Origin of the sequence: Kribbella ginsengisoli (assembly GCF_039537185.1) — a bacterium.
GTDB lineage: Bacteria > Actinomycetota > Actinomycetes > Propionibacteriales > Kribbellaceae > Kribbella > Kribbella koreensis.
Map to the genome: position 1 here is coordinate 56,417 of NZ_BAABAA010000017.1, position 57,671 is coordinate 114,087.

At 67.9% G+C, this 57,671-nt stretch carries 46 protein-coding genes (2 of these 46 running past the window's edge); 21 read left to right on the forward strand and 25 right to left on the reverse strand.

The window, feature by feature from the left end:
* The 3 genes in view from ABD768_RS37780 to ABD768_RS37790 are tightly spaced (each overlapping or abutting the next) and all read right to left on the reverse strand, a layout consistent with a single transcriptional unit that may run on beyond the window.
* Positions 1–441, reverse strand: partial view of a ferric reductase-like transmembrane domain-containing protein gene (locus ABD768_RS37780; protein WP_343984267.1) — the 5' portion only. The gene continues 108 nt to the left of window position 1, outside the view; the window shows 441 of its 549 coding nt (coding positions 1–441); it begins with the start codon at positions 439–441; its stop codon lies beyond the left edge, outside the window.
* Positions 441–1,349 (reverse strand): FAD:protein FMN transferase, encoded by a 909-nt coding sequence (locus tag ABD768_RS37785; RefSeq protein WP_344848991.1) that lies wholly within the window; start codon positions 1,347–1,349, stop codon positions 441–443. Before ABD768_RS37785 ends, ABD768_RS37780 begins: the two co-directional genes overlap by 1 nt.
* On the reverse strand, positions 1,346–1,666 hold the full coding sequence (locus ABD768_RS37790; RefSeq protein WP_343984271.1) for a hypothetical protein: 321 nt from the start codon (positions 1,664–1,666) through the stop codon (positions 1,346–1,348). The genes ABD768_RS37785 and ABD768_RS37790 overlap by 4 nt, the downstream gene beginning before the upstream one ends.
* Before the next feature lie 283 nt (positions 1,667–1,949).
* Here ABD768_RS37790 and ABD768_RS37795 point away from each other — a divergent pair, with 283 nt between their 5' ends.
* Positions 1,950–2,855: a hypothetical protein gene (locus ABD768_RS37795; RefSeq protein ID WP_344848993.1), complete on the forward strand. Its 906-nt coding sequence runs from the start codon at positions 1,950–1,952 to the stop codon at positions 2,853–2,855.
* 17 nt (positions 2,856–2,872) lie between these two features.
* Here the strand turns inward: ABD768_RS37795 and ABD768_RS37800 are convergent, their stop codons facing one another.
* Complete coding sequence (locus ABD768_RS37800) at positions 2,873–3,373, reverse strand: MarR family winged helix-turn-helix transcriptional regulator (protein WP_344848995.1); 501 nt, start codon at positions 3,371–3,373, stop codon at positions 2,873–2,875.
* 88 nt (positions 3,374–3,461) lie between these two features.
* Between ABD768_RS37800 and ABD768_RS37805 the strand changes: the two genes are divergently transcribed.
* Positions 3,462–4,442 (forward strand): NmrA/HSCARG family protein, encoded by a 981-nt coding sequence (locus ABD768_RS37805; protein WP_344848997.1) that lies wholly within the window; start codon positions 3,462–3,464, stop codon positions 4,440–4,442.
* A gap of 48 nt (positions 4,443–4,490) precedes the next feature.
* On the opposite strand, the gene ABD768_RS37810 is transcribed toward ABD768_RS37805, so the two are convergent.
* Complete coding sequence (locus ABD768_RS37810) at positions 4,491–4,931, reverse strand: PPOX class F420-dependent oxidoreductase (RefSeq protein ID WP_344848999.1); 441 nt, start codon at positions 4,929–4,931, stop codon at positions 4,491–4,493.
* Positions 4,932–5,014: 83 nt separating this feature from the next.
* On the opposite strand from ABD768_RS37810, the gene ABD768_RS37815 reads away from it, so the two are divergent.
* The 3 genes from ABD768_RS37815 to ABD768_RS37825 all read left to right on the forward strand — a co-directional run bounded on the left by ABD768_RS37815 (position 5,015) and on the right by ABD768_RS37825 (position 7,590).
* Positions 5,015–6,010 (forward strand): RNA polymerase subunit sigma-70, encoded by a 996-nt coding sequence (locus ABD768_RS37815; RefSeq protein ID WP_344849001.1) that lies wholly within the window; start codon positions 5,015–5,017, stop codon positions 6,008–6,010.
* A 139-nt stretch (positions 6,011–6,149) separates the two neighbouring features.
* Positions 6,150–6,806, forward strand: coding sequence for a DUF1345 domain-containing protein (locus ABD768_RS37820; protein ID WP_344849003.1), 657 nt, complete (start codon positions 6,150–6,152; stop codon positions 6,804–6,806).
* A 100-nt stretch (positions 6,807–6,906) separates the two neighbouring features.
* Entirely contained in the window at positions 6,907–7,590 is a 684-nt protein-coding gene (locus ABD768_RS37825; protein ID WP_343984285.1) for an HNH endonuclease family protein, read from the forward strand.
* A 1-nt stretch (position 7,591) separates the two neighbouring features.
* On the opposite strand, the gene ABD768_RS37830 is transcribed toward ABD768_RS37825, so the two are convergent.
* Complete coding sequence (locus tag ABD768_RS37830) at positions 7,592–8,008, reverse strand: MarR family winged helix-turn-helix transcriptional regulator (RefSeq protein ID WP_343984287.1); 417 nt, start codon at positions 8,006–8,008, stop codon at positions 7,592–7,594.
* 56 nt (positions 8,009–8,064) lie between these two features.
* Between ABD768_RS37830 and ABD768_RS37835 the strand changes: the two genes are divergently transcribed.
* Entirely contained in the window at positions 8,065–8,655 is a 591-nt protein-coding gene (locus ABD768_RS37835) for a DUF6790 family protein (RefSeq protein WP_344849006.1), read from the forward strand.
* Here the strand turns inward: ABD768_RS37835 and ABD768_RS37840 are convergent.
* From ABD768_RS37840 to ABD768_RS37850, 3 genes are all read right to left on the reverse strand, one after another.
* Entirely contained in the window at positions 8,545–9,873 is a 1,329-nt protein-coding gene (locus ABD768_RS37840) for a HAMP domain-containing sensor histidine kinase (protein ID WP_343984292.1), read from the reverse strand. The genes ABD768_RS37835 and ABD768_RS37840 overlap by 111 nt on opposite strands.
* A gap of 2 nt (positions 9,874–9,875) precedes the next feature.
* Complete coding sequence (locus ABD768_RS37845) at positions 9,876–10,565, reverse strand: response regulator transcription factor (protein ID WP_344849008.1); 690 nt, start codon at positions 10,563–10,565, stop codon at positions 9,876–9,878.
* 159 nt (positions 10,566–10,724) lie between these two features.
* The gene (locus ABD768_RS37850) at positions 10,725–11,366 is read right to left on the reverse strand and encodes a hypothetical protein (RefSeq protein WP_343984296.1); all 642 of its coding nucleotides are present in this window, start codon (positions 11,364–11,366) and stop codon (positions 10,725–10,727) included.
* 64 nt (positions 11,367–11,430) lie between these two features.
* On the opposite strand from ABD768_RS37850, the gene ABD768_RS37855 reads away from it, so the two are divergent.
* From ABD768_RS37855 to ABD768_RS37865, 3 genes are read left to right on the forward strand one after another with little or no spacing between them, the layout of a single operon-like run.
* On the forward strand, positions 11,431–12,624 hold the full coding sequence (locus tag ABD768_RS37855) for an amidohydrolase family protein (RefSeq protein ID WP_344849010.1): 1,194 nt from the start codon (positions 11,431–11,433) through the stop codon (positions 12,622–12,624).
* A 9-nt stretch (positions 12,625–12,633) separates the two neighbouring features.
* A complete protein-coding gene (locus tag ABD768_RS37860) occupies positions 12,634–13,818 on the forward strand; it encodes a M48 family metalloprotease (protein ID WP_343984300.1) in 1,185 nt (394 codons plus the stop codon).
* Positions 13,819–13,874: 56 nt separating this feature from the next.
* Positions 13,875–19,391 carry an AAA domain-containing protein gene (locus tag ABD768_RS37865; protein WP_344849012.1) on the forward strand — a complete coding sequence of 1,839 codons (5,517 nt, stop codon included), beginning with the start codon at positions 13,875–13,877 and terminating at the stop codon, positions 19,389–19,391.
* Positions 19,392–20,178: 787 nt separating this feature from the next.
* Here the strand turns inward: ABD768_RS37865 and ABD768_RS37870 are convergent.
* Positions 20,179–21,402: a thiolase family protein gene (locus ABD768_RS37870; protein ID WP_344849014.1), complete on the reverse strand. Its 1,224-nt coding sequence runs from the start codon at positions 21,400–21,402 to the stop codon at positions 20,179–20,181.
* An 86-nt stretch (positions 21,403–21,488) separates the two neighbouring features.
* Here ABD768_RS37870 and ABD768_RS37875 point away from each other — a divergent pair, with 86 nt between their 5' ends.
* Positions 21,489–21,947 carry a winged helix-turn-helix transcriptional regulator gene (locus ABD768_RS37875; protein WP_343983851.1) on the forward strand — a complete coding sequence of 153 codons (459 nt, stop codon included), beginning with the start codon at positions 21,489–21,491 and terminating at the stop codon, positions 21,945–21,947.
* Here ABD768_RS37875 and ABD768_RS37880 read toward each other — a convergent pair.
* Both ABD768_RS37880 and ABD768_RS37885 read right to left on the reverse strand, forming a co-directional pair.
* Complete coding sequence (locus ABD768_RS37880) at positions 21,944–22,786, reverse strand: tryptophan 2,3-dioxygenase (protein ID WP_343983848.1); 843 nt, start codon at positions 22,784–22,786, stop codon at positions 21,944–21,946. The genes ABD768_RS37875 and ABD768_RS37880 overlap by 4 nt on opposite strands.
* Before the next feature lie 40 nt (positions 22,787–22,826).
* The gene (locus ABD768_RS37885; protein WP_344849016.1) at positions 22,827–23,543 is read right to left on the reverse strand and encodes a hypothetical protein; all 717 of its coding nucleotides are present in this window, start codon (positions 23,541–23,543) and stop codon (positions 22,827–22,829) included.
* A 190-nt stretch (positions 23,544–23,733) separates the two neighbouring features.
* Between ABD768_RS37885 and ABD768_RS37890 the strand changes: the two genes are divergently transcribed.
* On the forward strand, positions 23,734–25,623 hold the full coding sequence (locus ABD768_RS37890) for a hypothetical protein (RefSeq protein WP_344849018.1): 1,890 nt from the start codon (positions 23,734–23,736) through the stop codon (positions 25,621–25,623).
* Here the strand turns inward: ABD768_RS37890 and ABD768_RS37895 are convergent.
* Complete coding sequence (locus ABD768_RS37895) at positions 25,613–30,088, reverse strand: glycoside hydrolase family 2 TIM barrel-domain containing protein (protein ID WP_344849020.1); 4,476 nt, start codon at positions 30,086–30,088, stop codon at positions 25,613–25,615. The genes ABD768_RS37890 and ABD768_RS37895 overlap by 11 nt on opposite strands.
* Before the next feature lie 110 nt (positions 30,089–30,198).
* On the opposite strand from ABD768_RS37895, the gene ABD768_RS37900 reads away from it, so the two are divergent.
* The 3 genes from ABD768_RS37900 to ABD768_RS37910 all read left to right on the forward strand — a co-directional run bounded on the left by ABD768_RS37900 (position 30,199) and on the right by ABD768_RS37910 (position 37,756).
* Positions 30,199–31,665 (forward strand): glycoside hydrolase family 76 protein, encoded by a 1,467-nt coding sequence (locus tag ABD768_RS37900; RefSeq protein WP_344849022.1) that lies wholly within the window; start codon positions 30,199–30,201, stop codon positions 31,663–31,665.
* Positions 31,662–35,939, forward strand: a complete 4,278-nt coding sequence (locus tag ABD768_RS37905; protein WP_344849024.1) for an AbfB domain-containing protein — start codon at positions 31,662–31,664, stop codon at positions 35,937–35,939. Before ABD768_RS37900 ends, ABD768_RS37905 begins: the two co-directional genes overlap by 4 nt.
* A 143-nt stretch (positions 35,940–36,082) precedes the next feature.
* On the forward strand, positions 36,083–37,756 hold the full coding sequence (locus ABD768_RS37910; RefSeq protein ID WP_344849026.1) for a glycoside hydrolase family 76 protein: 1,674 nt from the start codon (positions 36,083–36,085) through the stop codon (positions 37,754–37,756).
* A 3-nt stretch (positions 37,757–37,759) separates the two neighbouring features.
* Here ABD768_RS37910 and ABD768_RS37915 read toward each other — a convergent pair whose 3' ends face one another.
* Positions 37,760–38,953 carry a hypothetical protein gene (locus ABD768_RS37915; RefSeq protein ID WP_344849028.1) on the reverse strand — a complete coding sequence of 398 codons (1,194 nt, stop codon included), beginning with the start codon at positions 38,951–38,953 and terminating at the stop codon, positions 37,760–37,762.
* Positions 38,950–39,456, reverse strand: a complete 507-nt coding sequence (locus tag ABD768_RS37920; RefSeq protein ID WP_344849030.1) for a SigE family RNA polymerase sigma factor — start codon at positions 39,454–39,456, stop codon at positions 38,950–38,952. Before ABD768_RS37920 ends, ABD768_RS37915 begins: the two co-directional genes overlap by 4 nt.
* A gap of 198 nt (positions 39,457–39,654) precedes the next feature.
* On the opposite strand from ABD768_RS37920, the gene ABD768_RS37925 reads away from it, so the two are divergent.
* The 4 genes from ABD768_RS37925 (at position 39,655) to ABD768_RS37940 (ending at position 48,441) form a co-directional block, all read left to right on the forward strand.
* Positions 39,655–42,900, forward strand: a complete 3,246-nt coding sequence (locus ABD768_RS37925; protein ID WP_344849033.1) for a discoidin domain-containing protein — start codon at positions 39,655–39,657, stop codon at positions 42,898–42,900.
* Positions 42,901–43,623 (forward strand): FadR/GntR family transcriptional regulator, encoded by a 723-nt coding sequence (locus ABD768_RS37930; RefSeq protein WP_344849035.1) that lies wholly within the window; start codon positions 42,901–42,903, stop codon positions 43,621–43,623.
* A 105-nt stretch (positions 43,624–43,728) separates the two neighbouring features.
* A complete protein-coding gene (locus ABD768_RS37935) occupies positions 43,729–44,694 on the forward strand; it encodes a helix-turn-helix domain-containing protein (RefSeq protein ID WP_343983815.1) in 966 nt (321 codons plus the stop codon).
* 120 nt (positions 44,695–44,814) lie between these two features.
* Positions 44,815–48,441: a S8 family peptidase gene (locus ABD768_RS37940; RefSeq protein ID WP_344849037.1), complete on the forward strand. Its 3,627-nt coding sequence runs from the start codon at positions 44,815–44,817 to the stop codon at positions 48,439–48,441.
* A gap of 36 nt (positions 48,442–48,477) precedes the next feature.
* Here the strand turns inward: ABD768_RS37940 and ABD768_RS37945 are convergent, their stop codons facing one another.
* The 8 genes from ABD768_RS37945 to ABD768_RS37980 form a co-directional block, all read right to left on the reverse strand.
* A complete protein-coding gene (locus tag ABD768_RS37945; protein WP_343983809.1) occupies positions 48,478–49,512 on the reverse strand; it encodes an LLM class flavin-dependent oxidoreductase in 1,035 nt (344 codons plus the stop codon).
* Positions 49,509–50,129 (reverse strand): NADPH-dependent F420 reductase, encoded by a 621-nt coding sequence (locus tag ABD768_RS37950; protein ID WP_344849039.1) that lies wholly within the window; start codon positions 50,127–50,129, stop codon positions 49,509–49,511. The genes ABD768_RS37945 and ABD768_RS37950 overlap by 4 nt, the downstream gene beginning before the upstream one ends.
* Positions 50,126–50,581 (reverse strand): MarR family winged helix-turn-helix transcriptional regulator, encoded by a 456-nt coding sequence (locus ABD768_RS37955; protein WP_344849041.1) that lies wholly within the window; start codon positions 50,579–50,581, stop codon positions 50,126–50,128. The genes ABD768_RS37950 and ABD768_RS37955 overlap by 4 nt, the downstream gene beginning before the upstream one ends.
* A 94-nt stretch (positions 50,582–50,675) precedes the next feature.
* A complete protein-coding gene (locus ABD768_RS37960; RefSeq protein WP_344849043.1) occupies positions 50,676–52,451 on the reverse strand; it encodes a DUF1906 domain-containing protein in 1,776 nt (591 codons plus the stop codon).
* 478 nt (positions 52,452–52,929) lie between these two features.
* Positions 52,930–53,508: a DUF6036 family nucleotidyltransferase gene (locus ABD768_RS37965; RefSeq protein ID WP_343983797.1), complete on the reverse strand. Its 579-nt coding sequence runs from the start codon at positions 53,506–53,508 to the stop codon at positions 52,930–52,932.
* Positions 53,505–54,026 (reverse strand): helix-turn-helix domain-containing protein, encoded by a 522-nt coding sequence (locus ABD768_RS37970; protein WP_344849045.1) that lies wholly within the window; start codon positions 54,024–54,026, stop codon positions 53,505–53,507. Before ABD768_RS37970 ends, ABD768_RS37965 begins: the two co-directional genes overlap by 4 nt.
* A gap of 140 nt (positions 54,027–54,166) precedes the next feature.
* On the reverse strand, positions 54,167–54,268 hold the full coding sequence (locus tag ABD768_RS37975) for a VOC family protein (protein ID WP_425558472.1): 102 nt from the start codon (positions 54,266–54,268) through the stop codon (positions 54,167–54,169).
* 41 nt (positions 54,269–54,309) lie between these two features.
* Entirely contained in the window at positions 54,310–54,549 is a 240-nt protein-coding gene (locus tag ABD768_RS37980; protein ID WP_344849047.1) for a VOC family protein, read from the reverse strand.
* Positions 54,550–54,847: 298 nt separating this feature from the next.
* On the opposite strand from ABD768_RS37980, the gene ABD768_RS37985 reads away from it, so the two are divergent.
* Complete coding sequence (locus ABD768_RS37985) at positions 54,848–55,345, forward strand: DUF2505 domain-containing protein (RefSeq protein ID WP_343983788.1); 498 nt, start codon at positions 54,848–54,850, stop codon at positions 55,343–55,345.
* 117 nt (positions 55,346–55,462) lie between these two features.
* Positions 55,463–55,654, forward strand: coding sequence for a hypothetical protein (locus ABD768_RS37990; protein ID WP_343983784.1), 192 nt, complete (start codon positions 55,463–55,465; stop codon positions 55,652–55,654).
* 113 nt (positions 55,655–55,767) lie between these two features.
* Here the strand turns inward: ABD768_RS37990 and ABD768_RS37995 are convergent, their stop codons facing one another.
* Entirely contained in the window at positions 55,768–56,631 is an 864-nt protein-coding gene (locus tag ABD768_RS37995; RefSeq protein WP_344849050.1) for an alpha/beta fold hydrolase, read from the reverse strand.
* Positions 56,632–56,769: 138 nt separating this feature from the next.
* Here ABD768_RS37995 and ABD768_RS38000 point away from each other — a divergent pair, with 138 nt between their 5' ends.
* On the forward strand, positions 56,770–57,426 hold the full coding sequence (locus ABD768_RS38000) for a TetR/AcrR family transcriptional regulator (protein ID WP_343983778.1): 657 nt from the start codon (positions 56,770–56,772) through the stop codon (positions 57,424–57,426).
* A gap of 102 nt (positions 57,427–57,528) precedes the next feature.
* Here ABD768_RS38000 and pruA read toward each other — a convergent pair whose 3' ends face one another.
* On the reverse strand, positions 57,529–57,671 hold the 3' end of the coding sequence (gene pruA / locus ABD768_RS38005) for an L-glutamate gamma-semialdehyde dehydrogenase (RefSeq protein ID WP_343983775.1). It continues 1,486 nt past the right edge of the window; the window shows 143 of its 1,629 coding nt (coding positions 1,487–1,629); its start codon lies off the right edge, out of view; the stop codon is at positions 57,529–57,531.

Here is a 57,671-nt window from a genome sequence, read left to right on the forward strand (position 1 = left end):
ACTGCGGTCAGTGCCCGCCAGCAGGCTGTGGCCGACGGCGAGGAGCCAGCCGACCGAGGCCGCGATGTGGATCGAGCGCCAGCGCTTGGTGAAGGCTTCGGATCGCGCAAGCCGACCCCTGGCGGCACCGACGAGCGCTGCGAGCACTAGCGCATAGAAGGCGAGCACTCCGACCACCATCGCAAATGGCCGATAGCCAGAGCCGAAGGGCCACACGAGGACGGACACAGTGATGTCCACGAAGCTGTCGGCGATCACTGCCACCACGTGCGCGAGCAGGAGCAGCAGGCCGGTCACAGCGGCTGACCGATGGACGTACTGCAGCCAGAACCGCCGCTCCGGCAGTTTGCTCCCCGAGCCCAGTGCGCCGAGGGACGCGGCCAGGGTGAAGAAGATCAGGGCCATCACCCCGGCAGCGCGGGCCAGGTACCACAACGTCATCAGGCGGCCCTGCTAGCGGAGGGCCAGCCCGATAGCTCGGTGACCTCACCATCGCCGGCTATGAGTCGCGCCGGGTGCCCGGCGAGAGTCAGGCGACCTAGCGCTGCCTCGCCGGTGGCGATGAGGGCAGTGCTGAAGGTGTTGGCCCGTACGGCGGTCGGCGCCCAAACCGAGGCTGTGCGCCAGCGCCCGTCGGCGGGGCGGCCGGTGCGGGGGTCGATGATGTGGTGGGCATGGTCTGTCGTGGTCTGCCAGGCTCTCGCGGTACGAGTGGAAGTGGTCAGGCCGCCATGGGCGAGGGTTACCGCGACTCCTTCTTCGCCTTCGCGTTCTGCTACTCGGATGACCCAGGGCTCGGCCGGCATACCGGCTGCGCGCAGGTCTCCGCCGATCTCGACCAGCACTGCGCAGCCGTGGCGCTTGCTGAGTACCAGGGCTGCCCGGTCTGCGGTCCAGGCCTTCGCTGTGGCGCCGAGGTCAAGGGAGACGCCCTCGGGGACGCCGACCATGGCGATCTTGCGGTTCAACCTGACCTGCTGCCAGCCAGCGGCCGGTACTGCGCGTCCTGCCGGCTTCGGGAGGCGAGTGCGGACGGTCTCGATGTCACTGTCGTAGCCAGCGGCAACCACTGCGGCCCCAACGGTCGGGTCGACGGCACCGCCGCTGTTGGAGGCCGCGACGAGGCTAACGTCGACCAGGTCGACCAGTAGGCGCGAGACGGGGACCATGGAGCCGGCGCGGGTGTTGACCGCCGACAGCTCGGAGTCCGGTCTGAATCGGCTGGCCGCTTTGTCCACCCGATCCATCAGCGCCTTGAGAGCACCGCTGGCCGCACCGAGCACTACGGGGTCGTCAACGGTCAGACGGACGGTGCAGCTCCACGCCTGCCAGGTACGCGAGGCGGTCATGAGCCGTGGCTCCCGCCTTGCGCAGGAGCGTTCTGCTGAGCCGACCCGAGACCGCTGCCGTCGCTCGTGCTCCCGTTGTCGCTCGTGCTGCCGTTGTCGTCGCTCGTGCTGCCGTTGTCGTCGCTCGTGCTGCCGGTGCCGGAGTTGTCTCCGGTCGTGGCCGCCTGGCCGGTGGCGTCGTGCTGGCGCACGCTGATGATGCCGACAGCCAGTCCGGTGCCGGTGATACCGAGGAGGACCGTGGCGATCGAGGCCGCTGCCGACCTGCGCAGCCAGCGGGCGCGTTCTGGGTGGGGATCGAGCCGTGAAGTGACCATGCCCCGAGCTTCGCCGGGCGGGCCTCAGGCGCACGCCAAGGGAACCTCAAGCCGGAGTCAAGTTCTCCTGAGATGTCCCTGAGAGCAGCTCTCAGCCAGCGTCACCGTCAGGCTTGCCGTCAACTGTCGGAGGCGAGGCGTTTCCAGAGCCGGCCGCCTCCGTGGTTGGGGACCATCGCCCCTTTCGAGACTCCCCCGCCCGATGGACGGTTGGCCGTAGGTCGCGCCTGGGGCAAGACGTCCTCCGGTCGATCCATCGAAAGATCAGAGGAGGCGTTCAGAGATGACGAGCAGGTTCAGAGCTATCGGGCTGATCGCAGCGGCAACTCTCGCGATCGGCGGGCTACCCACCGCAACCACAGCAGCGCCGCAGGCCACAACCTCGGCCTGCTCGGTGAAACTCGGGTCGGTGACGACTGGAGGCGACCACCGGATGCAGGTCATGGCGGCGACGTCGCCACCCACCCGGACGCTCGAAAGCCTGATGGCACGCGACCTGTACCCCGACGGGCAGGCCCGGCTCAGCGGCCCGATGAACAGCCGGGCCGATGTCGCAGGTCACGACGTCAGCGGCTTTGTCGTTGCGGGGAGTGCCATGTATTCGCACTACTACGTGGCAGACGAACCCAGTGGCGAGGTTCGGCGCTCCGAGCTCGTTCGCGTTGGCGGAGGCTGGAACACCTTTACCGCCATCGACGAGTCGTACATCTCCGGCCGGGTGACAACCTACGGACTGCGCGCCGACGGCGTGCTGTTCCGCTGGACCGTGCAGTACAGAGATCTCTGGGAGCACAAGACCTCCTACCCCGGATTCGCGGCGGTGAAGTCGATGGCCCTGATCAGCCAGACGGCGACCTATGACACTTTCCTGGCCAACACCCGCGGCGGAGCGCTCTACACGATCCACATCCCGACCACGTCACCGATGAAGCCCGTCGTGAAGCTCGTCCGCCGCACCACCTGGCAGGTCTTCGAATCGCTGGTTGCGGAGTGGTGCGGACCGTACGGCACCCTCGTGATCGGCATCGACAAGAACGGCCGAGCCGGGTATCTGTACGCCGTCGGCCACGCCAACGGCACAGCCACAGTCATCCAGAGCCGCGGCAGAGTCCCGGTGGCTCTCAACGACCCGATCTACTTCCACTGGATCAACGACGTCGACGTCGTGCGACCACCCTTCGGCGAGTAAGCGCGCGGTGCAAGCTCTCAGCCGCAGCCGCGGACCTCGGGCGGACAGTCGGTGCGCTGGTGCTGGTCGACCGCGTCGATCACGTCGTCGGCGGCCTCGCCGAGTGCGAGCATCCGCTCCTTGCCGAGCACGTCGACGAAGAACTCACGGACCCGGCCGGCATGCCCAGGCGCGCAGGCCTTGATCGCGGCCAGCCCCTCGTCGGTCAGCACGATCTCCGGGTAGCGGGCCTCGCAGGCCTCCTTGCGGATCAGCCCGCGCTTCTCCATCCGGGTCAGGTGATGAGACATCCGGCTCTTCTCCCACTGGGTCGCCTCGCCCAGCTCGTACGCCCGCATCCGGCCGGTCTCGGACTCGGACAGGTTGACCAGGATCTCGAAGTCGGACTCGGACAGGCCGAACTCCCGCTGCAGGTGCCGGGCCAGGTGGGTCTCCAGCGTCCGGCGCATCTGCAGATAGCTGCGCCAGGCCTTCTGCTCGTCGTCGTCGAGCCACGGTGCGTTCGTCACGAGCACCATCCTACCCGACTGGGTTGACACATCAACCTAGCGCGCTATGCTCGAAGCAGGTTGACACATCAACCCACATCTTCGAGGGAGATTTTCGATGACAGACAAGAAGCTCATCGCCGTGGTCGGGGCTACCGGTTCGCAGGGCGGCGGGCTCGTCCAGGCGATCCTGGCCGACGCCGAGCAGCGGTTCGCAGTACGGGCTCTGACCCGGGACGCGCAGTCGGCGAAGTCGCGGGCGCTGACCGCCGCGGGCGCCGAGGTGGTCGAGGCCGACCTCGACGACGAGGCGAGCCTGCGGAAGGCGTTCGACGGCGTACACGGTGCTTTCGTCGTGACGAACTACTGGGTCGAGCGGACGCCGGCCGAGGAGGCCGCCCGGACCCGCGCCGAGATGGAGCTCGAGCAGGCCGACAACGCGGCGCGGGCAGCCAAGGACGCCGGGGTCGAGCACGTGATCTGGTCGACGCTCGAGGACACCCGCGACCACTTCGGCGAGACCGACCGGGTCCCGAGCCTCGACGACGGCAAGTACAAGGTCCCGCACTTCGACGCCAAGGGTGAGGCGAACGAGCTCTTCACCAAGTACGGCGTACCGACGACCTTCCTGCAGACCACCTTCTACTTCGAGGCGATCAAGCAGGGCATGGGCCCGGTCCGAGGCGAAGACGGCAAGCTCGTCCTCACTCTCCCGATGGCCGACCAGCCCCTCTCCGGCATCGCCGCCGAGGACATCGGCAAGACCGCCCTCGGCATCTTCAAGCGCGGCCCCGAGTTCATCGGCAAGACCGTCAGCATCGCCGGCGACCACCTCACCGGCACCGAGTACGCCGCCGCCCTCAGCACCGTCCTCGGCGAGCCGGTCGAGTACCAGCCCCACACCTGGGACGACTTCCGAGGCTTCGCCTTCCCGATGGCCGTAGAAATGGCCAACATGTTCCAGTACTACGCCGAGGACTCAGCCCGCTTCACCGGCGACCGCGACCTCGACCTCGTCCGCGAACTCAACCCCGACCTCCAGTCCTTCGAAACCTGGCTCAAGCTGCACGCCGACGAGGTCAAGTCGACCGTCAGCTGACCGCCAGACGCATGACCGTCTGCGGAAGCTGATCCGCGCGACGATCGGTCAGGGAGCGTAGGTGCGGTGGGGGCGCAGGCGGACAGTGACACGTTCGACGCCTGGCTCGGGGGGTGGGGTGGCGCCGTTCATGTAGTGGGCATACATCGTGTGATGGAAGCTGCCGTCCGGGTCGTCGGTCAGCTCGACGACACCGGAGACGGTTGCGTAGGTGACCTCCCCCTCGGCGGACGGCAGGCTGTGGAGGAGGAGAGCCACGCGGGGGTCGCGCTGCATGTTGTGGGTCTTGCGGCGGCCCTTGAGCGTGCTGAACAAGATGTCGTCCCCGTCGGCCAGTACGAAGATCACCGAGGACTGGGGCGAGCCGTCCGGGTTGGTGGTCGACAGGACCGACAGATGCGGCCCGGCGAGAATCCGGAACGCTGTCTGCCGCGCTGCCTCGCGCGGGCGGCCGGTGCGGTAGGGGTCGATGAATGCGTCAGTCGTCATACCCATATCGACCCGGGTGACGGTGGAAAAGAATCGGTGGACAGCCCGATTCTTTTCCACCGGACGGCGAGTCAGTATGTTGCGTGACCACGTCTGACCCGAAGACCGACTCGTTCGAAGCGGCGACCGCGCCGTACCGGACGGAACTGTTCGCCCACTGCTACCGGATGACCGGCTCGGTCGGCGATGCGGAAGATCTCGTCCAGGAGAGTTATCTCCGGGCCTGGAAGGCGTTCGGTACCTTCGAACACCGCTCCTCGGTGCGGACCTGGTTGTACCGGATCGCCACCAACGTGTGCTTGACGGCAGTGCACCGGAACCGCCGCAGGCCGGTCCCGTCCGGACTCGGCCCGCCGGCGAGCGATCCCCACGCGCCAGGCGTGCCGACCGGCCCCGAGGTGAGCTGGCTCGAGCCGATACCGGACCGGCTGGTCGTCGACGAACGGTCCGATCCCGCCGACGTGGTGGTCGCCCGCCACCGAGTCCGGCTCGCCCTCGTCGCAGCCCTTCAACTGCTGCCACCGCGCCAGCGGGCAGCCGTGATCCTCTGCGAAGCGCTGGACCTGCCGGCCGCCGGAGCCGCCGAACTGCTCGACATCTCGGTGCCCGCAGTCAAGAGTCTGCTGCAGCGCGGCCGCGCCCGGCTGGCCGAGGCCGCGCTCAGCGACGTCGAGGTGGCCGAGCCGACCGACGCCGGGGCTCGCGACGTACTCGACCGCTACATCGCCGCGTTCGAGCAGTCCGATCCGGTCGCCATCGGGCGCCTCCTCGCCGACGAGACCGTCCTCGAGATGACCGGGACCAGCACCTGGTACTCCGGAAAGGCGACATGCGAGCCGTTCATCGTCGCGCAGGCCATCGGCCGCACCGGCGATTGGGCGATGATCCCCGTCGAGGTCAACGGGCAACTCGGCGTCGCGGCGTACCACCGCGACACCGATCGCCTCTACACCGCCTTCGCCATCGTCGTCCTGGCCACCAGCCGGTCGCACCTGACCCGGATCACCCTCTTCAGCGACCCCACGCTCTTCGACCACTTCGGCCTCCCACACCGGACCTCCAGGGATGCCGCGCGCTGATCGCGGCGATTCATTTTTTGTGTTCGTCGCGGAGCGGTCACGGCCTCACGCAAAGAGGTCACCGCACTCGCGATGAGGCTCGGCGAGCCCACAGGCCGATAGCCGCTGATCAGGTCGCAGCGCGGGCTACGATCCGCGGGTGGCCAGAGTGCGGGTGGACGGGGCTGTCCGAGTGCTGCTCGCAGCGGCGGGTGTGGTGCTGCTGCTGGTTCTGTGGGTTGTTTCGGTACCTGACAAGGTGACCGTGCTGACGCTGGTCGGCTGGGACGCGCTCGCGCTCGTCTTCGTGGGTCGGCAGGTCCGGACGATGCGGGGTGGCCGGACCACGACCGGCGAGCCGTCCGACTGGCTGCTGCCGGCGCGGTGGATGCGGCTGCGGTTCGGCGCGGTCGTACTGGCCAGTGCAGCCGGGCTGTCGAGCGGGCTGCTGATCGTCAGCGTCGACGCGATCGAGGCCGAACTCGAGGACAGCTTCGCCAGCCTGTCTGCGATCAGGGCGCTGGCGGCGATCGCCGTCGTACTGGCCTGGCTGATCCTGCACAGCGGCTACTCGATGCACTACGCCAACCTGTACTTCGAGCGCGGCGGCGGCATCCGCTTCCCCGGCACCGAGACCCCGAACTTCCTCGACTTCGCGTACTTCGCCTTCACCATCGGCGCGACCTTCGCCACCTCCGACGTCGAGATCGCCGACCGCCGCGTCCGGCACGCCGTCCTGTGGCACTCCGTCCTGGCCTTCTTCTACAACGCCGCCGTGATCGGCATCGCCATCGGCGCCTTCACCGGCAAGAGCTGACGACGTTCTTCCACCGGACCGACGACAGCGACTTCATTCGGCCGCTTCTCCGGCGAGTACCCGTGCTGGTCGGCGTCAGTGGTGATACAACCCGTCGGTGATGTCTGCCCGCCCTGCCGTCCTGCTCGCCCTCCTTCTCCTCACCGCGTGCACCTCGATCGAACAAGAACCAGCCCCAGCCGGTACTTCGGAAAGCTCGATCCGCTCAGAACTCGCCCTGGTCAAAGTCGTCACCACCCGGCCCAAGGTGAAGGGCTACGAACGCGCCTGTGGCAAATCCGGCGCCTGCTCCTTCGGTCAGGCGTGGTCCGACAACCACTCCGGCCCCGGCGGCCACGACGGCTGCGACACCCGCAACAACGTCCTCGCCAAGCAACTCACCGACGTCACCTACAAGGCCGGCCCGAAGCACTGCGTGGTGATGTCCGGCCAACTGCTCGATCCGTACACCGGCCGCCTGATCACCTTCCGCAAAGCAGCCGCCAGCAAGGTCCAGATCGACCACATCTACCCACTCGCCCGCGCCTGGGACCTCGGCGCCTCGACCTGGCCGGCCCAGCGCCGGATCGACTTCGCCAACGACCTGACCGACAACCTCCTAGCGGTCGACGGCGCCACGAACGCCAGCAAGTCCGACCAGGGCCCCGGTGAATGGCTCCCGCTCAACAAGTCGTTCCGCTGCACTTACGTCGCCCGCTACCTCCGCGTCGCGGCGAAGTACAAACTCCCCATCACCCGCGACGACCAAGCAGCCGCCAGAACCCTCGCGCCGACCTGCAGCTGACTCAGTCTTTGAGGAGCTTGGCCAGTTGAGCGGTGTCGGCCAGGTAGCGGTCGTAGGGGAAGTCGGCTTGGAGTAGATAGGTGCGGAGCTGGTCGTAGAGGGGTTTGCCGCCGTCGTGGAAGGCTTTGCGGCCGGCTTCGGTGATGGTGACGAGGCGGCGGCGGCCGTGGTCGGGGTCCTGGGTGACCTGTACTAGACCTGCCGCCTCCAGCGGACCAAGGGCCCGACTGACGGCTGGGTCGGAGACCAGTAGCGCCTGCGCGAGTCGATGCTGGGTTGCCGGCTGGATGTCCTCCAGCGTGCCGAGCAGGCGGAGCTGGCTGTAGGTCAGGTCGCCAGGGCCGTCACCGCGTTGCCGCGCGGCCTCTCCGAGCAGGAACACCACACGATGCAGCAGGTCAGCCAGTCCGTCATCCACAGGAGCAGCATACCTGAATCTTGCGTAGTTAATATTAACCATGCAACACTCGATCCATGAGCATCCCTTCGTATCTCGTACAGACCTCCGTTCCCCTGCTCTGGCTGGTCATCGCGGTCGTGGGCGCGACGATCCGCACTCGCCACAGCACCTCCCGGGAGGCGAAGCTGGAGACCTGGCAGCGCTGGTGGGCGACCGCCGCGCTCGGTTGCGGCAGCCTGTGGATGACGATCTCGTTCCTCACGATCCCCGACGTGATGGCGACCGCGATCGGCTTCAACCGCTCGCCGTTCCTGTTCGAGATCGCCTTCGCCAATCTCGGCCTCGCGGTGATGGCCTTCCGGGCCGCCTCACCGAAAGCCTCGGCCAGGGAGCGCATCACCGTCGGTCTCGGTGCCGGCATGTTCCTCTGGGGCGCAGTGATCGGCCACCTGTACCAATGGTTCGCCAATGGCGACCACGCCGCCGGCAACACCGGCGGCGTCCTCATCTACGACCTACTGATCCCCGCGGTCATGATCGGCCTCACGGTAGCTTCAAGGCGACGCGAGGGTCAGGTGGACGGAGGAGCCGCTCGGGAGGTTCGGGTGGATGGTCAGCCGGCCACCAGCGGCCTCGGCACAGCGGCGGGCTATGTCAAGGCCTAGCCCTGTCGAGCCCCGGTCGCTACGGCCCCGCTCCCCTGCTCCTAGTGGGATGCCGGGGCCTTCGTCCGCGACGACGATCAGTACGCCGGTAGTACCGCCCACTGGTTGCCTGGTGAGGATGATGCGCGCCGGAGTGCCGTCAGGCGTGTGGGCGACGACGTTCTCCACCAGTGCGTCCAGTGCCGCGGACAGGTCGTCCGCTGAGGCTCGGACCATGGCAGGTGGCTGCACTAGGTCTAGTACCAGGTCTCGGCCTTGGTCCTCGAACAGTGGAGCCCAGAAGGCGGCCCGGGCGCGGGTGACCTCGACAGCGTCGCAGTGCGGGACCCGGCCCTCGCGCTGGGGGCGACGGGCGGCGCTGATGACAGCGGTGAGGGTGCGCTCCAGGCTGTTGACCTGAGTGTTGAGCTCCTCGGCCCGCTCGCGGTCAGGGAGCGCCTCGACTTGCAGGCGGAGTGCGGTGAGTGGGGTGCGGAGGCGGTGCGAGAGGTCGGCGACGGCTTCGCGTTCGACGGCGATGACTTCGTCGATGCGGTCGGCGAGACCGTTGAGGGCGGCGCCGACCTTGGCCACCTCGGCCGGGCCGGTGGTGGGCGCCCGGGCATCGACGTCACCTCGGGCTAGGCGTTCCGCAGTACGGGCTGTTTCTTCCAGGGGGCGGGCCATCCGGCGGGAGACGAGTTCGGCGCCGATGACGCTCAGGAGGAGTACCAGCAGGCTTCCGCCGAGCAGTATCGCGAGGCGGGTCGGCAGGCCGTGGTACAGCTCCTCGGCGGTCAGGTAGATGCAGATGGAGGCCGGGCCGGTCTTGGTGTCGACGCTGATGTCTGTCGCCTTGCCGTCGCCGATGGCGCGGAAGGACGCGGTCGAGAGCTTCGGTGGGCCGTGGTCGTCGTCATCGCCGTCGTCGTCGCCGGGGATCGGCTTGGGGTCGGCGACGCCGCCGGGTGGCGGGTCGCCGAGCGTGGTGCCGTTGGGAAGGCGGACGGAGATACGGCCGGCATTGTTCTTCTTGACCTCGTCGATGTAGGCCTGGATGTCGGCGGAGGTGCGGTCCTTGTCGCCGACGTAGTACGCGACGTTCTCGGCCTGGTAGCGGGCAGCTTTGAGCGACTCGTCGGCGGCGGCGTTGCGCAGCAGGAGGGTGAGCGGGATGGCGAAGGCGAGCACGACGAGGGTCGTCATACCGACCGAGAGCAGGAGGATCCGGCGGCGCATCGTCAGCCCGCTTCCGGGGCTGCGAGTTTGACGCCGACGCCGCGGACGCTGTGCAGGAAACGCGGTTCGGCGGCCGTCTCACCGAGCTTGCGGCGCAGCCAGGAGAGGTGGACGTCGACCGTGCGGTCGCCGCCACCCCACGGCAGGCCCCAGACCTCGGCCAGCAACTCGCGCTTCGTGACGACCGTCCCAGCCCGGCGCGACAGGGCGAGCAGGAGGTCGAACTCCTTGCGGGTCAGGTCGACGAGCTGGCCGTCGACGGTCACCTCGCGGCTGCGCGGATCGATGGAGAGCGCGCCGAGGTTGAGAGTCGACTCCTCCTGCTGGTCGGGGCCGCCCCGGCGTAGTACCGCCCGGATCCGCGCGTCGATCTGGGCGGAGCTGAACGGCTTGATCACGTAGTCGTCGGCGCCCGCGTCGAGCAGCCGCACCACGCTCGCGTCGTCGTCCCGGGCCGTCGCGACGATCACCGGTACGTCGCTGACGGCGCGAACCATCGCGAGCACGTCCCGCCCGTCGAGATCCGGCAGCCCGAGGTCGAGCAGCATCACGTCAGGCTTGTCCCGGGCGACGGCCGCGACCCCTTCGGCCCCGCTGGCGAGCGCCGTGACAGCGTGCCCGGCCGCCGTGAGCGACTTGCCCAGCGACGTCCGGATCGCATCGTCGTCCTCGACCAGCAAAACCCTCGCCATGAGATCGAGAGTAGTTGCCCCGCACCCACCACCTCCCACATCTCAGGGGTTAACCCCCGAACTGATGGGTTGCCCGGTCGGATTCTGGCTGGGCAACCCACCGACTCAGGGGTTAACCCCTGAGATGTGGGAGGTGGTGGGTGGCGGCGGTCTGGGGCCTCAGCTGTCGGCTGGCGGGAGTGCTGGCCGGAGTGGCGCACGGAGGCCGGTACTGCGAAGTTCCAGGTCGGCGAGTCGGGTGATGACGGCGGTGTCGCCCTCGCGCCAGGCGGTGACCGGGTCGTCGGAGATCTTCGCCAGCTTGTGCATCGGCTGGTTGGCCATCGCCCGGAGCGCGAACAGGTCGAGGTCGGCCGCGTTGTCGATGAACTTGCGCGCCGCCGTCGCGCGTCGGCTGAACCTGATCCGCCGAGGCAGCCAGATCAGCAACGCGAACAGCACCGGCAACCCGATCGTCACGCCGGCCAACAGATAGGCCAGCTGCTCCACCGCATGCGCCTGGTCCCGCCCCGCCTCGGCCAGCCTGGACGCCGCATTCGCCGCTCCGTCGATCGGCGCGCGCAACTCGTCGCCGACCGCCGGCACCTTGCCCACCGGCTCGGAGAACCTGTGCAGGTCGGCCGCCAGCCCGTCGCCGGCCTCGGCCGTCTTGCGACCGGGGTAGCCGAGCGCGTTGGTGATCTTGAAAACGGTCAGCCCGAGCGCGGTACAGAACGCGATCCAGCCCAGCAACATCAGATCCCCGAAAGCCTGCCCGAACCGCTGCACACCCACATCGGAGTAGAGCTTCACGCCGGTCATCTCCTCGATCGGTTACTCCACCAATGCCCATGTCAGCGCGGGCTGACACTAGTACTGTCTTGTCGTGATCGCGATCGCGGCGGACGGTGTGTTCGACGGAGAGGTCTACTCCGGCGGCGGGGCGGTCGTGGTCGTCGAGGCCGGCCGGATCGTCAGCGTCGGACCAGCCGGTACTACGCCCGCCGGGTGCGAGGTGACCCGCTTCGACGGGTGCACCATCTTGCCGGGGCTGATCGACACCCACGTACACCTCTGCTGCGACGGCAAGCCCGGCGCCCTGGACCGCATCCCCGACTTCACCGCGCCCGAACTGGACGCCGTCATCGAATCCTCACTGAGGACTCAACTGGCCGCCGGCGTCACCACCGTGCGGGACCTGGGCGACCGCGACTGGGCTGTCCTCGACTGGCGCGCCCGTCATCCAGACGCTCTGTTACCGACCATCCTCGCCAGCGGCCCACCGATCACGATCCCCAACGGCCACTGCTGGAACATGGGCGGCGCCGTCACCGGCGACGACGCGTTGCGTGCTGCCGTAGCCGAACGGGTCACCCGCGGAGCCGACGTCGTCAAGATCATGGCCAGCGGCGGCATCAACACCCCCGGCACCGACCCGGCTGCCGCTCAGTTCACCGCCGCCGAACTCCTTGTGGTGGTTGAGGAATCCCACGCTGTCGGCCTGCCCGTGACCGCCCACGCCCACTCCCTCGACGCCATCCGCTTCGCCCTCGCAGCAGGCGTCGACAGCATCGAGCACTGCTCTTTCATCACCGCATCCGGCCTAGGCGTCGACGAGTCCGTCGTCGAGGAGCTGGTTGCAACCGGTACGCCGGTATGCCCCACGCTGGGCATCGTCCCCGGCATGACCCCACCACCCGCAGTGCTGGAGCATCTACGGCGTACGGGCTCCGACCTCAGCACGCGCAACGCCCTGTTCGCCCGGCTCCACCATTCCGGCGTACGGATCATCTCCGGCTCCGACGGCGGTATCACCCCGGCCAAGGCGCACGGCATCCTCCCCGAATCCGTCATCGCCCTGACCGACGGCGGCCTCTCCCCCACGGCCGCCCTGACCACCGCCACCCGCCACGCCGCCACCGCCCTCAACCTCCCCACCAAAGGCCGCCTCACCCCCGGCTCAGACGCCGACCTCTTGGTTGTCCACGGCAACCCCACCACCGACATCACCACCCTGCGTTCACCCGAGGCGCTGTTCGTCCGCGGTCGGCGTGAACTTTCTGTCTGTGGGGGTCGTTAAGGTGACGTTGTGGTCGAGAAGTCGCTTGGAGTGCTGGGTTATCACCGGGCCGTCCTGTCGCAGGTACGCCGGGTGGATGAGCGTGCCTGGGCGGCTTTGCGGGACGGGGACGCGCGGGACGACGGGCTGAGCGACGTACTGCTGCGGAACACGTATCGGCTCGAGGCGGAGAGTCACCCTGAGTTGCATGCGGCGGGGCGTCGGGCGGCGGAGGCGCTTGGGCTCGGGGTGGAGATCGAGTTCTTTCAGGCGCAAGGAGCCGGACAGCCCAACGCGTCGCTGCTGCACCAAGGCGATCGGGCGGTGATCCTGTTCGAGGGGCCGTTGCTCGAGCGGTTGGATGCGGACGAATTGACGGCGGTGTGCGGGCATGAGCTGGCGCACCGGGTGCTGTGGACGGTGGAGGACGGCGCGTATCTCGCGGTCGACCGGCTGCTCGACGCGGCGGCTGCCGACGCACGGACGCCGGCGCAGTACTTGGAGACCCATCGCCGGTGGGTGATGGCATGCGAACTGTTCGCCGACCGCGGCGCCCTCGTCGCCTGTGGAGACCTCGGTACTACGGTCCGCGCGCTGCTGAAAGTCCAAACCGGACTGGGCTCCGTTGACCCAACCGCCTACCTCCGCCAAGCCAACGAGCTGGACCTGAGCACCGGCAGTCGCGGGACCAGTCACCCCGAAGGCGTCGCCCGCGCCTGGGCACTCCAGAACTGGCTGGCCGACGAAGACGTCGAGGTGCTGCTGACCGGCCCGCTCGACGTCGACTCGCCGGATCTGCTCGACGCCGCGTTGCTGCGCGAGCTGAGCATGGACTTCGCGGCCCACATCGCCCACGCGGAGGGGCTGCGTTCGGACACGGTCGCCACCTACGCGGCCGGATTCGCGGATCCGCCCGGGCCTCTCGGCGTACCGGGTGGTGCGGTGCCGCGCTTCGACGAGCCGCTGGCGATCCGGCCGGTGGACGGTGCGCCGATCCCGCGGCCGCGCGCGTTGACGGGTGCGACCCGGCAGTACCTCTGCTATCTGCTGCTCGATCTCGCGACGGCCGATCCCGAGCTGGGTGATGACGGGCTCATCGCGTCGCTGCGGGTGGCACGGCGCGCCGGGCTTTCGGAGTACGACGATCTGGCCGACGACGAGCTCGGCTGGAGCGACAAGCGCCGCGCCGAGCTGACCCGGGCGGTGACGCCATGACGACCCCTGCCGCTGGTCGCCACGCCATGACGACCCCTGCCGTTGGTCGCCACGCCATGACGGACCTCGTCGCGCTGGCCGTCTCGCAGGGCGGGCTCGGCAATGACGCGCTGCTGGCCGCCGTACTACCGCTGTTCCACGCCACCGCGGAGGTGCACGAGCGCGGCCTGGTCGCGCCGCTGCGTGGTCTCGATCGCATCACCGTCGACGACCGGACCAGACTCGGTTTCGCACCGGAGGATGCGTCGCGCCCGTTGATCCAGGCCGCCGAGATCGCTGCCAGGGAAGGGCATCGGGCCTCGGCAGTCGAGGTTGTCGCGCACCGTGAGACCTCGGTCGATCTGGGCGAGAGCGGCGGCCGGCCGGTTCTGCAGGTGACCGATCCCGTGCCCGAGGCGATCACCGCGCCGGTGCTCGTGCCGGGCTGGCAGAGCTGGGAGCACGTCCTCGGCCATCACGACCCGCTCACCGACATCTTCAGTCTCGGCCAGCTCCTGATCGGCCTCGGCTGTGGACTCGACCTGTCCCGCACCGAGGACGTCGCCCGGCTGATCGATGCCCGAGGCAACTTTTACACGCTGACCGGCTCGCTGCATCCGGTGATCGTCTCGGTGGCCTCGCAGATGGCCGAGCCCGACCGTCATCGCCGCGCCCAGGACCTGCGCTCGCTGATCGAGCAACTGGAGAACTACCGCGACCAGCCGCTCGACTTCGACGTCGACGCGATCACCCGCGACACGGCCGATCGGCGCGAGGCAGTCCTGAAGGCCTTGCGGGACAGGCTTTTCGACCTCTCCCGGCGTAACCGGCTGGTGCAATTCCGGCACACGGCCCAGACGATCAACCTCACCGAGGTCTCCGTCCCGCTGATGCTCGACGTGCGCAACATCCGCGCCGAGCAACTCTTCACCTGGAACGCCGACCTCGCCGCGCAACTCGTCGACGGCAAGGCCAAACCGCTCGGCAAATGGATCCGGTACGACGAAGCGCCGTACGCCGCCTCCGCCCTGGACAAGCTGATCTCGACGGCCCGGCGCGACCGCGCGGAGTACGGGCAGGACCAGCTGCGACTCGTGCCGGCGTTCCTGCGCTGGCACGATCTCAAGAACGACCCGGCGACGCGGCTGACCTCGCCGCTGGTGCTCGTCAAGGTGGAGCTCGCGAAGAAGCGGGGCGTACGCGATTCGTACACGCTGCGGATCACCGACCCGGTCGCCGAGATCAACCCGACGTTGCGTCATCATCTGCACCAGCTGTACGGGATCAACCTCCCGGCCAGGGTGGATCTGAGTGAGCCGGACGCTCTCGAAGTACTGCACGAGAAGTTGCGCGCCGAGCTGCAGGCTTCCGAGCCCGGGCTGCAGTTGCATCTGCGGGCCAAACCGCGGATCGACCTCGTGCGGCAGCGCGCGATGGTGAAGCTGCGGAACTACCGGCGGCGCCAGCACGGGAACACGGCGAACGAGTTCGGCGGACGGCACTACTCCTACTCGTATCGTCGGCCCGACTATCAGCCGCTCGGGGTGCAGATCTTCCGCAATCAGCTTGCCGTGCAGGAGTTGCCGCTGAGTGTCGTGTTCGGCGAACCGCGCCGGCCGGGTGCGATCGAGACCGACAGCTACACGCTGGAGACCGGCGACGACGGCAGCCCGTACTCGTGGGACGTCGATCTGTGCGCGGTCGCGCTGGCGAACTTCAACTACCGCACGCTCGGGCTCGTGCGCGACTACGACGAACTGCTCGAGACCGGACGGTCGTGCCCTTCGTTCGACCAACTGTTCTCGGATCGGCCGCGGCCGTTGGCGAGCGACCCGCCTGAGCTTCCGACCTCGGCGCGCCATCTGGTCGTGCCGGCCGACGGCTCACAGGTGGCCGCGGTCGCGCGGGCGCAACGCGGCGAAAGCTTCGTCATCCAAGGGCCGCCTGGGACAGGCAAGTCGCAGACGATCACCAACATGATCGCCGACTTCGTGGCGCGCGGTCAGCGGGTCCTCTTCGTCTGCCAGAAACGCGCCGCGCTCGACGTCGTCCACGCGCGTCTGGTCAGCCGCCGCCTGGACGGCTTGTGCACGCTCATCCACGACTCCCAAGCCGACAAGAAGGCCTTCGTCCACGGCTTGCGCGACACCTACGAGGCGTGGCTCGCAGGCTCCGACGATCTCGAAGACCTGACCGTACGCCGGGACGCACTGGTGGCTCGGGTGGACCGGCTGCTCGCAACCGTCGGCGATTTCGAAACGCTCCTCGCGGGCGGATCCCCTTCCCTGCGTACCGTTGTCAACACTCTGGCCGAGTTGCGCTCATCCCCCTGGGGTTCATCCCTGGAGCCCTCACAGCGCAAGCTGATCCCTTCCCCGGCCGACTGGTGGGCCTCCCGCGAGGTCGTAGGTGACCTGTCCTCCGGCCTGGCCGCAGCAGACCCCTCCAGCCACGGCGTACTGTCCCGAAGCCCCCTCAGCCTCATCGCCCCCTCCGTCTGGTCTGCCCCCGGCGCCGACACAGAGATCCCCGCCACCGCCGCCGAAGCCCGTACTGCGTGGTCCGCCGTCTCTGCTGCCCTGGATTCCACCGGCCTGACACCACCCGCCGACGGCTGGCCCTCCGTCGACCTCGCCGTCCTACGCCGTCTAGCCGAACTCGGCACGGTGATGGTCCCCCTGGCCGAACGCGACAAGTCCGAAGCCCTGGCCCCTCACTCCCGCACAGCCCGCGAACTACGAGCCGCGGCCACCGACCACGAGACTCTCCTGGCCGCCGAAAAGACCGCCTGGCAAGAAGCATCCGCTTGGACCGACCCCCTCCCACCAGCCGACGCCCGCTCCGCCCTAACAGTTGCCAAGAGCAAAGAAAACACCCTCCTGGCCTTCCTCTCCTCCGACTGGCGCCGGATCAAGTCCCTCGTCCACACCCGGACAGACACCACCACCCGCGCCGTCCGCCCCACCATCACCGAACTCCTCACCACCCTGATCACTGCCCAAGACACCACCACCGCAGTAACCACCAGCACCCAAACCGCCCTCCAAACCTGGGGCACCCCCAACCCCACCGCCCTAGCTCAATCCCTCCACCACCTAACCCAAGACGAACCCCTAACCCCCTGGCTACCTACCCTCTCCACAGACACCGACCAGGCTGTTGGAGTTGCAGCGAGGGTTGCTCGGGTTGGGGAGCTGTTGGAGGAGGCTGAGGCGGTTACGGGACGGCTGCTGGTTGAGGACTACGGCCAGCGGACCTTGGCTGGTGTGCAAGGGATTGTTGGGGTGCTGGCGTCATCGGCTGTGGTGCCGGTGGTTCAGCGGTTGGTTGGGGTGATGCGGCGGTTCGGGGACGTGCCGGTGGCGGTGCAGGACGCAGTACGGGGGTTGGAGGCGAACCCGGAGCAGCTGGAGTATGCGATTTGTGCGTTGGAGTGGGAGCGGGCCCGGTCAGGGGCGCCGTTGCTGGGTGAGGTGACTTCGGCGCGGCTCGACTCGATCGTCGGGGAGTTGAGTCTGGTGTACGACGAGCTGACGACGGTCAACGCCGAGGTGGTGGTGGCCGGCGTACGGCGGCGGTTCTTGAGCGAGCTTGCGCATTCCGAGGCGAGTGTGACCGGGATGTCGACCGACGAACGAGCACGCAAGAAGGCGTTCAGCGCGGGGCGGCGCGAGCTGGAGCACGAGTTCGGCAAGGTGATGCGCTACAAGTCGATCCGCGATCTCGCGTCGGGCGACCCCGGCCAGGTCGTCTCGCGGTTGCGCCCGGTCTGGTTGATGAGCCCGTCGTCGGTCTCGGACACCCTCCCGCTCGACACCTCCTTCGACGTGGTGATCTACGACGAAGCCAGCCAGATCCCCATCGAGGAAGCGATTCCGGCCCTACACCGCGCACCCCAGGTCATCGTCGTCGGCGACCAGATGCAGCTACCACCGACCCAGTACTTCCGCGTCGCCACCCCGGCCGCCGACCCCGACGACGAGGCCGAACACGTCGGCGTCGCACTGTCCGACGACAGCTTCCTGGCGATCAGCGCGCTTCGCCTCGCATCCACCATGCTCACCTGGCACTACCGCAGTCGCTCCGAAGCACTGATCTCCTTCAGCAACGCCGCCTTCTACCAAGGCCGCCTAGCCACCATCCCCGACCGCCTCCCCGCCCACCCGGCCCCACCCTGGACCGTCCGAGCCGGCGACGAGTCGCCTGCGTCGTACGCCCGACCCGCTGGTGACACACCCGCCGGCGGCCCACTCGCGAGCACGCCGTCGCAGGTGGCGGAGGTTGTGGACGGGATGCTTGCGGGCAGCATCACCGCAGTACGGGTTGCCGATGGCATCTATGTGCGGCGTACCAACCCAGCTGAGGCGAGGTGGATCGCCGGGCTGGTGCGGGAGATCCTGGCGCGCGATACCGGCAAGAGCCTTGGCATCGTGGCGTTCTCGGAGGCGCAGCAGGGTGAGATCGAGCGGGCGCTGGACGAGTTGGCCGATGCGGATCCGGAGTTCGGCGCGCGGTACGAGGCCGAGCAGGTGCGGACGCGCGACGAGCAGGACGCCGGGCTGTTCGTGAAGAACCTGGAGAACGTCCAGGGCGACGAACGCGACATCGTCATCATGAGCGTCTGCTACGCCGCCGGCCCCGACGGCCGGATGCTGATGAACTTCGGCCCGATCAACACCTCCGGCGGCGAGAAACGCCTCAACGTCATCTTCAGCCGCGCCCGCCAGCACATGGTCATCGTCAGCAGCATCGACCCCGAAGCCATCACCAACACCTACAACGACGGCGCCAACACCCTGCGCCGCTTCCTCACCTACGCCAACGCCGTCTCCCAAGCCAACCCCGAAGCCACCCAAGCCTCCCTGGCCCCGTACGCCGTATCGCGCAAACCCACCAGACCCCGCCCCGCCCACCCACCGACCGCCCCCGCACACCCCGCCGTCACCGGCCCCGGCGCTACCGGGACCGGCCTCGGCAACACCGGCGCTAGCGGGACCGGCACTGGCGGAACCGGCCCCGGAAACACCGGCCCTGGCGGGACCGGCACTGGCGGAACCGGCCCCGGCGCTACCGGGACCGGCCTCGGCAACACCGGCGCTAGCGGGACCGGCGTCGGCGCTGGCGGGACCGGCGTCGGCGCTGGCGGGACCGGCGTCGGCGCCACCGGCCCTGGCGGGACCGGTGCTGGCGGTACCGGCGCTGGCTTTGACGGTGCTGTGGCCGCTGGTGACGGCAGGGTGGGGTGGCCTGCGGAAGGTAACGGGTCTGCGCTGCACTCGACGGTTGTCGAGCAGTTGGCTGAGCGGTTGCGGGGGGAAGGGGTTGTGGTGGAGACCGAGGTTGGGGAGTCGGTGTTCCGGTGTGATCTGGCGTTGCGCCGGCCCAAGGACGAGGGCCACCGCCTGGCGGTCCTGGTCGACACCCCTGAGCGGATCGCCGCCGACACGCTCCTGGAACGCCTCACCACCCACCCACGAGCCCTCACCACCGGCGGCTGGCGAACTCACCACGTCCTCACCGGCGACTGGACCACCAACCCAGACGCAGTACTGGCCCGCCTACTCGACACCCTCAACCGCCCCACCGACAACTAGCCGCCGCCACCCCCCAACGCAACCACAATCCGCCCACCGCCCCCACCCGACCAGCCCACCTCCCCGGCTCCACACCAACCACTCCACCACCGCGCCTCACCCATATCCACACCAACCACTACGCCTCACGCGGATCCACACCAACCAGTGCGCCTCACCCATATCCACACCAACCACTACGCCTCACCCATATCCACACCAACCACTCCGCCAGTGCGCCTCGCCTGGGGCGGTGTGGGTTCTGCTCTGGTTCACCCGCGTCCAACGCTGGTTGGCTTGTATGGGCTCCGGTCGGCCAGGTCGCTCTTGATCGGGGAGCCGGTGTAGGTGTCCACCGCCTGCCCGGACTACCGCTCGGCGATCTTCCGCGCGCCCGGAAGCGAGCGTCGGCCGCGTAGTTGCCGGCATTGGGGTGGATCCTGCTCCCGATCCGGGCTATCTACCTCCCCGATCGGGCCGGTGCCGGGTTTTGATGTCGATAACGCGCAGCATCCCGCCGGCGGCACCAAAGCCTGCCAGCCGCGGGGGCGGGGGCGGGGCGGGGCCGGAGCGGGGCCGGGCCGGAGCGGGACCGGAGCGGGACCGGGCCGGAGCGGGACCGGAGCGGGACCGGGCCGGAGCGGGACCGGAGCGGGACCGGGCCGGAGCGGGGCCGGGCCGGAGCGGGGCCGGAGCGGGACCGGAGCGGGACCGGAGCGGGACCGGAGCGGGACCGGGCCGGAGCGGGGCGGGGGCGGGGCGGGGCCGGAGCGGGGCGGGGGCGGGGGACGGTGGTGAGGTGGGTGGGTTAGAGGCGTTCGATGATGGTGGCGTTGGCCAGGCCGCCTGCTTCGCACATGACCTGGAGGCCGTACCGGGCTTGGCGTTGGTCCAGGACTGAGAGGAGGGTGGTCATCAGGCGGGCGCCGCTGGCGCCGAGGGGGTGGCCGATGGCGAGGGCTCCGCCGTTGATGTTGACCTTCGCAGGGTCGACGCCGGTCTCGGCCAGCCAGGAGAGGACGACGGAGGCGAAGGCTTCGTTGACCTCGTAGGCGTCGATGTCGGAGGGGGTCAGGCCGGCTCGCTTGAGCGCCTTTTCGGTGGCGGGGAGGATGCCGGTGAGCATCATGACCGGGTCGTCGCCGGCGACGGCGAAGGTGTGGAGGCGGGCGCGGGGCTTCAGCCCCAGGCGGCGCGCGGCTTCCTCGCTGGTGATGAGCAGAGCGGATGAGCCGTCGTTGACCGGCGACGAGTTGCCGGCGGTGACGCGCCAGTCGAGGCCGGGGTAGCGGGTGCTGAAGTAGTCGTTCTGGAAGGCGGGACGGAGACCGGCGAGGACTTCCGCAGTCGTCGAAGGCCGGATGGTCTCGTCAACCAGCAGTTCGCGAGTACTTCCGTCAGCCTGCGGTGCCTTCAGCGGCGCGATCTCGGCGTCGAAGCGGCCATCGGCCCACGCTGAAGCTGCACGACTGTGGCTCAAGGCGGCGAACTCATCGAGCTGCCCCCGACTCAAATTCCATTTCGCGGCGATCAGCTCCGCGGACACACCCTGCGGAATCAGCCCCGGCTCATAGCGCTGGGCAACAGTCGGCCCGGCGAAGTCGGCAAGAACAGACTGGCCGTCGACCGGCGTCCGATACTGGCTGCCGATCGGCACCCGGCTCATCGACTCGACACCAGAGGCGATCGCGATGTCGTAGGCGCCGCTCATCACGCCCTGGGCGGCGAAGTGGATCGCCTGCTGGCTGCTTCCGCATTGCCGGTCGACCGTCACCGCCGGTACCGATTCGGGGAAGCCGGCGGCCAGTACCGCCCACCGAGCCGTGTTCGTGCTCTGCTCCCCGACCTGACCGACCGCCCCGCTGATCACGTCGTCGACCAGCGCCGGATCGATCCCCGTCCGGTCGACCAGCGCACGCAGTACGTGCGCGTGCAGGTCAACCGGATGCACCGAACTGTAGGCGCCACCCGGCTTGCCCTTGGCGATCGGAGTACGGACCGCATCGACGATGACGGCGGAGCGAGCAGACATGACGAGCCTCCAGGAACCAGCTGACTATACAAAGCTATAGTCACCCCTGACTATGGAAGACGCAAGTCAGCAGCTAGTGTGAGTTCATGCACGTTGAGCTGAAAGGCCGCCTGGCCGAGCGGGGCCAACAGCCGCTCGGCGACTACTGCCCGATCGATCTCGCCATGCAGGCGGTCGGCCAGCGATCCACGATCCTGCTGCTGCGCGAGGCGTACTACGGCGTCACCCGCTTCGACGACTTCGCCGCCCGCACCGGCCTGACCGAGGCGACGACGGCCAGCCGCCTGAAGGCGCTGGTCGACATCGGGGTGCTGGCCAAAACGGAGTACCAGGAGCCAGGCAAGCGCCGCCGGTACGAATACCAGCTGACCGAGAGCGGCAAGGACCTGATGCCCGTCGTCTTCGGGCTGGCCCAGTGGAGCAACCGCCACCACGCCCCGCCGGAGCCGCTCGAGCTGACCCACGACGGCCACCCCGTCGAGATAGTTGCCCGATGCACCAAAGGCCACCTGCCAGAGCTCAACGAGCTGACGGTGACCGTCTAGAGCGAGGTCCGCAGATGCCAGAGCAACGGGTAGTACCGAAGATCCAGCCGGCTGCGCAGATACCCCGCGCCTGAAGAACCACCCGTACCAGGCTTGGTTCCGATCATCCGCTCGACCATCACCACATGCCGGGCCCGCCAGGCCGCCGCAAGCTCGTCATGCTGGACCAGCGCCTCAGCAAGCTCCCAGATCTCCGCGAAGCTACTGCGATCCCCCGCCACCGTCTGCAAAGCCTTCCGCAGGTCATCCTCATCAGCCGTCGAGAAACCAGCCGACTCGAGCACACCCAGGAAGGCGTCCCACAGCGTCGGCTCAGCCAGCCGCTGCTCGAGCCGCGCCGTCTCAGCCGCGCTCAACCCACGGAACCGCTTCACGAACGACGGATCCTTGGCGCCCGACAGGAACTCGATCTCGCGGAACTGCACGGACTGGAACCCACTGGCCGGCGACAACCGGTGCCGGAACTCGCCGAAGTCCTGCGGCGTCATCGTCTCCAGCACGTCGACCTGCTGGATCAGCGTGCGCTCGATCGTGTGCACCCGCCGGAGCAGGTGCTGCGCCTTCCAGAGCTGCCCCGCCAGCATCGCGTCGCGCGACGCCGTCATCTCGTGCAGGACCTGCTTGAACCACAGCTCGTAGACCTGGTGGATCGTGATGAACAGCAGCTCGTCATGCGCGGGCGGATCCGATTCCAGCCGCTGCTGGTCGAGCAACTGCTCCAGCCGCAGATAGCTGCCGTAGGTGAGCCGGCCACCTTCCTCGCCGAAGTGGACATCCACCCCGTCCCACCGGCCGGTCACTGCTTCACCGCTGGGCTGAACCCCGCTCGTCTCGCTCACGGCCCGAGGATAGCCGCGATCACCCTCGGTTAGCTCAGCTCTACAAAGAGTCCTGTACGACGTCCAGCCACACCCGTTTGATCCCCGCCGTCGACGTCAACCGCCGCCAAGCGTCGACGGATCCGACCCGCAGCCCATCACCGTCGATCGACGTGTAGACATGCTCGACCCGAACCCCATTCCCGGCCCGAACCACCTCGCGAGCGCCCGGCTTGGAATACGTCACAATCACCGCGAGCCCCTCGGCGTTCTCCCGCCGGTACTCCGGCCTGCTGAGCAGCATCACATCGAACAACCGCCGGTCGACCACCCCACGATCGACCAGGGCGGCCGCATCAGCCGGTACCGCGTACAGGTGACCGCCCGACGAGTAGAGCCGCAGCGGGATGCCACCGCGCCCAGCACCCGGGCGGAACGCGACGACCGAACCGCGCTCGTCAACCGCCACCTGGTCGCCGGTGATCAAGCCGATCCACTCCACCGCCGGCGCCGTCGCGGTCCCAACCTGTCCAGTCGCAGCCCGTCCCGTCGCCAGACCAGCGCTATCCGTCGCCAGACCACCAGATCCCGTCGCCAGGCCAGCAGATCCGGTCGCCGGACCAGCAGATCCCGTCGCAACCGGACCGGCAGGCGCCAGACCGGCCGGCTCGGTACCCCTCAGTGCCGGGCCGGCCGGCGAGTTCACGAACGGGGCCGAGACGGCGAGACCCACTGCGACGGCGACCACGCCGATGATCGCCGAGCTGCGAGCGCGCAACGTTTCGACCTTCCTTGTCCATGACCGCTGTGATCCTCTCCCGCAACCTATGAAGACGATGTCAGGGAGTTGTCAGGAAGCCATCGCAATGTCGTCTCAGGCGGTGGGCGGTGCGGTGTGACTGCCGGCGCTGTCGCTCGTTGGGTTCTCGGTGGGACCGAGCACCGATCCGAGGAGCAGCGAAACCGTCATGGACATTCACGTCCTGCCCGATCGCAAGAACGTCGGACCGGCGGAGGTCGAGGCCGCGCTGGTCAACGGCTACCCGTCCTTCGTCCGGCTCGCCTACCTGATCCTGCCGTCTTCCCTGGGCCGCCACCGTCGCATCCTGGCCGCGCACGGCATCGTCCAGCGCGCACTACCCGACCGCCGTCGCCTCCAGCGACTACTGGCCGGCGAGTCCGACGCCACCAGCTTCCTCCGCCGCCGCGTACTCCAGGACGCCATCAAACAAGCCTCCTCCCGTACTCCGCTCCGCTGGCTGCCACAGGCCTGGGGCCTCCGCCTCTTCCCCCGCCTTGGTGCAGTGGACAACCAGGCCCTCGACCAGGCGCTCAGCAGTCTCACTCCACAGGCCCGAGCCGCCTGGGCCCTCGTGCGCGCAGAGCAACTGTCCGTAGACGAGGCCGAGCTGCAGCTACGCGCCATCGGCATCCAGCACCCCCAAGCAGCGGTCAACGAGGCCGCCCTGCTCGAGGAGGTCACCGCCGAAGACCCCCTGGACGTCTCGGCGTCCGACCCCTGCGCCGTCCGCCTCGCACCGACGGACCTGATGCGCCGCAAGGCCAGCGGCCGCGCAGTGGCGATCGCTGTCACCGCAGTACTCGCCGCCGTAATCCTCATCTCCCTCCTCGCCACAGCAGGCCAAGAGCAGCCGGTCACCGCACCACAGGCCCAGCTGATGCTCGCCCCCAAGCTCACCGCGGACTCCCTGCAACGCGCCCCAGCCGACAAGTGGCAGGACACCGCCCGCGTCGACTTCACCGCCTGGCCCCCGCGCGGAGACCGCCTCACCGACAAGGACCTCCTCACTGAGGCACTCCACGCCTGGTCAGTCGGCGCCGGGGTGACCGCAGTAGCCGGCACCCCGACAGCCGCTCCCATCCAGTCCCCCCAACTCCTGTACGCCGGCACCGTCGACAACAAGCAGGTAGTCCTCCTCTACGACGGCCAACGCCTAGCCCGCTACACAGCAAGCGCGGAAGGCACGGCTGGCACGGCAGCGGCAGGTGCAGGCACGGCAGCAGGTGGCACCGACGGCGCCGCACTCGTCATCTCCCGAGCCGACAACGCAGACGTCACCACGGCCGCGGCCGTCGTCATCAGCGAGTCAGCCAAGGGCGTCCGCTTCCTCACCGCCCCCTGGATCGCCACAGCAACCCTGCGCAACCTGGTGAAGCCCAACACCCCAGCAGCCGACCTCCCCCGAGCCGACGGCATCACCGCCCCGATCCGACGCCCCACCTGCAAGAGCTGGCCGACCCTGCAGCTTCGCTCGGCCTCAACCGTCGCAGAGAAGCACGCCTTCCTCCTGACCTACCTAGGCGGCCTCAGCCCAGTCCACCTGACCTACATGCCACCCCCATCGAGCGGCGCCGCCCGCTCCCCGCGCGAGGCGACCAGCACCGCCGCCCTACTCAGCTGGGCCAAGACCGCCTGCACCCTGCAACCACTGCAGGACCAAGGAGTCCGCTCAGCCAACAACTGGATCTTCGCCGAGCAGCCACTACCCGGCGGCGGCGTCGGCAACTGGGTCTGCACCCGCTCTGACACCTGGAACGGCAACGGCTGGGCCAGTGCCGAGCTACTAGCGCCCGGCACCGCAGCACTCCCAGCAGGCAGAGCAGTCGACACAGCAGCCTGCAGCCGCTTCGACCAGAACGTCCTGGCCTCCGCCTACTGGAAGGCACCGGCCGGCGGCTCCTACCTCCTGGCCGCCGGCAGCCGCCACGTCGACCACATCTCCCTCAACGGCCATACCTACAAGGGAAATCTGGTCGCCCAGCGATCCACCAGCGCCCGCGCCAACCTCACAGCACACCTCAGCACGGGCGCCACCCTCACCGCTCTCAACAAGTAAGCCTGGCAGCCGCCCAGTCCGCGTGGTCGGAGCCGTTGCCGTCCCCCGCATCGTTGACGACCAACTGCACCTGCGAACGCCCCGCCAGATCAGCAGTCAACGCCACACCGTTGCCACCGCCCGTCAGCCGCGGAGTAGACGCCAGTACGACGCCGTCGCCCCGCACCTCGAAGCTGACGCTGCCGGACCCACCGACCTCGGCATCAAGACCGACGGTCGCATCAAACCGAGTACACCCGGCAGGCACGTCCAGCGTGATCACCGAGTTGGCATGCGCGCCGAATCCCTTGGCATAGCCGGTCGTACCGATCCGGAGCGGTCCACCATCTCCACCGACGTCCTCGCCGTTGCTGGTGTCCCGCTCGACCGGTCCCCACCCATTGGTCGGCGTACCGACGTACGGAAGGTCGCTGGCCCAGCGCTGCCCGGGTGCCAGCGGCAGAGAGACGCTGGCCGTCGCAGTGAGCGGGCCACCATCCTCAAAGCTGGTCGTGGCCACGTACGAGTAGCTGCCGAAGCCTGCAGTCACCGGCGGAGTCACCACAAACGAGGCAGTAGCAGTCTGCCCGGCAACCACGTCACCCAACGACACCGAGGCCGGCGAGACACTCCAACCACTCGGCACCGCCAGCTTCACCGCAGTGCCACGCACCGGCTCGGCGCACTCGCCAGTGACCGTCACTGCGACGGTCTGCGGCACCCCCTGCTTCGCCTCGCCCTCAGGCTTGATCGCAGTCGTCGGGTCGCAAGCAGGCGGCCCTGTGATCGCTGGTGCGCCAGTAGCAGCCTCTGCAGCGGACAGCGGCCGCAGCGTCACGGAGTACGAGCGCGGTTGGGTCGGATCGATCCGGTACGGCGCCTGGACGCCGTTGGGCGTCTCACCCATCCCCGTCTCGGCATCGCCGACATGCAGCGTCACCCAGCCGCGGTTGCGCACCAGTTGCTTCTGGAAGTCGTACTCCGCCAGGTCGAGCCGGTCGTACGGCGTCACGCTGACGTCGACCGAGTCACCCTTCGAAGCGGCAACCAGGAGGCCGTTGCTGCTGTCGGTGAGACTCGTCCAGCGGGTGTCGGTATGGTTGCCGTAGGCCTGCGGACGCGAATACCGCACGTACTGCTCGTCCACCGTGCTCCGGTAGACGCCGATACGGGTGCCCGAGGCCCTGTCGTTGTAGCTCTCCTCGGGACCACGACCGTAGTACGCGAACTTCTCCAGGGACTCCGGTAACTGGAGGGAGAAGCCGACCCGCGGTAGATAGGGCAGGTTGGTGAGTTTGCTGCCGTGTGGCGTCACCTGGTGAGCCAGTGTGATCGCGCCGGCGGCATCGATCGTGTACGTCATCGTCTGCTCGAAGGACAGCTCGGCAGTATGACCAGGGGCGGCCGCCACACTTGGCGCGGTCACCTGGACCCGGCCGTCGGGCAGCGTCGTGACTCCAGCATTGCCGGTCGTCAACTGGAGGCGATCCAGGCCGAGCGCGTTCCAGACCTGACGATCGGCGGTACCCCAGTCGTAGGTCTCGTTCGAGGTGGGCGGTCGCCACACATCCAACGACGGGCCGGCCTTCAGCAACTCCTTGCCTCGCGCAACCAAAGAGATCAGCTTGCCCGCCGCGAACGTGTAGCTGAAATCGCGACCCGAGACGATGACCCGGCTGCCTTGGGAGACCACCGAAGGCGAACCCGGAGCAGGTTTGCCACCGACCCCGGTCACCACGGTGCCGCCAAGACGGAACTGATCGTGCTGCACTGAAACAGCACCACTCACAGCCTCCAGATCGAGGAACCGCTCCAGCGACCGTGGGTTGTCGGCAGCGACCGGCAACTCCACTGTGCGAGAGCTGTCCGGCGGCAAAGTCACCGGCAACGTCCCTTCACGGACAACCTCATCGGCCTGCCGGACAGCCCATCGCAGGTCGAAGGTGAGCGGCGCGAACTGCTGCTCGTTCCGCAGCGTCACGACACCGGGCGCGCCCGACGAGAACCGCAGCGGCGACTGTGCCCAGGCCATCTCGACCGTCTCGGGTTGCAGGTAGCGATCGGTACCGACCAGACCGTCCGTGCCGGACAGACTGATCCCCAGGCTCTGGAAGCGCCCAGCGTTGACAGTGCTCTCGAAGTCCAGCGCAAGCACCGCGTCCGGAACGAAGTCCGCGCCGCCGAGAACCTCCGCAGCAGTGAGAGCGCGCCGCAGGATCCGTACCTGGTCGAAGACACCATGCGCGATCCGGCTGCCGACCTGGTCCTGCTGCGTCTCCGCGTTGCGGCCGACATTCACCTCCCACAAGCCCGGCTCGATCGTCCCGGTGGCCGGTGTCGACTTCGCCGGCTTGCCGTCGACGTACAGGGTCAGCGCAGCCCCGTCGTACGTCCCGGTGATCCGGTGCCAGCTACCGATCCACTCCGCGGGCGTCGGCGCGGTCACCACCTTCTGCTGCCCGTTCAGAGTCACCCGGAATTCCAGCGTCGAAGCGTTCGGCTGCTGCAACGCGTACTGCTGTCCCTTGGTCAGAATCGGCATCGAGCCGGTCCACGACGCCGGCTTCACCCACGCATCAAGGGTCAACGGCCCAGGTACGTCCAGCGATGGCGACCGGAAGACGTCGACGAAGTCGTCCAGACTGGACAGGTCGACGCCCTTGCCGACGTGGCCGGCAGCAAGCGACGGCTTGCCGACGAAGAACGCCTGGACCTTCCCAGCAGACGAGTCCGGCGTGGTGAACAGCGGCTGCTCGAGGTTCTGCTCGGCCCAGTCCCAGATGAAGCCGCCCTGCATCGACGGGTACTTGCGGGCCAGCGCCCAGAACTGGTCGAAGTTGCCGAGACCGTTGCCCATGGCATGGGCATACTCACCCATCACGATCGGCTTGCTGAACGTCTTCGCCTTGTTCTCCAGCGACGCAGGCGTCGGGTACCGTGGACCGGCGACATCGGCGTACGGTGCATCGCCGTCGGGCGAGTTCGACTGGTGGTACAGCAACCTGGTCGGCTCATGAGCGTCGGCCCAGGAAGCCATCGCGTAGTGCGCGGTTCCCAGCCCCGCTTCGTTGCCGGTGTCCCAGAAGACGACGCTCGGGTGGTTCTTGTCGCGCTCGACCATCGCCTCGAACCGGTCGTGGTACGCCGCCTGCCACTCGGGCTTGCTGGCCAGGCAGACCGACGGGCACGACTCGTGCGCGTGCGTCTCGATGTCGACCTCGTCATCGATCAACAGGCCGTACTTGTCAGCGAGCTCGTACCAGTACGGGTCGCTCTCGTAGTGCGACGTACGGACGGCGTTGATGTGCAGTTGCTTCATCAGCCGGACGTCCTTCTCCATCGCCTCGTGGGTGATGTGCCGACCGGTCTCCGGGTCGGTCTCGGAGCGGTTGACGCCACGGAACAGGATCCGTTTGCCGTTCAGCAGGATCTGCTTGTCCCGCACCTCGATCTCGCGGAACCCGATCTTCTGACTGGTCCGGTGCACGACGGCGCCGGACGGGTCAGTCAGCGACAGCACCAGGCTGTAGAGCGTCGGCGTCTCGTCCGACCACTTCGCCGGGTTGTGCACGACACCACTGAGCTTCGAGCCCCCGCTCAGAGTCGTCACGACCTGCCCCGAGGGATCGCGAAGAGTGGCGGTCAGGGTCGACCCCGGCGCGGCACCGGCCAGCTCAGCATCGACGGTCAGCGTCGCATCCTGGTAGGAAGCGTCCAGATCCGTTGTCACATAGGCGTCCTGGATCCTTGCCGCAGGCACGGAGTACGAGTAGACGTCACGGAAGATCCCGGCGTACCGCCACTGGTCGTAGTCCTCGAGATACGACCCCGACCCCCACCGATGAACCTGTACCGCCACCAGGTTCCGTCCGGAGTGAGCGACGTCCGTGATGTCGAACTCGGCTGGACTGTAGCCGCCCTGGTCGTAGCCGACGTACTTCCCGTTGACCCAGACGAAGTAGCCGCTCGTCACCCCTTCGAAGCGCAGCAACTGCCGCCGCCCCGCCTCATCAGCGGGGACGTTGAAGGTCTTGAGGTAGGCACCCGTCGGATTCACGTCCCGCGGCACCTTCGGCGGTGCGTCCGGCCAGACCTCCTCGGGGATGTTGCGGAACATCGGGTGATCGAGGAAGTCGCTCTGCCAGGTGTGCGGCACGTTGACCGTCGACCAGCCGGAGTCGTCGTACCCCGGGAGCTGGTACCCGGCCGGCACGTCACCCGGCTTGTCGACGAGCTTGAACTTCCACGAACCGTCCAGCGACCGCACGTACGGCGAGCCTTCGCCGCGTACCGCGGACGCGTCGTCGGCGTACGGCCAGAGCCGGCTGTGCGGCGCGACCTGGCCTTCGGCGACCCGGCCGGGATCCTCGAGATAGGTATGGACGTCGGCAGGGCCGTCCGCTGCGCCGGCGATTCCCGGGACAGCGACCAGCACGCCGGACAGCAGGGCGAGCGCAGCGATGAAGTTCAGGCGACGGGCGGACATCGCACTCCCTCAAAGTTCGATTGGTTTCGATCACGTGCAGTATTGACGACCTCACAGCCTGCGTCTACTTTCGTGAAAACGCTCTCTTCCTACCGCCCCAGGGAGAACTCATGATTGTTGGAATCGTTTCCGTCCTCTTGACAGCGATCTCCATCCCGGCCGGCGCTCCACCGCCGGCGCCCGCACCCTCCACCCCGGCGGTGACGATGTCGGCCAATGCGACCATCTGCAACAAGTACTGCGACGCCCGCGATCCGGCGCTCTCGCCAGGCGACCGATCGCCCGTCTCGGCGACGATCTTCGGCCGCACGCTGCGGCTGCACTTCGACGATGCCGACGCGATGGGCTGGGCCTCGATCGAGAACGGCAACCCCGGCGACGAGGTCTGGCTGGACCGCTCGATGGACGGCGGCCGGACGTGGTCAGCCGGCAGCCGGCTCGGCACTACGGCCATACCGGCTGGGCAGCGCGGCTGGCGCACTCAGATGTTCAACGTCGACGACTGGAACAACGAAGGTGTCGGCGCGCTGCGGGCCTGCGGCAAGGCTGGTGACCGTGCCGACATCGCCTGTACGCCGTGGGCGCGGACCACCTGGAACGCGTGGGACCGGCGGACCGCCGCCGCGACCGCGCAGATGCAGTTCTACAACCGGTCGACCGGGCTCTTCGACACAACCGGCTGGTGGAACGCGGCCAACGCGCTGACCGCCGTCATCGACAACGCGCGGGTGTCGGGGATGAACAGCTATCGGTATGCGATCGGGCGGACGTACGACCTCAACCTCACCAAGGCCGAGGGCCAGTTCCGCAACGACTACATCGACGACACCGGCTGGTGGGGTCTCGCGTGGATCGCTGCCTACGACTACACGGGTGATGCGCGGTACCTGCAGACGGCGCGCGCGGATGCCGACCACATGGCGGCGTACTGGGACAACACGTGTGGCGGCGGGGTCTGGTGGAGCGAGGCGAAGACGTACAAGAACGCGATCTCCAACTCGCTCTACATCCAGCTCAGCGCCGCGCTGCACAACCGCATCTCCGGTGACACGACGTACCTGCAACGGGCCCAGGCCGGCTGGACCTGGTTTCAGCAGACCGGCATGATCAACAGCTCCCATCTGGTCAACGACGGCATCAACCTCACCACCTGCAAGACCAACGGCGACACGGCCTGGACCTACAACCAGGGTGTCCTGCTAGGCGCCCTGACCGAGCTCTCCCGAGCCGCCAACAACACCGCGTACCTGACCACGGCTCGCCAACTAGCCGACGCCGCCACCACATCCTCATCCCTCAACACAGCAGACGGAATCCTCCGAGAACCCTGCGAATCAGGCGACTGCGGCGGCGACGGCCCGTCCTTCAAGGGCGCACACGTACGCGGTCTCGGCAAACTGAACGCCGCGTTGTCCGATCACCCATACACGGCCTACCTCCGCAAGCAGGCCGATCGAGCATTCGCCTCCGACCGAACACCGATGGACCAATACGGCCTCCACTGGTACGGCCCAGTCGACAAACTAGACGCGGCCCGCCAGCACAGCGCCCTCGACCTCCTCAACACAACCTCATGAGCAGCGCACGCAAGACCGCCGCCCTGCGGGCGGCCGGGCGGGTGTGGGGTGTGCGCGGTGCGACCAGATCTGCTGCGGCGGTGCGCGGCGCCGGCGGCGCCCTGCGGCGGGCCGTGGTTGGTGGCGTGATGGTTGCGTTGGTGGCTACTGGGTTGGTGGTGCAGGCCGTACCCGCGGCTGCAGTGCCGGCTCGGCCTACATTGCGGGTCTTGCCGTTGGGGGACTCGATTACTGCGGGGGTTGGGAGTCCTACGTCCTCGTCATATCGGCGGCCGTTGGCTGCGTTGGTGGCGGGGCAGAGCAGGTATGACATCAACTTTGTGGGATCGCAGGCTTCGGGGAGTTTGGCGGATCTGTCCAACGAGGGGCACAGCGGTTGGATCATCGACCAGGTGCGCGCTGAGATCGACGGGTGGATGGCCGGGGCGAAGCCCGATGTCGTCACGTTGCATCTTGGGATCAACGACCTCAATCGCAATGTGGACGTGCCGAACGCGCCTGCCCGGTTCAAAGAGCTGGTCGATCGGATCATCGCTGACAAGCCTGGCGTGACGGTGATTGTGCTTGGGTTGATTCCGACGACGCCGGGGCTTGAGGCGAAGGTTGCGGCCTTCAACAGTTCCATCACGGGGATGCTGACGGCGGCTAAAACACGGTACGTCGATCCGCCGGCGCTCACGGCAAGCGAGTTGCCGGACGGGTTGCACCCGAACGACGCAGGGTTCCAACGGATGGCGCAGGCGTTGTACCCGGCGCTGGATCGTGCCTTCTCCGATGGGGTGATCGCGGCCGGGCCGGCGGTCAACGCGGGGAATGAGGCGGGTGGGTCGGGGAAGGTGCGGTGGGCCGACTTCGACGGGGACGGGAAGCTGGATTACCTGACCGTCGCGAGCACTGGCGCAGTACAGGCGTTTCTGAATCGGGGTGGCGACGGGCACGGTGGCTGGGCAGTGCTCGGGCAGGTGGCGACCGGGACCACGAGCGATGCGACGCGCGTGCGGTTCGCCGACTTCGACGGGGACAGCAAGGCCGACTATCTCGTCATCAACAGCAACGGATCCGTCTCGGCCTGGCTGAATCGCGGCGGCGACGGACGTGGCGGTTGGTCGGCGATCGGGCAGGTCGCGGCCGGAGTGACGACCGACCAGGCGTCGGTACGCTTCGCGGACTTCGATGGTGACGGCAGGACCGACTACCTGACGATCGCCGCCAACGGAGCGGTCTCCGCCTGGCTCAACCGCGGCGTCAACAGTTGGTCGAGCCTCGGCCAGGTCGCCACCGGCACGACAACCGACCGCAGCAAAGTGCGCTTCGCCGATCTCGACGGTGACACCCGTGCCGACTACAGCGCGATCGCGGCGGACGGCTCCGTGCAGTCCTACCTGAACCGCGGCGGCGACGGCCGAGGCGGCTGGCTCGGCCTCGGCAGGACCGCGACCGGCCTGACCACGACCTCCGGCCTGGTCACCTTCGCCGACTTCACCGGCGACGGCAACGCCGACTACATCCTCGCCGACCCATCAACCAACGCGGCCACGGTCTACGCCTGGCAAGGCGGCGACGGCCACGGCGGCTGGCAGAACCTCGGCAAGGTCGCCTCCGGCGTACCGGTCACCAAACAGCAACCCAGCTTCGCGCCCAAGACCCCCAAACTCCCAACCCCGTGGTCGAATCAGGTCTCCACCACCAACCCGCTGCCCGAATACCCCAGACCCCAACTGACCCGCGCCCAATGGCAAAGCCTCAACGGCATCTGGCAGTTCGCCCCAACGACCAACCTCGACAACCCACCCACCGGCACCACCCTCGGCGAAGAAGTCCTCGTCCCCTATCCCATCGAGTCCGCCCTCTCCGGGATCGAGCGGCACGAAGAGCGGATGTACTACCGCCGCACCTTCACCATCCCGCAAGCCTGGTCCGGCCAGCGCGTCCAGCTCAACTTCGGCGCCGTCATGTGGCAGTCCAAGGTCTGGGTCAACGGCACCCTGCAAGGCACCCATGAAGGCGGCTACGACGCCTTCTCCTACGACATCACCACTGCCCTCCGCGCCGGATCGAACGAGATCATCGTCGGCGTCTGGGCTCCCGTCGACACCCAGGACATCCCGCTCGGCAAGCAACGCCTCAACCGCGGCGGCATCTGGTACACCCCGACGTCCGGCATCTGGCAGACCGCCTGGCTCGAGCCCACCAACGCCGCCAGGATCACCCGCCTCGACACCACCCCCAACGTCGCCGCCGGCGCCCTCGACCTCACCGTCCAGGGCACCGCCGGCCAAAGCGTCACCGCACAAGTCCTCCAAAACGGCCAGCCAGTAGCCCAAGCAACCGGCACGACAGGCACCCAGTTCCGCATCCCCGTCCCCAACCCCAGACTCTGGTCCCCCGACGATCCCTACCTGTACGACCTCAAGGTCACCCTCGCCAGCGGCGACACGGTCGGCGGGTACTTCGGCCTGCGATCGGTCGGCAAGGCGACACTGGGCGGCGTCCTCCGCCCGACTCTCAACGGCAAGTTCGTCTTCCAGCTCGGCACCCTCGACCAGGGCTACTGGCCCGACGGCCTGTCGACGGCTCCGACCGACGAAGCGCTCAGATTCGACCTGGAGCAGCAGAAGGCGCTCGGCTTCAACATGGTCCGCAAACACATCAAGGTCGAGTCCGCCCGCTGGTTCTACTGGGCCGACAAGCTCGGCCTGATGGTCTGGCAGGACATGCCCGCGCTCGTCGCCGGCCGCAACGCCTCGGCCACCGGCCAGGCCCGGTACGAGACCGAGCTGCGCCGGATGATCGACAACCACAAGGGCATCACCTCGATCGTCCAGTGGATCCCGTTCAACGAGGGCTGGGGCGAGTACGACGCCGGCCGGATCACCGACCTGGTCAAGTCCCTCGACCCGACCCGCCTGGTCAACCACAACTCCGGCTCGAACTGCTGTGACTCCGATCCCGACCCCGGCAACGGCGACATCATCGACGACCACATGTACGTCGGCCCGGCGGTCGCCAGAGCCCCGTCGACCACCCGCGTCCTCCAACTCGGCGAGTACGGCGGCCTCGGCCTGCACGTGCCCGGCCACGAATGGTCGACCGGCGACACCTTCGCCTACGAGATGCTGCCGACCCCAGAAGCCCTCACCAACCGGTACGTCCAGATCACCAGCCAGCTCACCGACCTCATCACCGGCTCCGGCCTGTCCGGCAGCGTCTACACCGAGCCGACCGATGTCGAGGACGAGATCAACGGCTTCTTCACCTACGACCGCCAGGTCCGCAAGATGGACTTCGCCAAGGTCCGCGACGTCAACCTCAAGGTGATCGCCGCCGCCAGAGGCACCGTGCTGCCGACCGGCAAACTCGCCTCGCTCCAAGTGACCACGACAGGACTCACCACCCGGTACCTCCGCCACGCCAACGGTTTGGCCGCGACCGAAGTCGTCAACACCGCCAGCAGCAAGGGACTCAAGCAGGACAGCACCTTCTGGGTCCGCCCCGGCCTGGCCGACGCCGCCTGCTACTCCTTCGAGTCGCGCAACTTCCCCGGCCAGTACCTCCGCCACTTCAACTACCGCATCCAGAAGGAAGCCGGCACCGGCGGCAGCTTCAACGCCGACGCGACGTTCTGCGCCCGCGAAGGACTCAGCGGCGGCGGCACGTCGCTCGAATCGAAGAACCTGCCCGGGTACTACCTCCGCCACCGCAACGCGGAGGTCTGGCTCGACAGCGACACCGGCGGCTCCTTCCGCGAGGACGCGACCTGGAACGTCGTACCGGGCTGGTGGCGCAGTGGCGCCGACCTGGCCGAAGGGCAGACGAGATCGTTCCGGGTGACCACCGCCGGCTACACCAACCGGTACCTCCGCCATCAAGACGGTGGCGTCCGCACCGATGTCATCGACGCGGCATCACCTGAACTCGCCCGGCAGGACGCGAGCTTCATCATCCGCGCCGGATTGGCCGAGAGCAGTTGCTACTCGCTCGAGTCGCGCAACTTCCCCGGGCAGTTCCTGCGCCATCGCGGCTACCGGCTCTACAAGGATCCGAACGACGGCACCTCCACCTACGCCAAGGACGCGACGTTCTGCGCCCAACCGCCGCGCGCCGGAGGTACCGGCAACGTCTCGCTCCAGTCCTTCAACTACCCGACCCACTACGTCCGGCACGCGAACGAGCTGGTCTACATAGCCGTTGCCGGCGGCGCCAATCCGTGGGACGGCGCGGGCAGCTACGACGCGGACACCACCTGGGCCGACACGGCCGGACTCGGAGGCTGACGATGAGGATCCTCTTGGCGGTGGTCATGCCGGCCGTCCTACTGCCCGTGCCAGCCGCCGAAGCGAAGGTTGAAGCCGCGCAAGTCTGCTCTGTCGCCTGCGACACCTTAGATCCATCGCAGGCACATGAAGAGACGTTTCCAGTGGCCGAGAAAGTGATCAACGGTCGGCGGATCGTCCTGCACGTGTCGGACAAGGACGCGATGGGCTGGGCCAGCATCGACGAGGGGACCACGGGCAACGCTGTCTGGCTCGACCGGAGCTGGGACGGCGGCGCGACCTGGGACGGCTTGCTGGGCAAGGCGACCATCCCGTCGACCTGGACCGGCACCCGCACTCTGATTTACAACCAGGCCGACCCGGTCGGCCACCGACGCGGGATGATCCGGGCCTGCGGAGACGCGAACGGCGTCGCCTGTACGGAGTGGGCACACCTCAAGGTCTGCGACACCGCCTGCGACGGTGCGACCGGCCCGGTCGGTGACAACCAACCTGTCCCGTCGACCACTCTCTCCAATCGCCGGATCGCCTTGCACATCGACAATCGAGGCATGGCGTGGGCGACGATCGACACCGGCAATCCTGGCGACGAGATCTGGCTCGACCGCTCCTGGAACCAAGGCGCCTCCTGGCCGGGCGGCTCCTCACTCGGCCGCGTCAGCACCCCCGCCGGCACGACCGCGACCAAGACAGCGCTCTATGCGACAAAGGACCCCAAGTCCAAGCTGTACGGGGGCGCGGTACGAGCCTGTGGTCGTGCCGTCGAAGGATCCAACGGCGCCTGTACTGCGTGGGCGCGACCGGCCACCGATCGGGCCGCTGCCGCCGCTGACGCCCTGATGTACGACTACCGTCCCGACCTCGCCTGGTGGCAGTCGAGCTGGTGGAACTCGGCCGTCGCGGTGACCACCCTGATGGACTACCAGAAGCGGACCGGCCGGACCGACCTGCGCTGGATCATCGACCGCACCTTCACAGTCAACAAAGGCGTCTTCCCCGCCGGGACGAAGAGCGGCGACGCGATCGAGGGCAACTTCATCAGCCGCGCGATCGACGACACCGAGTGGTGGGCGATCGCCTGGATCCAGGCGTACGACGTGACCGGCGACCGCAAGTACCTCGACATGGCGGTCACGATCGCGAACTACGTCCAGGGCTACTGGGACACCAGCACCTGCGGTGGCGGCGTCTGGTGGGATCGTGAACGGACGTACAAGAACGCCATCACCAATGGCCTGTACGTCCGGATGACCGCCGCCTTGCACAACCGGCTGCCGGGCGACAGAACTTGGTTGCAACGGGCAACAACAGGCTGGAACTGGTACCAGGGCAGCGGCATGATCAACTCGTCGAAGCTGGTCAACGACGGCCTGACCAACTCCTGCGCCAACAACGGCCAGACCGTCTGGACCTACAACCAGGGCCTGGCGATCGGCGGTGCGCTGGAGCTCTACCGAGCCACCGGCAACGCCGCCCTGCTGACGTCTGCGAAGCAACTGGCCGACGCTGCGATCGCCTCACCCGCCATGAGCCCGAACGGGATCCTGACCGAGACCTGCGACGTCGGTTCGGGGAGCTGCGACGACAACCAGAAGCAGTTCAAGGGCATCTTCATGCGCTACCTGATGGACCTCGCCGACGCGACCGGCACGGCGTCGTACAAGACCTACGCCCAACACCAGTCCGACACCATCTGGCAGTCTGACCGCGACACTCTCAACCACCTCGGCCAACGCTGGGGCGGCCAGGGCACCAACCCGCGCGACTGGCGAACCCAAGCCAGCGCGCTGGGCGGCATCCTGGCAGCCACCAGCTGACACCTACTTGTCGAACACCGGGTCCGTCACCAACTCGAGCACCTGCTCCTTGGTGGCGGCCCCGGCCGGCAACGTCTTGCCGGGATAGAGGAAACGAACCGAGACAAGGTCACCGTCGGGCTGTGTGTAAGTCGCCCCCATCACATACTTCGGGACTTCCTGGTAGGAACGTGCTCCCTCGTGGTACTGCACGGTCTTGCCGTCCGGCAGGTTCTCCGTCGTGCACTCGGGAACGGACAGCTGGTCCACACACGTGCTGGCACGAAGCTTGGCATCGACCCCGAACTCGATCGTCGCCGCGAGCGGACCCTTCTTCCAGTCCAGTGCGACCACATAGTTCCCGTTGACTTCGTCGATGTGGTGCACGTCCACCGTGCCGCCGGGCAGGACCGCCTCCAGCTCGCCGACGACCTCCCGGAGATCGGGCACCGGTGCCTTCAATGCCTCCTCTTCAGCAGCTTCCTCGGCCGTCATCGGCGGCAGGTTCAGCTGGGGGTCAGCGGCGAACGACATCAGCTCGGCGTCGGTGAGCCCCATCCCGTGCACGCCGCTCGCCGAGTTGTTCGCGAACAACGGACGAGCCGACAGATAGACGATCTCGCCGTCGGGCTGCTGGTACTTCAGCTCGACCCGCTCCCCCAGCCGCCCGATCTGCGCCGAGCCGCCGATCGACATCGGCACGCTGTGGCACTTCAGTCCTTCGTACTGACCGCAGTCCTTGCCGGTACCGGAGCCGTAGACCGAGACGGACAACTCTCCCTCACCCCGCTGGCCGGCGATCTTCCACCCGGCGCGACCGGTCGCCTCCCGCTGTCCGGGCTGATGGTTCACCTCGAAGGGCCCGGACTCGTAGGTGAGGTGCTGCCGGTTCGGATCGAAGTGCTTGGCGAGCAGGTTCCGCATGGTCGCATTGAAGGCGGCGTCCTGGGCCTTGACGTCGACCGCCTGGCTAAGGCCGGCAACAGGCGGGTCAGCTGGAAGCGGCGAAGCGTTCGGGGTCAGCCAGCTGGTCATGCCTACGACCAGTACTGCGACTGCTGCCGCGCCTCCGATCACTCCGGTGCCGGTCAGTAGGCGGTGGCGGCGCAAGCGGTGGCGGCCGGCGGCGAGGTCGTCGCTCAGTGCTCTGGGCAACAGGTTGTCCTGTGCGCTCGCGGCGTCCGCGAGGCGATCCGCCAGTTCCTTCTCGTCGATCATCGGTCGGTTCCTCCCACTGCCCTGAACTGGGCGGTCAGCAAGTCGTTGAGGCGGGCAAGCGCCCGGGAGCACTGGCTCTTCACCGTGCCGGGCTTGCAGTGCAGGTCGGCCGCGGTCTCCTCGACGGACAGCCCGACGAAGTACCGCAGTACGACCACCTGCCGCTGGCCGATCGGCAGACTCGCCAGCGCCTCGATCAGCACCCGCCGGTCCTCGACCCCGAAGTCCTCGTCCATCAGTACGTCGACACCGTCCAGGCCCGGAGCCTCGCGGCGCCACGGCCGTCGACTCTCGTCGATCCCCGAATTGACCAGGATCCGCCGGGCGTAGGCGTCGACGTTTCCCGCCCGCCGGACCTTCGGCCAGGCGACGTACAGCTTCAGCAGCGCCGTCTGCACCAGATCCTCGGCCTTGTGGACGTCCCCGCAGAGCAGATACGCGATCCGCCGCAACTGCGTCCGGCGCTGCCCGACGTACTCACTGAACTCGTCGTCCCTTGCCATCGATCATCCCCTCGCTCATCCCGTCACCGATGAATACGGAACGGTCCAGGGATCGGTTGTCAGACCTATTGGCCCACACCTTGGGGTTCAACGCGGACTGAAATAAACCCGACTCATCTTCCACTCAACGGCGAAGTATGTCATTCTTCCGGCGAATGAACCTGATTCATCTCCCATCGTCGATCGATTGGCCCGCCAATGCCGAACGTTCCGCGCCGGCTGCTTGCTGCCTTCGCCGGCTTGCTGGTCCCCACCGCACTCCTCGCCGCGCCCGCTGACGCGACCGGCCCGACCACCCTGTACGTCTCCCCCGCCGGCGCCAAGGGCGGATCGGGGAGCCTCAGCCGCCCGCTCGGCTCGCTCGAGCAGGCGCGCGATCAGGTCCGCAAGCTGACGAAGCACCAGCGCGGCGACATCCACGTCGTCCTGCTGCCCGGCGACTACCGGCGTACGGACACCTTCCAGCTCACCAGCCAGGACTCCGGGCGGAACGGGCACAAGGTGATCTACCAGGCCCTGCCCGGTACGTCGGTGACGATCGACGGCGGCCGGCTGGTGACCGGCTGGACGTTGTCCGACCCGGCCAAGAACATCTACAAGGCGCACGTCGGCTCGATCGACTTCCGCCAGTTCTACGTGAACGGCGAACGCCAGCAGCGCGCCCGCGGCCCGGAGAACCCGCCCGGCTGGTCGAAGACCGCGACCGGCTACACCGACAGCACCCGCAGCCTGGCGAACTTCAAGAACCAGGGCGACATCGAGGTCGACAGCCGCTGGGGCTGGATGCACTACCGCTGCCCGGTCCAGTCGGCCGTCGGTACGACGGTGACGATGCAGCAGCCCTGCTACTACAACGCCAACCTGCACGAGGGCCAGGAGATCCAGAACCCGACCTGGATCGAGAACGCCTACGAGCTACTGGACTCGCCCGGCGAGTGGTACCTCGACAAGAGCTCCGGTGACGTCTACTACCTGCCCAAGCCCGGCCAGAGCCCTACCACCGCTACGGTCGTGGTTCCCCAGGTGCAGAACCTGGTAGACGTCACCGGGTCCATCACCGATCCCGTGCAGAACATCCAGTTCGACGGGATCACCTTCTCCTACTCCACCTGGCTCGCGCCGAGCAGCGATGACGGCATGGTCGAGGGCCAGGCCGGTTTCCGGATCAACGGCACCGGTTGGAAGGACTTCGACGCCTCCCGGCTGTACTGGGAGAAGACGCCCGGCGCGGTGAACGTCGGCTACAGCCGCAACATCTCCTTCACCGGCAACACGTTCACGCATCTCGGCGCGGTCGGCCTCAACCTCAACACCGGCTCGCAGGGCACGACGATCCGCGGCAACATCGTCCGCGACGTCGCCGCGACCGGCATCCAGGTCGGCGGCACGGACATCGTCGATCACCACCCGAGCGACGCCCGGGCGATCACCAAGGACACCCTGGTCAGCAACAACCTGATCGCCAGGGCGGCCGCCGACTACAGCGGCTCGCTGGCGATCCTGGCCGGCTACACCGAGCACACCGTGATCGAGCACAACAAGATCTACGACCTCCCGTACTCCGGGATCTCGGTCGGCTGGGGCTGGGGCAACACCGACGTCGGCGGTGACACCAACTACCCGGGCAACTTCGGCATCCCGATCTACGACACCCCGACCACGTCGAAGAACAACATCATCCGCGACAACGCGATCAGCGACATCATGAAGCACCAGGCAGACGGCGGCGCGATCTACACCCTCGGCATGCAGCCGAACAGCGTTGTCGAGGGCAACTACATCAAGAACACGCCCGGCCCGGCGTACGGCGCGATCTACCACGACGAGGGCAGCCGGGGCTTCACCACGACCGGCAACGCGCTGTGCAACGTCGACGCGCTGTGGCTGTTCCTCAACCACGGCATCGACATCGACGCCCAGCACAACTTCACCACCCAGCCCCGGTCCGCGACGCAGGCCGACACGATCAACTCGACGATCGCGAACAATCCGGTCGTACCGGGCTGCGAGCAACTCCCCGCGTCGATCGTCGACAACGCCGGGCTCGAACCGGCGTACCGGTACCTCGACCCGCAGCCGGCGCCGACCGACCGGGTCGCGCCGACCAAGCCGGGCACGCCGGTCGTCCAGCCGAGCTTCCCGACGATCGCCGACCTGACCTGGCCGGCCTCGACCGACGCAGTCGGTGTCACCGGCTACTCGATCTACGTCAACGGCAAGCTCACCAGCGCTTCGAAGGATCCGTCGGTCCGGATCACCGGCCTGGTCTCCGGCCAGAGCTACACCTTCGCCGTCAGCGCCCGCGACGCCGTCGGCAACGAGTCCGGCCAGAGCGAGACCGTCACGGCGACCATGCCGGCCGGCGCGGACCTCGCCCTCGACAAGCCGGTCACGGTCTCCTCGTACTCCGAACCGAACGTCCCCTCCCTCGCCGTCGACGGCAAGCTGTCGACACGCTGGGCGCAAGGACTCGGGCTGCCCGATCCGTCCTGGCTGCAGGTCGACCTCGGCGCGCAGTACGACCTGACCGGCGTGATCACCACGTTCGAGCTGACCAACGGCTACCGGTACAAGCTCGAGGTCTCGCCCGACGGCCAGGACTGGACCATGTTCGAGGACCACACCGGGACCGCGACGACCCAGCCGGACAACTACGCGGCGGCTCAGGTGCGGGGCAGGTATCTCCGGCTCACCGTCGTCGGCTCCAACTTCAACGGTGGCAGCATCTACGAGATCGAGGCGTACGGGAAGCCGGCCGTCATCACCGGCGACAACCAGCCGCCGGCCGCGCTGCCGAAGCCGACGGCGAACGTGCTGCTGCCGACGACGATCGACCTCAGCTGGCCGACCGGCACGGACAATGTCGGCGTGACCAGCTACGTCGTCTACCAGGATGGTCAGCGGATCGCCACGACCCCGCTGAACCAGCTGCGCATCGACGGCCTGGCCGCCGGTTCCACCCACAGCTACACGGTGGTCGCCCGCGACGTGAACCTCAACGCCGCGCCGCCGAGCCCGGCGACGACGGTCACGACTCCGGCCGAGGCCGGCCTCGCGGTCGGCAAGCCGGTCACGGTCTCGTCGTACTCCGAGCCGAACGTCGCGGCACTGGCCGTCGACGGCGACCTGAACACCCGCTGGGCGCAAGGACTCGGCCTGCCCGACCCGTCCTGGATCCAGGTCGATCTGGGCGCTCCGACTGCGGTGAAGAGCATTGTCACCAACTTCGAGCTGCCGAGCGGGTACAAATACAAGCTGGAGTACTCGCTCGACGCCACGAACTGGTCGATCTTCGACGACCACACCGCGGTGGCGACGAGTGTGCGGCGGAACCCGTCGATCAGGACGGCCGCCGTTCAGGCCCGGTATGTCAGGCTGACTGTCACCGGTTCCGACTTCAACGGCGGAAGCATCTACGAACTCCAGATCTACGGCGGTTTCTGAATGCCCGAGAAGCTTGATCCCTACCGTCCCGGCTACGAACTCGTGGCCGAGCAGCTCGTCACGTACATCGTGGAGCAGGGCCTGCGGCCCGGCGACCGGTTGCCGACCGAGAAGGCGCTGGCCGAGCTGCTCGGCACCGGCCGCTCGGTGACGCGCGAGGCGATCAAGGTTCTCGCGGCGGTCGGCCGGCTGCAGACCCGGCGGGGGGCGGGCATCTTCGTGTCCGTCCCCAGCAACCAGCAGGCCGACGACCAGGTCGGCTACTTCCAGCCGACCGACCTGCAGCACGTGGCGATGCTGTTCGACCACCGCCGGCTGATCGAGGCCGAGTCGGCCCGGCTGGCGGCGACGTCGGCCCGGCCGGCCCAGGTCCACGCGATCCGGACGGCGGCGGAGGCGTCGGTCGCGGCGTACCAGGATCACGAAATGTTTCGGCAGTACGACCGGACTTTCCACGACGCGGTCGCCGAGGCGTCGGGCAACGTGTTCCTGCAGGCCGCGGTCTCCAAGCTGCGGGACTTCAAGGAGCAGTCCGACCGGCTGCTGTTCGCGGGCGGGCTGCCCGGCTCGCTCGAGGTCGCGGCCCAGCAACATGTCCACATCGCGGAATCGATTGCCGCGGGCGACCCCGACAAGGCGTCGACCGCGATGACCCAGCACATCGACACCACCCAGGCGCAGTTCGAGCAACGCATCCGTGACCGGCTGCAAGCGCCCCAGTGAGTTCGGCCCGGACCGAAACAGTTTCGCTGAGATAAAGGCTGACGCATCTCGGCTTCCGATGGTACGAAGAGCCATGCGCGAGTTCTCGACGGCACCAGGGTTGTCATGAAGGCTGCCGGCCTTCCCGAGTCCAAGGAGGCGACGTACCTCGCACTTGTCCGGCAGGGCAGCGCCTCGGTCCCCCAGCTCGCTGAACGCGTCGGGCTGAGCATCGTCCAGGTACGCCGGGCCGTCGCGGCTCTGCAGCGTGAGGGGTTCGTGCACCGTACGCCGCCGCCGCAGGAGCTGGTCGTCGCGGTGCCGCCCGATCTGGCGGTCCAGCAGTTCATCCAGCAGCAGGAGCAGGAGCTGATCCGGACCCGCGAGGCGGCTCAACGGCTGGCGGCGGAGGCGTACCGGAAACCCACCAGCCGGCGGACCGAGGAGCTGATCGAGATCGTCTCCGGCCAGGACGCGGTCGGCTGGGCCTTCGACCGGGTGCAGCTGTCGGCGCAGAAGGAGTTCCGGGGGCTGGTCGCGGCGCCGTACGTCGCATCGGCCGAGGTGAACAAGACCCAGCTGGATCGCCAGGCGGCGGGTGTCGCGTATCGGGTCGTCTACGACAGTACGGCGCTGGAGGACCGGCTACTGTCCGCGAGCACGGTCACGCATGTGGAGGCGGGCGAGCAGGCCCGGATCGCCGATACGGTGCCGACCAAGCTCGCGATCGCGGACCGCGAGCTCGCGTTGCTGCCGCTGGACTGGACGACGTCCGCGCACGATGCGGCGCTGCTGGTCCACCCGAGCAGCCTGCTGGATGCGCTGGTCGCGCTCTTCGAGACCGTATGGATGCGCGCCAGCCCGTTGTCGGTGACTGCGGTGGACGAGCTGACCGCCGAGGCGACGATGTCCGCCGAGGACCGGTACCTGTTGTCACTCCTGGTCGCCGGGCTGACCGACGACGCCGCCGGAGCGCGGCTCGGGATCAGCCGGCGGACGGTCGCGCGGCGGGTACAGCTGCTGATGGAGCAGACCAACTCGCGCTCCCGATTGCAGCTCGGCTGGCAGGCGCGTGAGCGCGGTTGGCTCTGACCGTCTTGGTCGTGGCTTCTTTGCGCCACGAAAGTAAGTAGTACTCCATGTTCTGACCTGCCTTTAATCAGGGCTCCACCGACCTTTGGAGCCCCCTTGCTGCCCTCCTCCAAACGTGGGGTGATCGCACTCGGCGCCGCCCTCGCCCTGCTCGCCACCCCCGGCCTGTCCCAGGCCACCCCGCCGCTCCCCAGCCCGGGGCTCAGCCGCGCTCTTCCGCTGCAGACCGTCACCCTGATCACCGGCGACAAGGTGACCGCGGCCGTCACCGCCGACGGTCACACCACGGCGACGGTGCAGAACGCGGCCGGTCGGCCGGCGGGCGCGCACATCATGACGTCGGGCAAGGACACCTACGTCTACCCCGACGCCGCGCTGCCTTACCTCGCTTCCGGCGTACTCGACGAGCACCTGTTCAACGTCACCGAACTACTTGCCGACGGCTATGACGACGCGCACAGCAAGCAGCTGCCGCTGATCGTCACCTACACGGACGCCGCCGCTCGCAAGCAGGCCGTCCCGTCCGGTGCCCGCCGCACTCTCGCACTGACCAGCATCCAGGGCGCAGCTCTCACCGCTGACCGGTCCCCCGCCTTCTGGACCTCCCTCACTCCGTCTTCCAAGCGGGTGGCAGGCCCGGCCAAGCTGGGCGGCGGGATCGCCAAGATCTGGCTGGACGGCAAGGCCAAGGCGACGCTGGCCGACACCACCGCGCAGATCGGCGCACCCGAGGTCTGGGCCGGCGGTGACACCGGCCAAGGCGTCGACGTCGCCGTCCTGGACACCGGTATCGACGCCACGCACCCCGACTTCGGCGGCCGGATCGCTGCCTCGCAGAGCTTCGTCCCCGGGCTCGACATCACCGACCGGCACGGCCACGGCACGCACGTCGCCTCGACCATCGCCGGTACCGGCGCAGCCTCGGGCGGGGTCGAGCGAGGTGTCGCGCCCGGCGCCAACCTGCACATCGGCAAGGTGCTCGACAACGACGGCAGCGGGCAGGACTCGTGGATCCTGGCCGGAATGGAGTGGGCCGCCCGCGACCAGCACGCCAAGGTGATCAGCATGAGCCTCGGCTCCGGCCCGACCGATGGCACCGACCCGATGAGCCAGGCGGTCAACCGGCTCAGCGCCGAGACCGGCGCGCTGTTCGTCATCGCCGCGGGCAACGACGGCCCCGGCCCGTACTCCGTGAGCGCACCCGGGGCGGCCGACGCCGCCCTGACCGTTGGCGCAGTGGACAGCGCCGACCGGTTGGCCGGGTTCTCCAGCCGCGGCCCGCGTACCGGCGACAACGGGCTCAAGCCCGACCTCACGGCTCCGGGCGTCGACGTGCTCGCCGCGCGTTCGCAGTACGCGCCGGAAGGTGAAGGCTCGTACCTGACGATGAGCGGTACGTCGATGGCGACCCCGCACGTCGCCGGCGCCGCCGCGTTGCTCGCGCGGACGCATCCTGACTGGACCGGGCAGCAACTGAAGGACGCGCTGGTCAGCACGACGAAGACGACGCAGCAGTACAGCCCGTTCGCGGCCGGTAGTGGTCGACTGGATGTTGCTGCCGCGGTTCGCAGCACTGTCTTTGCGACCGGGTCGGCCTTCACCTTTGCGACCTGGCCGTATCCGGCTTCGCAGACTGCCCAGAAGGACGTCACCTACACCAACACCGGCGCCTCGCCGATCACGCTGAACCTGGCGCTGAAGACGCAGGGCATCCCGGACGGCCTGTTCACCCTGACCGCGCCTTCCGTGACGGTGCCCGCTGGCGGGACGGCGACGGTTGGAGTGGTCAGCCACCTTGGCGCTGCTGTTGAGGACGCCGGCTACAGCGCAGTACTGACTGCCACCGGCACTGACGGCGTACTGCGCACGCACACGCCCGTCGGCCTCACCAAGCAAAGCCAGCGGGTCAACCTGAGCGTGAAGTCCTCGCTGCCTGGCGTGCTGATCATGAAGGACATCAAGCGCGACACCGTGCCGAAGGCCTACGAGGTCGACGCGACCGGCAAGCTGGAGCTCAGCATCCAGCCGAGCACGTACGCCGCTTGGCTGTACGCCGATGCGCGCGGACTCGACAGCCCGCACTCGCTCAGCCGGGTCGTGCTCAGCGATCCCGAGGTGGTCGTCGACGGCGATCGGACGCTGACCTTGGACGCGTCGAAGCTCCGCAAGGTCGCGGCGACCGCTCCCCAGCAGACGGTCAACAGCTATGTCCGGGTCGATCAGTACCGCAGCTATGGAGATCTTCATCGGTTTGTCGACACGTATCAGCTCGAGCCGTGGATCTACGACAGCCTGTGGGTGACTCCGACCCGCAAGGTCACGCAGGGGTCGTACACGTTCGCGTCCCGGTGGCGTGAGGTGCAGTCGCCGCTGACCGTCGGTTCCTTCGACGTGAACGTCCAGAGCTGGTCACCTTCCTTGCCGGCGGGCACGTCCGCCTACCCGGTCGTCGTGGCCGGCAATGGTTCAGCGGCCGACTTCGCGAAGGTCGTTGCCCGCGGCAAGATCGCGGTCGTCCATCGCAACGATGCGGTTGCCCCGACCGAGCAGGCCGCGGCTGCCTTCAAGGCCGGCGCCAAGCTCTTGCTGATCCTCAACGACGGCTTCGGACCGTTGGACGCCTGGGCCGATCTCCCGCAGGAGGAGACACCGTCGCTGCCGGTGGCTTCGCTCGGCACCGATCGGGCGCAGCAGTTGCTCGACCGGATCCAGCGTGGTGGCCGGGTGCTGGTGGTGACGTCGCATCCGCAGCCGGAGTACCTGTACGACCTGGTGCAGCACCATGACGGCGCGATCCCGGCCGACCCGTCGTACCGGCCGGGTCCGGGTGAGCTGGCCCGGATCGACGAGTCGTTCCGGGACACGAAGCAGGGCGAGGCGGTCGACATCCGCTACGACCTCTCCGCCGACCTCACCTGGGCGGTGGGCGCGGACGCGACGCCAGTCCTTGCGCAAGGCAACTACACGGCATGGGTGACTGCCGCGCCCGGGGTGAAGTGGCTGACCCAGACCGCTGTCACCGATCTGATGCTGTTCGGGTCTTCGACGGCGTACAAGGCGCGGAGTACGACGAAGGAGACCTGGTTCGGCGGGATCCAGCGTCCTCGGCTCCTTGCCGACAACGCGATGAGCACACCGCCGTCGCGGGTGGGCGACATCATCAGCACCTTCGGGATGCCGGGGTGGGGCGATGGGCGTCACGAGGGCACTGTGTATGGCGGGATCACGCTGAACACCTCGCTCTACCAGGGTTCTCAGCTGGTGGGCGAGGGTGCTGACTTCGTCTCGGCGGAGGTGTCGCCGGACAAGCTTCCGTACCGGCTCGTCGTCGACACGACGCGTGAGCTGCCGGGTCGGCCGTACTCGCCGCGGACGCGGACGGAGTGGGGCTTCATCTCCGACAACGCTGATTACCGGTTCTTGGAGACGCTGCCGCTGATCCAGCTCGACTACGGGATCAGTACGGATCTGAGCGGCCGGGCGTCGCGGCGTACCGACATCGCCGTGACGCCGTCCCACCTGGCCGGCGCGGCCGGCGCCGGCGTGATCAACACCGTCGGCTTGGACGTCTCGTACGACGACGGCGCCCACTGGAAGGCCTTGTCGTTGCGCCACTCCGGCAACGACTGGATCGGCCGCCTGGACGCGCCGTCGAAGGCCGGCTTCGTGAGTCTGCGGGTGACAGCCCGGGACAAGGCCGGCAACAGTGTCAGCCAGACCATCGACCGGGCGGTCGGTCTGCGCTGATTTTCCCCAGGCGGGGTCCGGGGACTGGTGGCGCTGCTAGGCCATCAGTTCCCGGACTCGCGGGGCGACCTGGGTGCCGAAGAGTTCGATGTTCGTCAGCAGGGTCTGGTGGGACAGGCCGCCCATACCGTACTTGAGGTCGAAGCGGGTGGCCTTGAGGTTCTTCAGGTTCGCGGCGATCTTCTGGGCGACCGTCTCGGGTGAACCGACGAACAGGGCACCCTTCGGGCCGACCTCGGCCAGGTACTGGGACTTGGTCGGGATCGCGAATCCGCGGGTCTTGCTCATCCGCGTGATCACCTCCCGGTAGGGCTCCCAGAACTCCTCGCGGGCCTGCTCGTCGGTGGCGGCGACGTGGCCGGGCGAGTGGACGCCGATCGGCAACGGGTCGCGGCCGAACTGCTCGAGCGCACGGTGGTACAGGTCGGAGAAGGGCGCGAAGCGCGACGGGCTGCCGCCGATGATCGCGAGCATCAGGTTGAAGCCGTAGTGCGCGGCGCGGATCACGGATTGCGGGCTGCCGCCGACGCCGATCCAGGTCGGCAGCGGGGTGTCCAGGTGCGGTACGACGTCCTGGTCATGGAGGGCCGCGCGGGTCTTGCCTTCCCAGCTGACCGGGCCGCCCTTGAGGAGCTCGGCGAAGAGGTTGGTCTTCTCCTCGAAGAGGGTCTCGTAGTCGGCGAGGTCGTAGCCGAAGAGCGGGAACGAGTCGATGCTCGAGCCGCGGCCGAGGATGACCTCGGCGCGGCCGTTCGAGACGGCGTTGAGGGTCGAGTAACGCTGGAAGACCCTGACCGGGTCGTCCGAGCTGAGGACGGTGACGGCTGAGCCGAGGTGGATGTTCCCGGTCCGGGCGGCGATCGCACTGAGCACCACGTCGGCGGCCGACAGCGGGAAGTCGTCGGTGTGGTGCTCGCCGATACCGAAGAAGTCGAGGCCGGCCTCGTCCGCTTTCACACCTTGCTCGACCAGGTCACGGATGGTCTGGGCGTGGGAGACCGGCCGGCCCTGCTCGTCGGAGGTGACGTCGCCGAAGGTGTCCAGCCCGAGCACGAGCGGGAAGTCTGTCATCGCTGCATCTCTTTCATTAGTTGTCCTTGTCCGAGCGGTACGCCGAACGCGGGGCCGCCGGGTTGGAGGAGACGGCTGTTGTGCAGGCCGTTCAGGATCACCGGGTCGTAGCCGATGGCATCGATGACCTCGGCAACTGTTTCTGTCGCGGGCCTGGTGCCCGCGATGCCCATCGCGCGGCGGTCCGGATCGCCTGGTTCGCGCCGGTCGTCCGCCAGCTCGTGGTACCCGAGGTGGTTGAAGGTCTTCACCACCGTCGATCTGCTGAGCTTCTGCTGGACGACCTCGCTGCTGGTCAGCAACGGGTTCTCGAACAGCTCCTGTACGCCGTCGACCGGCGGCCAGTAGTTCATCGTGTCGATGACGAGCTTGCCTTCGACGATGGTGGGGTCGAAGGCCGCGAACTTGTGGAGCGGGATCGCCAGCACGACGAGGTCCGCATCGGCTGCCGCATCCGCCGCCCAGAGCGCCTTGGCCCCCGGCACCATCACCTGCGTGATCAACTCGATCCTCGCCGGATCCCCCGACGCCGCGATCGACACGTCGTACCCGGCCTCGACCGCGACCCGCGCGATCACCGGTCCGACATGTCCGGCCCCCAACACCGCGATCCTCATCGCCGCAGATGCCTTTCCAGCGACTGCAGGATGTCCTCGAGAGCGTCGAACTGTGCCGGCGTCAGCGCATCCGCAAAGTGCTTCTTGATCGCCTTCGCATGCGGCGCCGTAGCCCTCCGGAACGCATCCGCGCCCTCCTCGCTGAGCACCACCTCGGCGCCACGGCTGTCCGTCGCACAATCCTCCCGCCGGATCAGCCCCCGCTTCTCCATCCGCCCCAACTGATGCGAAAGCCGGCTCCGCTCCCACTCCATCTGCTCAGCCAGCCGCGACGACCGGCTCCGCTTCCCCTCCGCCTCACTCAACGCCAGCAACACCCGATAGTCAGCCGGCGACAACCCCGAATCCTCCGCCAACTGCACACTCAACCGCCGCCGCAACTCGTCAGTCGTATCCACCAGCCCCCGCCAAACCCCCAACTCCCCCACCGACAACCGCCGCCGCCCGGCCACCACATCCACCTCAAATCTGATTGATGTATCAATGATGACACGTCAATCAAATTCTCGGAAAACTACCCCGCCTCGCACGGAGACGGGGTAGTTGTCAGCTGACGGTGAGGACCTTGGCGACTGTTTGGGTGCCTTGGTGGTCCGCGTCGGCCAGCCAGACGACGCGGTAGGTGTAGGTGCCGCGGGCGGTCGGCTTGATGGCGTAGGTGTACTTGCCGTTGGCCGAGAGCTTGGCGTTGGTCACCGCGACCCACTTGGTGCCTGACTTGCGCTGCAGGTAGGTCTTCGTGCCGGCGTGGGCCGGGTTCAGGTAGCCGTAGAAGACACTGCTCGCACCCAGCTTGATCGCTGCCGGGGACAGGTAGCTCGACATCGCCGGGTGCACGGCAACCGTCACGATCGGGCTGGCCGAGCCCAGCACGTCGGTCTTGCCGTTGTAGGTCCACATGTACCGCGTGGTGACGGACGGTTTGTGTACCGCTGCGACGGCACCGGTAGTGGACGACGTCACCGTCGCGACGGCGGTCCACTTCGACGCGTTGATGGCCTTGGCGTACAGGGTGACCGGTACGCCGGACAGCACCGCGCCGGTGTCCAGGCGCTTGACCTGGCTCTTCAGGGTGACCGACCCGGTGTACATGATGGACGCAGCGCTTGCGGCGGCGCTGCTCGAAGTACCGGCGAGGTACTTGTCAGCGCCCGGGCTGAACTTGCCGTAGTTGTTCTTGACCCAGGTACGGAAGGTGTAGCCGGTACCGCTCACCAGACCGCCCGCATTGACAGCACTGATGCTCGGACCCGCGTAGACCGCCGTGCCGGAGGTCGGGAGCGCTGGGGCGACCTTGCCCGCGTTGCGGCGTACGACGACCTGGCTGATGGTCGTGGAGGGCAGGGTCCAGCGCAGTACCGCAGACCCGTTCCGGCCGGTGCCGGTGACACCAGTGACGGCCGCAGGCGGCATGGTCAGGTCCAGCATGTTCTCGTCGACACTGAGCGTCACACCGTTGTAGGTCCGGCTGACGTCACCTTCGTTCTGGTGCACCCGCTGATGCGCCGCCCAGTAGCCGGCCGGGATGAACCGGCTCGTCAGGACCGGCGTGTTCTTCCAGTGGGCGAACCACAGGTTGTCCGGCCGCGTGTACGCCGTACTGGTGTAAGCGCTGGCCAGGTCCGCCCCACCGGACGACGCGCCGACGTACGCGCCACCGACGTACCCGCGAGAGTTCAGCTCCTGCGTCCAGCCACTCAGGTACGAAAGCACCGAAGCCTTGCAAGCCGCCGTCGACGTGTAGTGCTCGATGTCGCTGTAGATCGCACTCCGCGGCGCGAAGCCCAGCGCCTGCGCTGCAGCGACCGCATTGGCCGCGGCCGTCCGGCCTTCGGCGACTGCCGTGGCCGGGGTGGTGGAGATCTTGTTCGAGAAGCCGGTGCAGGGCGCCTGCTTACCGACGTCGATCAGGAGGAACTGCCAGCCGGCGCTGTCCTGCGCGGCGACCCATTGCGGCGTCAGGTTGGGCTGGGCAAGGCAACCACGGGAAGTGCCACTGATGTAGATGCCGATCGCGCGGTAGGGCGAGTTCGGCGCCTTCCAGGCATCCATGGTGCTCTGGGCCGGCGCGTCGCAGATGTCGAACGCCGGCTGGTAGATGTTCTTGGTCGCGATGATCGAAGGCGTCACCTGAACCGCCCGCGGCGCCTGAACCGCATTCCTCTTCGCCGTGGCCGTCACCCGACCACTGGCAAGCACCTTGCGGGCCGTCTGATCCGCCCCAGGCACGTAGTACGCGGTCGCCAACACCCCAGCGCCCTCAACCGCAACCTGCAGCTCACCCTCGCTCGACCTCGCCGGCGCGGTGAGCGGCGCAAGCACCAGCCCTTCACCCCGTCCCACAAGATGCGCTGGGCAATCGGATTGCGCAGTACTCCGCCCCAGGTAGACCGCCGCCCGATCGAACCGCACACAAGCAGTCGGATCCTTCGCCAGATCCACCACAGGCCAACTGGCAGGCACACTCACCTCGTACCCCAGATACGAAACAGTCTTCGTATCCTCAGCCCCCGCCGCCCCAGCCCCGGCAACCACCCCACCAACCAACGCAACCACCGTAGAAACCACAGCAGCCCTGAAAACCCTCACCAAAACTCCTCACGTAGCCACCCCCGTAGCCCTGAAACCCTACCGACGCAAAGGTCCTCCCTCCCCACCCGACCACTGCAACTTCCTGCAATCCGCCAACTCCTGCGTCCCCCACGCCCCCGCCGCTCCTCGCTCCTGCGTCGCGGTGTGCGCCCCGGACCGGCGACGTCTCTACCCGTCTTTCGCGCACCGCCGGCCCGATTTGCTCCGCTCAGACTGATTGACTGGCCAGCAGCCGTGCGGCCCTGACCGCCAGGAGGTGCGTCTCGCGACCGATATCGTTGCCGTCGAGGATGAACTCGAGCGAATCCTCATCGGTGTAGTAGCGATGGATCAGCCGTTCGAGGTCGTCGGCCGACGCATGCTCCATGGAGAGACGCTTGGCCAGAGCAACGATGTCGGCAGCATCCTTGCGGCGCTGGGCGACCAACTTGGTCGCCAACAGGAACTCGTCGCTGGCATACGTAATGTGCAGGCCGGGCGCCTCACCCCGCCGCAGTGCCCCCTCCGGCAAGGGCGGCATCCACGCACTGGCGCTGGTGTTCAGCCAGTCTTCGGGAAGCTTGCGCTCACGCGCCATCACACGAGCTTCCTCGATCACGGCCTCATCGCGTGTGATGGCGTCGACGTCCTCGGTCCGGCGGGGACTGTCGTCGGAGGTAACGGCGATCGCGGCGCCTCCGACGACGAAGACCGCCGCGGAAATGCCACGTGCCGTCAGGCGCTGGTCGAGGTCCGACAGAAGATCGACGATCTCACCGGCCGTGAACTCGTTGCGTGGGTCGCTCACGCTGTCATCAGGTCGCGAGCAGGAACGAAGATGTTCGCCCGTGCCAGGTAGGCGGGAGTCTGCTCGACGATCTCATCACGATCCAGAAATGGATGCTCGGGGATCCATGGCTCAGCGAGCGCCTCGGCCCGGCTCCACTCGGGTGGCTCCTCGCCTGCTGCCTCGAACTCGTGCGCGGTCAGAACAGCAAGCAGAGTGTCGAAGCCCGCCCGGCCGGTCGTGGCCGGCGCTGCCTCCCAAGCGGCTTCGGAACCATCATGACGGCGCAGCAACAAGCGCAGATGGTCGCGCCCCTGAAGCAGCATCCGCCAAGCCCAATCGTCATCGCTCGCCTCGCGAATGGCCGCCGCGGTAGCCGGAGCAGTCATGATCCGGTACTCCCGCGCCGCGTGAAGGGCATGAGCAATCCGTCCGGCCCGCAAGAAGAACTGCGCCGTCGGCCTGGTCCGGCCAGAACGGTAGGTCGAGAAGCGGGAGGCAGAAGTGCCGAGCGCAGCAGCGAACGCAGCCTGAGACATCCCACTCTCAACGAGAGCACGATCGAGCTGCTCACAAACCGCCCGACTGTCCTGGTCCACCTCAGCACCTCCTCACACCCTTATCTAATCAGATAATAGTCATAAGATCCGGTCAAGCCAACCACCCCGGTAGCCGCGGCCTACGCGACGCAGAACTCGTTGCCTTCGGGGTCGAGCATGACGACGTGGTGCAGGTGGTCGCCGTCGGACTCCTCTCGGATCACCGTGGCGCCGGCGGCCACCAGTTCAGGGGCCTTGGCGAGGATCAGGCGGTCGCGGTCGGTCAGGTCCCAGGGGCTTCGCCGGCTACGCGGATGTCGATGTGCATACGGTTCTTGGAGGTCTTTGGTTCGGCGACTTCGAGGAAGCCGATGGCTGGGCCTTTGCCGGTGGGGTCGACGATCGAGGCGCCTTCGGGGTCGTCGTAGCCGGGCTCGGGGACGTAGTTCGATGCGAGCGGCCAGAAGGTTGCGAGTCGGCGCGGGTCGCGGGCGTCCCAGCCGAGGGTCCAGTGGGTTGCCATTCCGGCACGCTAGCGGTCGACCCGGACGATGAGCTTCCGGATGCGAAGGGGGCGCTCCGGGATCGGCCGGGGTACTCGGCGGGTGATTCAAGGGCGAAGTGGTCGCGCCGGTCGTTGGGGTCGAGGCCGTGGGCAACCACGTGCGGGGGTCGGGGTGCCAACTGGGTGGTTGCACGACGGAGGAGCGGTAATTGTCACCGGGTGGTTGGGAGCGCCCAGAGCGGGGAGCGGCGGAGGAGCGAGCGGCGGCGGGCGCGTGGGCGGGTCGTAGTACGGGGGCAGTGTCATGATGTGCGGCATGGAGCTGAAGATGTCGGCGTCTTATGACGCCACCCCTGAGGAAGTCTTCGCGATCGTCACCGACGCTACTTTTCGCGAGCAGGCCTGTGAGAAGACCAAGGCGTTGTCGTACGACGTCAAGGTGAGTCAGTCCGGTGCGGACACCGTGGTGCGGGTGCAGCGGGAGATGCCGTCGGACGATGTGCCGGACATCGCGCGGAAGTTCGTCGGTGGCACGCTCACCGTCGTACAGACCGAGACCTGGCACCCGGCGAACGCGGACGGGTCGCGGAACGCCGATGTGAAGGGCGAGATCGCGAACACGCCGGTCACCCTCAAGGGCAGCGCGAGTATCACCTCGACCGGTGGCGAGACCGTGCAGGCGATCGACCTGGACGTGAAGGTCGCGGTGCCGCTGATCGGCAAGAAGATCGAGCCGTTCGTCGTGGACGCGATCCGCAAGGGGCTGCAGAAGGAGCACGACCTCGGCCGCGACTGGCACAACGGCGACAACTGATCGCGCCCGCCGGCGACTGACCGTCCGGCGACAACTGGCGCCGCGAGCCGTGTCGCTGACCTGGTGAACCCACCTCCGATGGCAACCTGAGAAGGACTTATCGGAGGTGGGTTTCTGATGCGTACCCGACGCCGCGGCCCGATCGACGACACCTGGTACTGCGTACTCTGCGACGACACGGTCCCGTTCGAGCGGGTCAATCCCGGCGATCACCCCGCCGACGACCTGTCCGACGAATGGATCTGCGTGGCCTGCGGCTCGGCGGTCCTGATCGCCCCCGCCGCACAAGCCCTCCACCGCACCGCCTGACGGCAGCCGGCCCCGGCAACCACCGCGCCGCACCGCAACCGGTCGGCAGCGGGTAAAGCAACGGCGCGGATGCCGGCTCCCCTGCAGTGCCGGCATCCGCGCCGCCCCCAGGTCTAGAGCGGCGGGCCGAAGCCGCACAGCACGCGTGACGCGTGCGCCGGGTCGAGCGCATTGGCGACCAGCTGCGCCACAGTCGGATCGAACGCAAGCCCCACATGCCCGACCGGATCAAGCGGGCAGGTGTCCTGGACGAATTCGTTCCGCACGCCAGGCTCCCGGATGAACGACGTCTCATGCGGCGTCACCAACAGGTCCGCCCGCGAGGCGATCACCGTGTACTTGACCCCCGCCTGCGCGATCGGCCCAGCCGTCAGCTTCGCCACCTCGGCTCCACCCACGATGATCTCGTCGCAAGCCGGGCAGCCGAACTCCCGTAGTACCTGATCGACCAGCGGTCGCAGCCCGAGGTAGTCGCCGACGCTCACCAGACCGCCGAACGTCGTCCCGTGGGTCGGCGGCGCGAGCGCGACCACCTTGCCGACCTTGCTTGCGTACCCGCGCACCTTGGGCCCGTACAGACTCTGGAACCCTCCCTCCGAGTGCCCGACGATGTCCACCTTCGCCGCCCCCGTGCTCGCCCGCACGCGATCGACGAACGCCTCGATCTCCGCCGACGACTGGACGATCGAGACCGTCCCGCCGACCGGGATGGCCGGCGTCGCCTGGCCATAGGTGAGCGTGAAGGCGCAGTACCCCTTCGCCGCGAGGTACGGGCCGAGGAACGAGTAGTTGCCCGGCCCGTTGCCGCCCAGCCCGTGCAGCAACACCAGCGGGTTGGGGTGCGCGGCCGACGGCTTGCAGGACCAGTTGTCGAAGCCGGAGCTGGGTGCGGCGGCCTGTGCCGAGGCAGTAAAGGTACTAGCGAGCAGTGCAGCGGCCACCAGGCTGGCTGCGGCTCGCCGGAGAACAGTTCTCATAGCGGCTCCCGAGGGGCAGTGTCGTTCGGTGACGACGGGATGACCGACAGTGGAGCACGTCTCGCGGTTATGAACAAGCCTTCGTGTTCATAACTCGCCGAGTGGTTATCAACCAGCCACCGGGGGTAACGTCGCTCCATGGGGCGAGTGATCAGAGGTCTGACGGCCGAGCAGCGCAAAGCCGAGCGCCGCGAGCAGCTGCTCGACGCCGCGCTCGACCTGATCGCCGCGCACGGCTACCTGGGCACGTCGATCGAGCAGATCTGCAGTACGGCGTACGTCGGGACGAAAAGCTTCTACGAGGTCTTCGACAACCGCGAGGACTGCTACGTCGCGCTGCTGCAGCGGACGTCGGAGCGCCTGATGGCGGACATGATGGCGGTCGCGGCCCGGGCCGAGGGCAACGAACGCCAGGCTGTCCCCGGCATCGTCGCCGCCTTCGCGCACGCGCTGCTCGACGACCCACGAGTCGCCAAGGTCACCTTCGGCCAGGCCGGCGGCATCTCCAAAACGGTCGAGCGCCAACGCCGCACCAACCGCCGCTGGGCAGCCGGCTTCCTGGAACAGATCTGGGATCGGTACGACGAAGTCCCCGACTCCGCCGACCCCCTGGCCCGCGACGAGACCGACCTACGCGCCCGCCATGCCATCGCCATCGGCCTGGTAGGCGGCCTGTTCGACCTGATAGCCGACTGGCTCCTGGACGCCGACCCCTTCATCCCCGACCAGGTAGAAGCCCTGATCGAAGACCTGACCTCCTTCTACATCACAGTCCGCCGAGGCTTGACGGCCTGACCCGCCCCTGAACACCCAGCTGCACTTCGAGGCCTCAACACTCCAACCCGCAATGCGAGCACGGGCGGGGCCAAGTACCTGGCCCCCGCCCGTAGAAGCGACCTAGCCCTGGTGGGGGTAGCGGTAGTCGGTGGGTGGGGTGAAGGTTTCTTTCATCGAGCGGGGGCTGGCCCAGCGGATCAGGTTCCACATCGAGCCGGCCTTGTCGTTCGTACCGGAGGCGCGCGCTCCACCGAACGGCTGCT

Bases quoted from the DNA above. Each gene is read 5' to 3' on its own strand.
- ABD768_RS37810 (WP_344848999.1), bottom strand. From the start codon at position 4,931: ATGACGACTGACGCATTCATCGACCCCTACCGCACCGGCCGCCCGCGC.
- ABD768_RS37875 (WP_343983851.1), top strand. From the start codon at position 21,489: ATGCACGTTGAGCTGAAAGGCCGCCTGGCCGAGCGGGGCCAACAGCCG.
- ABD768_RS37950 (WP_344849039.1), bottom strand. From the start codon at position 50,129: ATGAGGATCGCGGTGTTGGGGGCCGGACATGTCGGACCGGTGATCGCG.
- ABD768_RS37895 (WP_344849020.1), bottom strand. From the start codon at position 30,088: ATGTCCGCCCGTCGCCTGAACTTCATCGCTGCGCTCGCCCTGCTGTCC.
- ABD768_RS37840 (WP_343984292.1), bottom strand. From the start codon at position 9,873: ATGCGCCGCCGGATCCTCCTGCTCTCGGTCGGTATGACGACCCTCGTC.
- ABD768_RS37930 (WP_344849035.1), top strand. From the start codon at position 42,901: ATGCCCGAGAAGCTTGATCCCTACCGTCCCGGCTACGAACTCGTGGCC.
- ABD768_RS37905 (WP_344849024.1), top strand. From the start codon at position 31,662: ATGAGCAGCGCACGCAAGACCGCCGCCCTGCGGGCGGCCGGGCGGGTG.
- ABD768_RS37800 (WP_344848995.1), bottom strand. From the start codon at position 3,373: ATGGTGCTCGTGACGAACGCACCGTGGCTCGACGACGACGAGCAGAAG.
- ABD768_RS37970 (WP_344849045.1), bottom strand. From the start codon at position 54,026: ATGTCTCAGGCTGCGTTCGCTGCTGCGCTCGGCACTTCTGCCTCCCGC.
- ABD768_RS37805 (WP_344848997.1), top strand. From the start codon at position 3,462: ATGACAGACAAGAAGCTCATCGCCGTGGTCGGGGCTACCGGTTCGCAG.
- ABD768_RS37945 (WP_343983809.1), bottom strand. From the start codon at position 49,512: ATGACAGACTTCCCGCTCGTGCTCGGGCTGGACACCTTCGGCGACGTC.
- ABD768_RS37995 (WP_344849050.1), bottom strand. From the start codon at position 56,631: ATGAGAACTGTTCTCCGGCGAGCCGCAGCCAGCCTGGTGGCCGCTGCA.
- ABD768_RS37835 (WP_344849006.1), top strand. From the start codon at position 8,065: ATGAGCATCCCTTCGTATCTCGTACAGACCTCCGTTCCCCTGCTCTGG.
- ABD768_RS37785 (WP_344848991.1), bottom strand. From the start codon at position 1,349: ATGACCGCCTCGCGTACCTGGCAGGCGTGGAGCTGCACCGTCCGTCTG.
- ABD768_RS37935 (WP_343983815.1), top strand. From the start codon at position 43,729: ATGAAGGCTGCCGGCCTTCCCGAGTCCAAGGAGGCGACGTACCTCGCA.
- ABD768_RS37845 (WP_344849008.1), bottom strand. From the start codon at position 10,565: ATGGCGAGGGTTTTGCTGGTCGAGGACGACGATGCGATCCGGACGTCG.
- ABD768_RS37925 (WP_344849033.1), top strand. From the start codon at position 39,655: ATGCCGAACGTTCCGCGCCGGCTGCTTGCTGCCTTCGCCGGCTTGCTG.
- ABD768_RS37850 (WP_343984296.1), bottom strand. From the start codon at position 11,366: ATGACCGGCGTGAAGCTCTACTCCGATGTGGGTGTGCAGCGGTTCGGG.
- ABD768_RS37790 (WP_343984271.1), bottom strand. From the start codon at position 1,666: ATGGTCACTTCACGGCTCGATCCCCACCCAGAACGCGCCCGCTGGCTG.
- ABD768_RS37900 (WP_344849022.1), top strand. From the start codon at position 30,199: ATGATTGTTGGAATCGTTTCCGTCCTCTTGACAGCGATCTCCATCCCG.
- ABD768_RS38000 (WP_343983778.1), top strand. From the start codon at position 56,770: ATGGGGCGAGTGATCAGAGGTCTGACGGCCGAGCAGCGCAAAGCCGAG.
- ABD768_RS37915 (WP_344849028.1), bottom strand. From the start codon at position 38,953: ATGATCGACGAGAAGGAACTGGCGGATCGCCTCGCGGACGCCGCGAGC.
- ABD768_RS37920 (WP_344849030.1), bottom strand. From the start codon at position 39,456: ATGGCAAGGGACGACGAGTTCAGTGAGTACGTCGGGCAGCGCCGGACG.
- ABD768_RS37865 (WP_344849012.1), top strand. From the start codon at position 13,875: ATGACGGACCTCGTCGCGCTGGCCGTCTCGCAGGGCGGGCTCGGCAAT.
- ABD768_RS37890 (WP_344849018.1), top strand. From the start codon at position 23,734: ATGGACATTCACGTCCTGCCCGATCGCAAGAACGTCGGACCGGCGGAG.
- ABD768_RS37870 (WP_344849014.1), bottom strand. From the start codon at position 21,402: ATGTCTGCTCGCTCCGCCGTCATCGTCGATGCGGTCCGTACTCCGATC.
- ABD768_RS37985 (WP_343983788.1), top strand. From the start codon at position 54,848: ATGGAGCTGAAGATGTCGGCGTCTTATGACGCCACCCCTGAGGAAGTC.
- ABD768_RS37980 (WP_344849047.1), bottom strand. From the start codon at position 54,549: ATGGCAACCCACTGGACCCTCGGCTGGGACGCCCGCGACCCGCGCCGA.
- ABD768_RS37825 (WP_343984285.1), top strand. From the start codon at position 6,907: ATGTCTGCCCGCCCTGCCGTCCTGCTCGCCCTCCTTCTCCTCACCGCG.
- ABD768_RS37795 (WP_344848993.1), top strand. From the start codon at position 1,950: ATGACGAGCAGGTTCAGAGCTATCGGGCTGATCGCAGCGGCAACTCTC.
- ABD768_RS37990 (WP_343983784.1), top strand. From the start codon at position 55,463: ATGCGTACCCGACGCCGCGGCCCGATCGACGACACCTGGTACTGCGTA.